General features: G+C 69.0%; 57 protein-coding genes (2 of these 57 only partly in view). 33 read left to right on the plus strand and 24 right to left on the minus strand.

The window, feature by feature from the left end:
* Window positions 1-67: the 3' portion of a hypothetical protein gene (locus FN829_RS16325; RefSeq protein WP_281286008.1), read on the plus strand. 62 nt of this gene lie to the left of the window's left edge; 67 of the gene's 129 nt are visible here — the last part of the coding sequence; its start codon lies beyond the left edge, outside the window; it ends in the stop codon at window positions 65-67.
* A 30-nt stretch (window positions 68-97) separates the two neighbouring features.
* Here FN829_RS16325 and FN829_RS01325 read toward each other — a convergent pair whose 3' ends face one another.
* Together FN829_RS01325 and FN829_RS01330 are read right to left on the minus strand one after the other, a co-directional pair.
* Entirely contained in the window at window positions 98-853 is a 756-nt protein-coding gene (locus FN829_RS01325) for an ABC transporter permease (protein WP_142985199.1), read from the minus strand.
* Window positions 850-1,899 (minus strand): ABC transporter ATP-binding protein, encoded by a 1,050-nt coding sequence (locus FN829_RS01330; RefSeq protein WP_142985200.1) that lies wholly within the window; start codon window positions 1,897-1,899, stop codon window positions 850-852. Before FN829_RS01330 ends, FN829_RS01325 begins: the two co-directional genes overlap by 4 nt.
* 176 nt (window positions 1,900-2,075) lie before the next feature.
* Here FN829_RS01330 and FN829_RS01335 point away from each other — a divergent pair, with 176 nt between their 5' ends.
* The 4 genes from FN829_RS01335 to FN829_RS01350 all read left to right on the plus strand — a co-directional run bounded on the left by FN829_RS01335 (window position 2,076) and on the right by FN829_RS01350 (window position 5,594).
* Window positions 2,076-3,353 carry an aminotransferase class V-fold PLP-dependent enzyme gene (locus FN829_RS01335; RefSeq protein ID WP_142985201.1) on the plus strand — a complete coding sequence of 426 codons (1,278 nt, stop codon included), beginning with the start codon at window positions 2,076-2,078 and terminating at the stop codon, window positions 3,351-3,353.
* A gap of 441 nt (window positions 3,354-3,794) precedes the next feature.
* Window positions 3,795-4,241 carry a response regulator gene (locus tag FN829_RS01340; protein WP_185955657.1) on the plus strand — a complete coding sequence of 149 codons (447 nt, stop codon included), beginning with the start codon at window positions 3,795-3,797 and terminating at the stop codon, window positions 4,239-4,241.
* 93 nt (window positions 4,242-4,334) lie between these two features.
* A complete protein-coding gene (gene sufU, locus FN829_RS01345; RefSeq protein WP_142985203.1) occupies window positions 4,335-4,760 on the plus strand; it encodes a Fe-S cluster assembly sulfur transfer protein SufU in 426 nt (141 codons plus the stop codon).
* 93 nt (window positions 4,761-4,853) lie between these two features.
* Window positions 4,854-5,594 carry an Sjogren's syndrome/scleroderma autoantigen 1 family protein gene (locus FN829_RS01350; protein ID WP_142985204.1) on the plus strand — a complete coding sequence of 247 codons (741 nt, stop codon included), beginning with the start codon at window positions 4,854-4,856 and terminating at the stop codon, window positions 5,592-5,594.
* A 262-nt stretch (window positions 5,595-5,856) separates the two neighbouring features.
* On the opposite strand, the gene glmM is transcribed toward FN829_RS01350, so the two are convergent.
* Entirely contained in the window at window positions 5,857-7,218 is a 1,362-nt protein-coding gene (glmM, locus tag FN829_RS01355; protein WP_142985205.1) for a phosphoglucosamine mutase, read from the minus strand.
* A gap of 124 nt (window positions 7,219-7,342) precedes the next feature.
* Here glmM and FN829_RS01360 point away from each other — a divergent pair, with 124 nt between their 5' ends.
* Window positions 7,343-7,945: a hypothetical protein gene (locus FN829_RS01360; protein ID WP_142985206.1), complete on the plus strand. Its 603-nt coding sequence runs from the start codon at window positions 7,343-7,345 to the stop codon at window positions 7,943-7,945.
* A 21-nt stretch (window positions 7,946-7,966) separates the two neighbouring features.
* On the opposite strand, the gene FN829_RS01365 is transcribed toward FN829_RS01360, so the two are convergent.
* The 4 genes from FN829_RS01365 to FN829_RS01380 all read right to left on the minus strand — a co-directional run bounded on the left by FN829_RS01365 (window position 7,967) and on the right by FN829_RS01380 (window position 10,323).
* Window positions 7,967-8,575 (minus strand): DUF7504 family protein, encoded by a 609-nt coding sequence (locus FN829_RS01365; RefSeq protein ID WP_142985207.1) that lies wholly within the window; start codon window positions 8,573-8,575, stop codon window positions 7,967-7,969.
* A gap of 43 nt (window positions 8,576-8,618) precedes the next feature.
* Window positions 8,619-9,005, minus strand: coding sequence for a hypothetical protein (locus tag FN829_RS01370; RefSeq protein ID WP_142985208.1), 387 nt, complete (start codon window positions 9,003-9,005; stop codon window positions 8,619-8,621).
* Window positions 9,005-9,700: an RAD55 family ATPase gene (locus tag FN829_RS01375; protein WP_142985209.1), complete on the minus strand. Its 696-nt coding sequence runs from the start codon at window positions 9,698-9,700 to the stop codon at window positions 9,005-9,007. Before FN829_RS01375 ends, FN829_RS01370 begins: the two co-directional genes overlap by 1 nt.
* Window positions 9,701-9,828: 128 nt before the next feature.
* The gene (locus FN829_RS01380; RefSeq protein WP_142985210.1) at window positions 9,829-10,323 is read right to left on the minus strand and encodes a chemotaxis protein CheW; all 495 of its coding nucleotides are present in this window, start codon (window positions 10,321-10,323) and stop codon (window positions 9,829-9,831) included.
* Between the two features lie 102 nt (window positions 10,324-10,425).
* Between FN829_RS01380 and cheB the strand changes: the two genes are divergently transcribed.
* The 9 genes from cheB to FN829_RS01425 all read left to right on the plus strand — a co-directional run bounded on the left by cheB (window position 10,426) and on the right by FN829_RS01425 (window position 20,262).
* Complete coding sequence (cheB, locus tag FN829_RS01385; protein ID WP_246066418.1) at window positions 10,426-11,514, plus strand: chemotaxis-specific protein-glutamate methyltransferase CheB; 1,089 nt, start codon at window positions 10,426-10,428, stop codon at window positions 11,512-11,514.
* Window positions 11,514-13,721: a chemotaxis protein CheA gene (locus FN829_RS01390; RefSeq protein WP_142985212.1), complete on the plus strand. Its 2,208-nt coding sequence runs from the start codon at window positions 11,514-11,516 to the stop codon at window positions 13,719-13,721. Before cheB ends, FN829_RS01390 begins: the two co-directional genes overlap by 1 nt.
* Window positions 13,718-14,521, plus strand: a complete 804-nt coding sequence (locus tag FN829_RS01395; protein ID WP_142985213.1) for a CheR family methyltransferase — start codon at window positions 13,718-13,720, stop codon at window positions 14,519-14,521. Before FN829_RS01390 ends, FN829_RS01395 begins: the two co-directional genes overlap by 4 nt.
* The gene (locus FN829_RS01400; protein ID WP_142985214.1) at window positions 14,521-15,729 is read left to right on the plus strand and encodes a HEAT repeat domain-containing protein; all 1,209 of its coding nucleotides are present in this window, start codon (window positions 14,521-14,523) and stop codon (window positions 15,727-15,729) included. The genes FN829_RS01395 and FN829_RS01400 overlap by 1 nt, the downstream gene beginning before the upstream one ends.
* Window positions 15,730-16,602, plus strand: coding sequence for a CheF family chemotaxis protein (locus tag FN829_RS01405; protein WP_142985215.1), 873 nt, complete (start codon window positions 15,730-15,732; stop codon window positions 16,600-16,602).
* A 190-nt stretch (window positions 16,603-16,792) separates the two neighbouring features.
* A complete protein-coding gene (locus tag FN829_RS01410; protein WP_142985216.1) occupies window positions 16,793-17,506 on the plus strand; it encodes an HAD family hydrolase in 714 nt (237 codons plus the stop codon).
* Complete coding sequence (locus tag FN829_RS01415; protein WP_142985217.1) at window positions 17,503-18,192, plus strand: class II aldolase/adducin family protein; 690 nt, start codon at window positions 17,503-17,505, stop codon at window positions 18,190-18,192. The genes FN829_RS01410 and FN829_RS01415 overlap by 4 nt, the downstream gene beginning before the upstream one ends.
* A 64-nt stretch (window positions 18,193-18,256) precedes the next feature.
* Window positions 18,257-19,213 (plus strand): ribose 1,5-bisphosphate isomerase, encoded by a 957-nt coding sequence (locus FN829_RS01420; protein ID WP_142985218.1) that lies wholly within the window; start codon window positions 18,257-18,259, stop codon window positions 19,211-19,213.
* Window positions 19,210-20,262 carry a carbohydrate kinase family protein gene (locus FN829_RS01425; protein ID WP_142985219.1) on the plus strand — a complete coding sequence of 351 codons (1,053 nt, stop codon included), beginning with the start codon at window positions 19,210-19,212 and terminating at the stop codon, window positions 20,260-20,262. Before FN829_RS01420 ends, FN829_RS01425 begins: the two co-directional genes overlap by 4 nt.
* Before the next feature lie 38 nt (window positions 20,263-20,300).
* On the opposite strand, the gene FN829_RS01430 is transcribed toward FN829_RS01425, so the two are convergent.
* Entirely contained in the window at window positions 20,301-20,606 is a 306-nt protein-coding gene (locus tag FN829_RS01430; RefSeq protein ID WP_142985220.1) for a MazG-like family protein, read from the minus strand.
* Between the two features lie 163 nt (window positions 20,607-20,769).
* Here FN829_RS01430 and npdG point away from each other — a divergent pair, with 163 nt between their 5' ends.
* From npdG to FN829_RS01465, 7 genes are all read left to right on the plus strand, one after another.
* Window positions 20,770-21,438, plus strand: coding sequence for an NADPH-dependent F420 reductase (gene npdG, locus FN829_RS01435; protein ID WP_142985221.1), 669 nt, complete (start codon window positions 20,770-20,772; stop codon window positions 21,436-21,438).
* 347 nt (window positions 21,439-21,785) lie between these two features.
* Window positions 21,786-22,628, plus strand: coding sequence for a polyprenyl synthetase family protein (locus FN829_RS01440; protein ID WP_142985222.1), 843 nt, complete (start codon window positions 21,786-21,788; stop codon window positions 22,626-22,628).
* Window positions 22,629-22,710: 82 nt separating this feature from the next.
* Window positions 22,711-23,424 (plus strand): phosphoribosyltransferase family protein, encoded by a 714-nt coding sequence (locus FN829_RS01445; protein ID WP_122104074.1) that lies wholly within the window; start codon window positions 22,711-22,713, stop codon window positions 23,422-23,424.
* 147 nt (window positions 23,425-23,571) lie between these two features.
* Window positions 23,572-24,951 carry an NCS2 family permease gene (locus FN829_RS01450; protein ID WP_142985223.1) on the plus strand — a complete coding sequence of 460 codons (1,380 nt, stop codon included), beginning with the start codon at window positions 23,572-23,574 and terminating at the stop codon, window positions 24,949-24,951.
* Between the two features lie 82 nt (window positions 24,952-25,033).
* Window positions 25,034-25,288, plus strand: a complete 255-nt coding sequence (locus FN829_RS01455; protein WP_122104072.1) for a glutathione S-transferase N-terminal domain-containing protein — start codon at window positions 25,034-25,036, stop codon at window positions 25,286-25,288.
* A gap of 78 nt (window positions 25,289-25,366) precedes the next feature.
* The gene (locus FN829_RS01460; protein WP_142985224.1) at window positions 25,367-25,609 is read left to right on the plus strand and encodes a hypothetical protein; all 243 of its coding nucleotides are present in this window, start codon (window positions 25,367-25,369) and stop codon (window positions 25,607-25,609) included.
* Window positions 25,610-25,696: 87 nt separating this feature from the next.
* Window positions 25,697-27,157 carry a metallopeptidase TldD-related protein gene (locus FN829_RS01465; RefSeq protein WP_142985225.1) on the plus strand — a complete coding sequence of 487 codons (1,461 nt, stop codon included), beginning with the start codon at window positions 25,697-25,699 and terminating at the stop codon, window positions 27,155-27,157.
* A 61-nt stretch (window positions 27,158-27,218) separates the two neighbouring features.
* Here FN829_RS01465 and FN829_RS01470 read toward each other — a convergent pair whose 3' ends face one another.
* From FN829_RS01470 to FN829_RS01505, 8 genes are all read right to left on the minus strand, one after another.
* Complete coding sequence (locus FN829_RS01470) at window positions 27,219-28,313, minus strand: ABC transporter ATP-binding protein (RefSeq protein WP_142985226.1); 1,095 nt, start codon at window positions 28,311-28,313, stop codon at window positions 27,219-27,221.
* Complete coding sequence (locus FN829_RS01475; protein ID WP_142985227.1) at window positions 28,310-29,350, minus strand: ABC transporter ATP-binding protein; 1,041 nt, start codon at window positions 29,348-29,350, stop codon at window positions 28,310-28,312. The genes FN829_RS01470 and FN829_RS01475 overlap by 4 nt, the downstream gene beginning before the upstream one ends.
* Window positions 29,347-30,327 carry an ABC transporter permease gene (locus FN829_RS01480; protein WP_142985228.1) on the minus strand — a complete coding sequence of 327 codons (981 nt, stop codon included), beginning with the start codon at window positions 30,325-30,327 and terminating at the stop codon, window positions 29,347-29,349. The genes FN829_RS01475 and FN829_RS01480 overlap by 4 nt, the downstream gene beginning before the upstream one ends.
* A gap of 4 nt (window positions 30,328-30,331) precedes the next feature.
* Window positions 30,332-31,315 carry an ABC transporter permease gene (locus FN829_RS01485; protein ID WP_142985229.1) on the minus strand — a complete coding sequence of 328 codons (984 nt, stop codon included), beginning with the start codon at window positions 31,313-31,315 and terminating at the stop codon, window positions 30,332-30,334.
* Window positions 31,316-31,389: 74 nt separating this feature from the next.
* Window positions 31,390-33,126: an ABC transporter substrate-binding protein gene (locus FN829_RS01490; protein WP_246066419.1), complete on the minus strand. Its 1,737-nt coding sequence runs from the start codon at window positions 33,124-33,126 to the stop codon at window positions 31,390-31,392.
* 253 nt (window positions 33,127-33,379) lie between these two features.
* A complete protein-coding gene (locus tag FN829_RS01495) occupies window positions 33,380-36,286 on the minus strand; it encodes a DEAD/DEAH box helicase (protein WP_185955658.1) in 2,907 nt (968 codons plus the stop codon).
* A gap of 90 nt (window positions 36,287-36,376) precedes the next feature.
* On the minus strand, window positions 36,377-36,949 hold the full coding sequence (locus FN829_RS01500; RefSeq protein ID WP_142985230.1) for a 2'-5' RNA ligase family protein: 573 nt from the start codon (window positions 36,947-36,949) through the stop codon (window positions 36,377-36,379).
* A 13-nt stretch (window positions 36,950-36,962) separates the two neighbouring features.
* Window positions 36,963-37,151, minus strand: a complete 189-nt coding sequence (locus FN829_RS01505; protein WP_066412311.1) for a DUF7554 family protein — start codon at window positions 37,149-37,151, stop codon at window positions 36,963-36,965.
* Between the two features lie 125 nt (window positions 37,152-37,276).
* Here FN829_RS01505 and serB point away from each other — a divergent pair, with 125 nt between their 5' ends.
* The 3 genes from serB to FN829_RS01520 all read left to right on the plus strand — a co-directional run bounded on the left by serB (window position 37,277) and on the right by FN829_RS01520 (window position 40,056).
* Window positions 37,277-37,924, plus strand: coding sequence for a phosphoserine phosphatase SerB (gene serB / locus FN829_RS01510; protein ID WP_142985231.1), 648 nt, complete (start codon window positions 37,277-37,279; stop codon window positions 37,922-37,924).
* A 121-nt stretch (window positions 37,925-38,045) separates the two neighbouring features.
* Window positions 38,046-38,951 carry a lycopene cyclase domain-containing protein gene (locus tag FN829_RS01515; protein WP_142985232.1) on the plus strand — a complete coding sequence of 302 codons (906 nt, stop codon included), beginning with the start codon at window positions 38,046-38,048 and terminating at the stop codon, window positions 38,949-38,951.
* A complete protein-coding gene (locus tag FN829_RS01520) occupies window positions 38,944-40,056 on the plus strand; it encodes a Brp/Blh family beta-carotene 15,15'-dioxygenase (RefSeq protein ID WP_142985233.1) in 1,113 nt (370 codons plus the stop codon). Before FN829_RS01515 ends, FN829_RS01520 begins: the two co-directional genes overlap by 8 nt.
* Window positions 40,057-40,084: 28 nt before the next feature.
* Here FN829_RS01520 and FN829_RS01525 read toward each other — a convergent pair whose 3' ends face one another.
* From FN829_RS01525 to hisB, 3 genes are all read right to left on the minus strand, one after another.
* Window positions 40,085-41,014 carry a YkgJ family cysteine cluster protein gene (locus tag FN829_RS01525; RefSeq protein WP_142985234.1) on the minus strand — a complete coding sequence of 310 codons (930 nt, stop codon included), beginning with the start codon at window positions 41,012-41,014 and terminating at the stop codon, window positions 40,085-40,087.
* An 80-nt stretch (window positions 41,015-41,094) separates the two neighbouring features.
* A complete protein-coding gene (locus tag FN829_RS01530) occupies window positions 41,095-41,454 on the minus strand; it encodes a hypothetical protein (RefSeq protein ID WP_142985235.1) in 360 nt (119 codons plus the stop codon).
* 109 nt (window positions 41,455-41,563) lie between these two features.
* Window positions 41,564-42,160 (minus strand): imidazoleglycerol-phosphate dehydratase HisB, encoded by a 597-nt coding sequence (gene hisB, locus FN829_RS01535; protein ID WP_142985236.1) that lies wholly within the window; start codon window positions 42,158-42,160, stop codon window positions 41,564-41,566.
* A gap of 166 nt (window positions 42,161-42,326) precedes the next feature.
* Between hisB and FN829_RS01540 the strand changes: the two genes are divergently transcribed.
* Entirely contained in the window at window positions 42,327-43,814 is a 1,488-nt protein-coding gene (locus FN829_RS01540; protein WP_142985237.1) for an APC family permease, read from the plus strand.
* Between the two features lies 1 nt (window position 43,815).
* Window positions 43,816-44,577, plus strand: a complete 762-nt coding sequence (locus FN829_RS01545) for a universal stress protein (RefSeq protein ID WP_142985238.1) — start codon at window positions 43,816-43,818, stop codon at window positions 44,575-44,577.
* A gap of 31 nt (window positions 44,578-44,608) precedes the next feature.
* On the opposite strand, the gene hisA is transcribed toward FN829_RS01545, so the two are convergent.
* Window positions 44,609-45,349 (minus strand): 1-(5-phosphoribosyl)-5-[(5-phosphoribosylamino)methylideneamino]imidazole-4-carboxamide isomerase, encoded by a 741-nt coding sequence (gene hisA, locus FN829_RS01550; RefSeq protein ID WP_142985239.1) that lies wholly within the window; start codon window positions 45,347-45,349, stop codon window positions 44,609-44,611.
* Between the two features lie 147 nt (window positions 45,350-45,496).
* Between hisA and FN829_RS01555 the strand changes: the two genes are divergently transcribed.
* Genes FN829_RS01555 through FN829_RS01570 form a run of 4 tightly spaced genes read left to right on the plus strand, consistent with a single transcriptional unit; the run spans window position 45,497 to window position 50,059 of the window.
* Window positions 45,497-46,744: a thiamine ABC transporter substrate-binding protein gene (locus tag FN829_RS01555; protein ID WP_142985240.1), complete on the plus strand. Its 1,248-nt coding sequence runs from the start codon at window positions 45,497-45,499 to the stop codon at window positions 46,742-46,744.
* A gap of 37 nt (window positions 46,745-46,781) precedes the next feature.
* Window positions 46,782-48,590, plus strand: a complete 1,809-nt coding sequence (locus FN829_RS01560) for an ABC transporter permease (RefSeq protein WP_221929817.1) — start codon at window positions 46,782-46,784, stop codon at window positions 48,588-48,590.
* On the plus strand, window positions 48,580-49,743 hold the full coding sequence (locus tag FN829_RS01565; RefSeq protein WP_142985242.1) for an ABC transporter ATP-binding protein: 1,164 nt from the start codon (window positions 48,580-48,582) through the stop codon (window positions 49,741-49,743). Before FN829_RS01560 ends, FN829_RS01565 begins: the two co-directional genes overlap by 11 nt.
* A gap of 58 nt (window positions 49,744-49,801) precedes the next feature.
* Complete coding sequence (locus tag FN829_RS01570) at window positions 49,802-50,059, plus strand: DUF7561 family protein (protein WP_142985243.1); 258 nt, start codon at window positions 49,802-49,804, stop codon at window positions 50,057-50,059.
* Window positions 50,060-50,180: 121 nt separating this feature from the next.
* Here the strand turns inward: FN829_RS01570 and FN829_RS01575 are convergent, their stop codons facing one another.
* Entirely contained in the window at window positions 50,181-50,459 is a 279-nt protein-coding gene (locus tag FN829_RS01575) for a hypothetical protein (protein ID WP_142985244.1), read from the minus strand.
* Window positions 50,460-50,804: 345 nt separating this feature from the next.
* On the opposite strand from FN829_RS01575, the gene FN829_RS01580 reads away from it, so the two are divergent.
* Complete coding sequence (locus FN829_RS01580) at window positions 50,805-51,917, plus strand: pyridoxal-phosphate-dependent aminotransferase family protein (protein ID WP_142985245.1); 1,113 nt, start codon at window positions 50,805-50,807, stop codon at window positions 51,915-51,917.
* A gap of 62 nt (window positions 51,918-51,979) precedes the next feature.
* Here FN829_RS01580 and FN829_RS01585 read toward each other — a convergent pair whose 3' ends face one another.
* The 3 genes from FN829_RS01585 to FN829_RS01595 all read right to left on the minus strand — a co-directional run bounded on the left by FN829_RS01585 (window position 51,980) and on the right by FN829_RS01595 (window position 53,939).
* Window positions 51,980-52,681 carry a TMEM165/GDT1 family protein gene (locus FN829_RS01585; RefSeq protein WP_142985246.1) on the minus strand — a complete coding sequence of 234 codons (702 nt, stop codon included), beginning with the start codon at window positions 52,679-52,681 and terminating at the stop codon, window positions 51,980-51,982.
* An 80-nt stretch (window positions 52,682-52,761) separates the two neighbouring features.
* On the minus strand, window positions 52,762-53,061 hold the full coding sequence (locus FN829_RS01590; RefSeq protein ID WP_142985247.1) for a DUF424 domain-containing protein: 300 nt from the start codon (window positions 53,059-53,061) through the stop codon (window positions 52,762-52,764).
* Window positions 53,061-53,939: a tetratricopeptide repeat protein gene (locus tag FN829_RS01595; protein WP_142985248.1), complete on the minus strand. Its 879-nt coding sequence runs from the start codon at window positions 53,937-53,939 to the stop codon at window positions 53,061-53,063. The genes FN829_RS01590 and FN829_RS01595 overlap by 1 nt, the downstream gene beginning before the upstream one ends.
* A 146-nt stretch (window positions 53,940-54,085) precedes the next feature.
* On the opposite strand from FN829_RS01595, the gene FN829_RS01600 reads away from it, so the two are divergent.
* On the plus strand, window positions 54,086-55,015 hold the 5' portion of the coding sequence (locus tag FN829_RS01600; RefSeq protein ID WP_142985249.1) for a S49 family peptidase. It continues 78 nt past the right edge of the window; only the first 930 of its 1,008 coding nucleotides appear in the window; its start codon is at window positions 54,086-54,088; its stop codon lies beyond the right edge, outside the window.

Consider the following 55,015-nt stretch of genomic DNA (forward strand, 5'->3'; position numbering starts at 1 on the left):
ACTCGCGACGGGACTGATATTTCTCGCGTTCTTCCTCATCCCGTATCTCGTCGTGAGCGCGCTCTAGACTCGAGACGAACCTGGATCGGGGGACCGGTCAATCGGTCCGCGGCACCGCGTACGCGCCGAGCGCGAGGAACCCGGCCGCGAGTGCGGCGAGCACGGCGAGGTCGCCGACCCACGCTCCCGGCTCGTGGACGATCGCCCGCGTCCCGCGGGCGAAGTAGGTGAGCGGCGAGGCGGCGACGGCCGGCAGGAACCAGCCGGGCAACAGCGCGGGCGGAACGAACGTCTCCGAGAGGAACAAAAGCGGGAGCGCGACCGTGTTGCTCGCGGCGATCACCCCGTCCTGTGAGTCCGCGAGCGCGCCGAGGACCGCACCGAGCCCGCAGAAGAGCGCGACCGCGAGGGCGACGAAGACCGGCAAGACGAGGAGCGCCGGCGAGACGACGAGCGCGGCGTCGGTCACCGCGAGCACGAGCCCCAGTATCAGGAGGCTGGCCGCGCCGATGATCGCGACGTTGACCAGCGTGTGTGCCAACAGCCACTCTCCGCGGGTCAACGGAGTGGTCGCGAGCTTCTCGAAGCGGCCGCCGTCGCGGTGGCGGGCGATCTCCGATCCGACCCGTGAGAGCGGCGTAAAGAGCACGACGACCGCGAGGTAGCCGGGGATGTAGTAGCCGGCGGGCTCGGCGAAGAGCCCGCCGCCGGTCGGCTGGGTCCGAACCAGCGCGCCGAAGATGACGACGAGGATCACGGGGAAGAAGAACGTGAAGAAGACGGCGGTGCGCCGCCGGAGGAACGACCGGGCGGCCGCCGTCGCCTCCGTGAGCACTCGCGAGGTCCGGCTCATCGACTCCCTCCCTCCTCCGGATTTCCGGGCGCGATCCCGCCGGATCGCGGCGAGTACTCCTCGCCGGTCAGTCGAAGGTACACGTCCTCCAGGGAGGGCTCGGCCCACGTCAGCGACTCGAACTCGACGCCGACCGCCCCGAGCGCGTCGACGACCGCGCCGATCCCCTCGGGTCGCACGCCGAGCACCCGGAGGCCGTCGGGGGTCGGTTCGATCGCGAGTCCGTCGGGGATCGCCTCCGCTTCGACCCCGTCGAGCGCGTTCCGGACGGCCTCGAGATCGGCGTCGTCCGGTCCCGAGCCGTCCAGTGAGACCTCCAGCCGCGGGTCCCCGCCGTGTTCGGCGATCAGGTCGGCGGGCGCGCCGACGGCGACCACGCCGCCGTCGCGCAGCAGCGCCACGCGGTCGGCGAGGCGCTCGACCTCGTCCATCGCGTGGCTCGTGAGAAACACCGTGGTTCCGTCGGCCGCGAGCCGCTCCACCAGCCGGTGGATCGAGCGCCGCCCGGCGGGGTCGATCCCGGTCGTCGGCTCGTCTAAAAAGAGCAGGTCGGGGTCGTTGACGATGCCGGTCGCGACGCAGGTCCGGCGCTTCTGGCCCCCCGAGAGCGTCTCGTACCAGACGTCGGCGTCGTCGGCCATCCCCACGTCGTCCAGAACGGCCTCGACCTCGCGGGCGTCCTCGTAGAGGCCGCCGTAGTAGTCGACGAGCTCGCGGGCGGTGAGCCGTTCCGGCGGGTCGAACGACTGCGGCAGGAGCCCGATCCGTTGAGGGTCGACCGTGCTCGGCGACGATCCGAGAACCCGGATCGTCCCCTCGGCGTCGGTCGTGCCGGTGAGCGCGCGCACGAGCGTCGTCTTGCCCGCGCCGTTGGGACCGATCAGCCCGAACACCTCGCCCTCCCCGACCGTCACGTCGACGTCGTCGAGCGCGACGACGTCGCCGTACGACTTCCGGACCCCTTCGCCGACGACCACGGGGGCGTCGCCGGCCTCCGCCGCGTCGGTCGCGGACGCCGACGCCGACGCGGCCGTCGTCTCGTTCATGCGTTCGGATCCGGGGGCCGCGCGCGTAAGAGTTGCTCTTCGTCGCCGATCCACACGACCTCTCCGTCGCCGATCCCTGTGGCCGGGCCGTCGGGGGGTTCCGCGTTCGGCTCCGCGATACGGGCAAGACGTACCGGACCGAAGGTGTGTTAGTGCTTGGGGCCCTCTGACCGGTAATGGGAGTTCAGGAGCAGTACCCGTTCGACGTGGCGGCCGTCCGCGACGACTTCCCGATCCTCGATCGGCTGGTCGGCGGTGACCCCACCTCGCCCGGGCAGGACGAGGCGGACGACGTCGACCTCGTGTACCTCGACAACGCGGCGACTTCACACACCCCCGACCCGGTCGTCGACGCGATCGCCGACTACTACCGGAGCTACAACTCCAACGTCCACCGCGGGATCCACCAGCTGAGCCAGGAGGCGTCGGTGGCCTACGAGGAGGCCCACGACGTCGTCGCCGACTTTATCGGCGCGAACGGCCGTGAGGAGGTGATATTCACGAAGAACACGACGGAGGCGATGAACCTCGTCGCGTACGCGTGGGGGCTCGAGGAGCTCGGTCCCGGCGACAACGTCGTGCTCACGCAGATGGAACACCACGCCTCGCTCGTCACCTGGCAGCAGATCGGCAAGAAGACCGGCGCGGAGGTGCGGTTCATCGAGGTGACCGACGAGGGGACCCTCGACATGGCCGACGCCGAGGCGAAGATCGACGACGACACGGAGATGGTGTCGGCCGTCCACGTCTCGAACACGCTCGGGACGATCAACCCGATCCGCGAGCTGGCCGAACTGGCACACGACCGCGACGGGCTGATCTTCGCGGACGCGGCCCAGTCGGTGCCGAATCGTCCGGTCGACGTGGCGGATCTCGACGTCGACTTCCTCGCCTTCTCGGGTCACAAGATGTGCGGGCCGACCGGGATCGGGGCGCTGTACGGTCGGGAGGAGTTACTCGAGTCGATGGGGCCGTACCTCTACGGCGGCGAGATGATCCGGAAGGTGACCTTCGAGGAGTCGACCTGGGAGGACCTCCCGTGGAAGTTCGAGGCCGGCACGCCCTCGATCGCCCAGGGGATCGGGCTCGCGGCCGCGATCGAGTACCTCGAGGAGGTCGGCATGGAGCGGATCGAGGAGCACGAGTCCCTGCTCGCCGAGTACGCACACGACCGCCTGACTGACCTCGGCGGCGTGGAGATCTACGGCCCGCCGGGCGACGACCGCGGCGGCCTCGTCGCGTTCAACGTCGAAGGCGTCCACGCGCACGACCTCTCGAGCGTCCTCAACGACTACGGCGTCGCGATCCGTGCGGGCGACCACTGTACCCAGCCGCTCCACGACGAACTGGGCGTCGCCGCCTCCGCACGCGCGTCCTTCTACCTCTACAACACCGTCGAGGAGGTCGACGCCCTCGTCGACGCGGTCCGCGAGGCCCGCGACCTGTTCGCCTAGATCGAGGCCCAGACCGGGCCGACTCTCGATTTCACCTCCTCCGGCGACGTTCCCCGAAGACGCTTTCAACCGTCCCGGAGCCATCTCCAGAGATCAGCGTGTGGATAGGTCCCGTATCTCTCGAATTCGACTATCTCTGGGCGTGACAACGCGGATCGCACAATACTTATTATACTGACACACGATTTTCGATTCCGAGGAAAACGAATACTACACACGTAGTAGCCGTTCTCCGTCGATGACGCGTCGCCCCAGAAACACACCATGACCGACGACCGACCACGAGATCGACACACGACCGGAACCGCCACGCGAACCGACCACTCCGACCGGAGGAGCTCCCGCCCGTCGCGGATCGAACCGGAGGGCTCGTCGAAAAGCGACCTCGAACGGTCTCCCGGACGTGACACTGAGCGTCAACCCCGGGCGACGGTCCTCCACGTGGAACCGGACCCGGAGTCCACGGAGGTGTTCGCGACGTTCCTCGAGCGGTTCGAACCGGAGGTAACGGTCCGATCGGTCGGTCGAATCTCGGAGGCGCGCCAGAAGATCGGAGCGGTCGATTGCGTGGTAACCGAACAGCGACTCCCGGACGGGTCCGGGATCGATCTGCTGGAATCCGCCCGCAAGCGAGGAATTCGGACGCCGTTTCTGTTTCACACGACCTGCCACGAGCCCGTCGTCGAGGCTCGAGCGTTCGAATCGGGCGCGGCCGCCTACGTCCGCAAACGGTCCGAGCGTGGCCAGTACGAGCGGCTGATCGGCGTGCTCCGCGAACGCCTCGAGACGATCGGCAGCGAGGGTGCCGCCTCGATCGGATCGTCGAAATCCGCCCCCACCGTCTCCGAGGCGGGCGTGGGAACGCCGCCGTTGCGTTCGGAGGAGTGACGTCGCGGCGTCGGCGGTCGGCGAAGACGGTCGATTCGGCCGGTGAGTCGCGACGGAATGCTTTTGAACGCGACGGGCCTACCTGAAACCAGTATGGGAACCGGCTCGGACATGTACCGACAGCAGATCCTCGACCACTACAAGAACCCGCGAAACTACGGAGAACTCGAGGATCCGGACTTCACACACGTCGGGGAGAACCCCTCCTGTGGCGACACGATCAAGGTCGACGTCGTCCTCGACGACGCCGACGAAACCATCGAACGGGTCGCGTTCACCGGCGACGGCTGCGCCATTTCGATGGCCTCCGCGAGCATGCTCTCCGAGCGGCTCCACGGGATGACCGTCGACGAACTCGCCGCGCTCGACACCGACGACGTCACCGAGATGCTCGGCGTCGACGTCTCCCCGATGCGGATCAAGTGCGCCGTGCTCGGCCGCCAGGTCGCCCAGGACGGCGCGAAGATCCACCGCGGCGAACTCGACCCCGACGCCGACCGGACCCGCACCGAGGAGTGACGGGCGGATCGCGGTAGGCCCGATCCGAACCGACGCGAACCGACGCGAGCCGAGCCCACCGGACTTTTGCTCGTGAAGGGCGTTCGGCCGCACATGAGCGACGAGTTCGACAAGGAAGCGGAACGCGAGAAGCTCCGCGAGAAGTTCGCTGAAGACGAGAAGAAACGCGAACACACCCAGCGGATGTCCGAGCTGCTCTTACAGGGCGCGACGATGACGAACCGCCACTGCGACACGTGTGGCGACCCGATATTCCGGCACGACGGCCGGGAGTTCTGCCCGACGTGTCACGCGACGGAGGACGGATTCGAAGTGCCCGCGGCCGACGAGACCGGAGCGGAGGAGGCGGAACCGACCGCGGACGCCGGAGGTACCGCGTCCTCGGCAACGACCGAGAACCGACCGGAGTCGGCGGCCGGCGGCGGCGATCCGACCGCCAGGAACGCCGCCACCGGAAACGTCGCCACCGGAAACGTCGCCACCGGAAACGTCGCCACCGGAAACGCCGCCGCGAGGGATGCCGCCGCGAGGGACGCCGCCGCGACTGACGCGGAATCGACCGGCTTCGATGGCGCTCGCGACGCTCCCGAGGAGGTCAGCGGGCGGTCGCCGTCGACGCCGGACGCGGGGTCGCGAACCGCGGCCGGTGAATCCACGCCCGGTGGAACCTCGAGCGACGACGCGGCCGGCGGGGTCGCCGCCGCCCGCGAGTCGCTGACGCGGACGCTGAACCGGTTCGCCCGCGCGGCGGAGGAGACGGACGACCCGCGCCGCGCCCGCGATCACCTGCGGGCGGCGCGGGAGGCGGCGGAGGCGCTCGCGGCGCTCGACTGACGGATCCGTTCATGAACCGTTGCCGGCGGCGGAGCCGCCGGCTTTCCCGTGGCGCATAGCGCCACGCTGCTTGCGTCACGCGTCTTCGCCCTCGCGACTGCCCCTTTGAGTCCCACCCCGCCCCGCACAGCAACCGCACCTCACGCCTCCCCAGCCTCGTCGGCCGCCCTCCGCGTTGCTCCGGCCGGCCGACTCCCTCGCGGGCGCGGCGCGGGTCGTCGGGCCGCTCAGAGGCGCGCCGGAGCCTTACTGGAAATCGAGCTTACCGACCGCTCTCGACCGCCTGTCGCATCTCCTCGGCCAGCCGCTCGGCGCGGTCGGCGTCGCCGGACTCGGCGTAGATCCGGATCTTCGGCTCCGTTCCCGAGGGGCGGACGAGCACCCACGCGTCGCCGTAGTCGAGCCGGTAGCCGTCGGTCGTGTTGGGGGTCGCCTCCGAGGTCTCGACGAACGCCCGCGCGGCCGACAACATGTCCTCGCGCTCGTCGCCGTTCGCGTACTCGACGTTGACGCGCACGGAGTGGTAGTCGGTGTAGGCCGCGATCGCCTCGCTGACGGGGGCGTCCGCGTCCGCGAGCAGTTCGAGGAAGCGCGCGCCGATGTACGCCCCGTCCCGCGAGAGCCGGTACGGCGGGAAGAACACCCCGCCGTTGCCCTCGCCGGCGATGGGGACGCGGACGTCCTCCTCGTCCAGCTCGCGGGTCCGCGTGATGATGTTGGTCGCGCCGATGGGCGTCAACTCGAGGTCGGCGCCGTTGGCGTCACAGACGTCGACGAGCCGCTGAGAGACGTTGACCGCGCTGACGACGGCGTCGCCCGGTGAGAGCGCGTCGTCGGCGAGCGCCGCGAGGGACGTGTCGCCGTCGACGACGGACCCGGTCTCGTCGACGAAAACGGCCCGGTCGGCGTCGCCGTCGTGAGCGATCCCCACGTCCGCCTCGGTGGTCGCGACGAGTCGCGAGAGCGCACGGAGGTTCTCGGGCACCGGCTCGGAGTCCCGACCAGGGAAGTGGCCGTCGGGCGTGGCGTTCACCGTCACCACTTCACAGCCCAGCTCGCGGTAGATCCGCGGCGAACTCACGGACGCGGCGCCGTGACCGGGATCGACCGCCACGGTGAGGTCGGCGGCGGCGATCGACTCGCGATCGACCGCGGCGATCAGCTGGTCGGCGTAGTCGTCGACGACGCCCTCGACGGTCGTCTCGCTCCCGGCGGCCCGCCAGTCGGCGTGGTCGTACTCGTCGTCGAGCACGCGGCGCTCGACGCGCTCTAACACGTCGACGGAGAGCTCGACGCCGTCGTCTCCGACGAGCTTGATCCCGTTGAACTCCGGCGGGTTGTGCGAGGCGGTGACGAGCACGCAGGGGACGCCGACGGACTCGCAGTAGTTGCCGACCGCGGGCGTGGGGACGACGCCGAGTCGGTCGACGTCACAGCCCACGGCGGCGAGCCCGCTCGCGGCGGCGTTGGCGAACAGCTCGCCGGTGGTGCGGGTGTCGCGGGCGACGGCGACCCGGTCGGCGTCCCAGGTCGTCCCGGCCGCCTTCGCGATGTCGAGGACGAGCTCCGGCGTCAGATACCGGAGTGCGACCCCGCGAATGCCACTGGATCCGAACAGCTCCATACGGGGCCATGGGCCGGCCGACGGGAAAGCGGTTCCGAACGCGAGCGCCGGATCCGCCGAGCGCGGCCCTCGTTCCGCCGGTCGCACTCGCGGGGTTGAAACCCGTCGCGGCCGTATCGTTCGCATGGAGCGATCACGGCGGGAGCTGTTGTGTCGGGCCGGCACGGTCGTCCTCGCGGTCGGCGCGACGGCCGGTTGTCTCGACGCCGCCGCCGGCGACGGCCCGCAGGGACCGGCTGGAACGCCGGAGACCCTGTCATGTTCGGAGGACGGGTTCGTCCGGCTCGACACCCCGTTCGAGGAGCCAGTCGCGTCGCGGACCGTCGAGCCGGAAGGGACCGGAACGACGGTCGAGCTGTCCGCGGAGGGCACCGCGGAGACGTACGGACAGCCGATCCGGCTCGTGCTCCGGAACACCGGCGACGACTCGGTCGGGACCCGCGGCGAGCACGCGTACTCGGTGCAGCGACGGACCGGCGAGGGGTGGGTCGACGTGCGCGGATCGACGACCGGCGAGGCGGTCGACCTCCCCGTCGAGGACGACGCGCTCGATGCGGGCGACACCTACAGCTGGTCGATAGACCTCGAGGAGTCGACGATCGCGTCGGCCGTGCCGGACCGCGAACTCGGCGTCTGTCCGCCTCTCGGACCGGGACCTCACCGGTTCGTCTACTGGGGGATCGTCGAGGCTCCGCCGATCGGGATCGAGTTCGAGCTGATCGGCTGATCGGTCGTTCGCGGGACGTGCTCAAAAGGACTTCCAGCCGGAGGGCTGTTCCATGCGATCGAGGACTCTGAACTGTCGTTCGTCGCCCTCGACGCGGGTCTCGACGACCAGATCGAACGGCTCGTACAGCGTGTGGATCACCTGCTCGTCGTGGGCCGTCGAGCCGACGACGCTCACGAAGGGCCAGCCCTGTCCGGAGGACTGGGAGGCCATCACGCGGGTGAACTGGTAGATCCGATCGGGGTCCCAGTACATCAACAGCTCGGAGAGCGAGTAGACGCCGACCGCCCGCTCGCGTCCGGCCGACGACTCGACCACGTCGGTGAACTTGATCCCGATCTCAGTGAGGTCGCCCGGGCCGCTCACGTACTTCGTCGTGGGCGTGTCGGCGCGTTTGTCGCCCTGCTGGTGGGTGACGCAGTCGACGACGACGAGGTCGTCGCCGCCGTCACCGACGAGCCGCTCGTGATCCGCTCGGATCTTCTCGGCGGTCCGCCCGGTCGAGACGACGATGGGGGAGTCCGACCACGCTGCGAGCAGCCGATTGAAGAGGTCGTACTTCCCGCTCATCGGTGGTCCGCTGATGAGGACGCTGTCGGAGGAGACGACGGCGTCAGGAAGCGGACTCATGTCTCACACAACGGGTCGACCCCGATAAAACCCTTCCGAGGGATCACTTTCGGAGGAACCTCGGCAGATCAAGCGCGGACGGTGGCCCGGTTCGCGGCGAGCGAGTGAGAGTCAGCTCACTGAGAGCTCCCGGAAGCGCCGCCGGCAGCGGCGCCGTTCGCGGCGTTCCGACGCCGTCGACCAGTTCCTCCCAGACGGCCTCGGGCTCCTCTGCCGGGGCCTCGAGCGCCTTGGTTCTCCCCTCGTCGTAGGCGAGCTCGACCATGCTCCGCTCGTACGCGCCGGGAAACGCCTCGAGGATCCGATCGAGCTCCTCGGGGGGCGCGCTCCCGCAGCCGGCCGCCACACCGAGCGCGAACGCCCGGTCGATGGCCGCCTGACGGGTCAGTTCAGCCGGATCCCAGTCCGTCCCGAACGTCCGGTCGTACATCACCGGGTCACCGTCGTGGCCGAGCCGACGCGGATCCCTCCGTCGGTGAACTCGACGTCCTGGATATCGGTGTTCACGTCGGTTCCCCGCATCTTCAGCACCTGTATCCCGCGGCGCATCCCCTCGTCCTCCAAGTAGTTGTGGAGGAAGACGACGCCGTGGGCGAGGTAGTGCTCCTCGGAGTACGCGCTCGGGTCGGTCATCTCGGAGATGAGCATCGTCGTCGCGCCCGTCCGCTTCAGCGAGGAGAGCAGTTGGATCATGGTGTCCTCGTCGTCGTCGAGCAGGAAACGCAACAGCATCGTCGAGTCGAAGACGACCCGGTCGATGTCGCGGGAGTTGACGTACCCCGTGAGCCGGTTCGTGACGCCCGAGCGGTCCCGGCGCTCGCCGGGAAGCCCGAAGAACCGCCGGCCGTCGGCCGAGAAGGAATCGAGGAAGGTCACCCGATCGGTGTCGAGCGCGCGGTCGAACCCAAAGTCGTACCCGCCCATGTCGCGGCGGATCCCTTCCTTCGTCTCGTGCATGCTGACGTACAGCACGTCGTCTCCGTTTCGGGCACCCTGGGCCGCGAACTGCGAGCAGAAGGTCGTCTTGCCGCTTCCGGGAGGACCGCTCACCACGTACAGCCGGTCGGACGGGAACCCCCCGTCGACGAGCTCGTCGAATCCGGGAACCCCGCTGGAGACTCGCATAGGTGGACCATCGCGGGTGACCCGATAAGCGTTGGCTCCCGTTTTTCAACGGTGAGAACCCGAACGGGTCGCGTGAGGACGTCGATCTCGGTGCGTGAGAACGTCGAACTCCGCTACCTGTTCGTCGCCTACGCCTCCGCGGACTCGTCCGCCGAGGCGTCGCCTCCCGATCCATCGATCTCGACGTTCGCGTCGGCCTCGACGTCGGGAGCGACCCAGACGACGAACCGGTCGTCGGATTTGACGATCCCGTGAACCCCTTCGTCGTCGGCGGTCGTCCCCTCGTCGACGTCCTCGGATGCGACGTCTCTGACCTGGAACACCTCGTCGACGATCCACCCGACGGTCCCGCCCTCCGAGACGCGATCGTCGTCGAACACGACGATCCGCTCGCGGGGACCCGTCTCCTCGATCGCGAAGAGCGTCTTCGGGTCGACGATGGTCGTCGTCCGACCGCGGAGGTCCATCACGCCCTCGACGTGGTCGGGGGAGTTCGGGATCCGCGTGAGCTCGCCGGCGTCGACGATCTCGTCGATGACCCCGATGTCCAGACAGTACGTACCGTCGCCGAGGCCGAACTCCAGTACCTTCGTGTGTTCGGCGTCCGCCTCCGTGGCTGGCATGCTTCCACTCGCGTCGAGACGGCGGATAACGGTATCCCCTGAATTATCACCGGTGATTCCTGGGTCCGTGGGTTTATGCTCGCTCTGGGACCGGTTTCGGACATGAGTAGGACGACGGATCGGCGTGGCGGCCGGAGCGACGCCCCGCGAGTGGTCGTCGTCGACGACTCGCCGTTCATGCGCGGGCTGATCGGGGACCTCCTGACCGACGCGGGGGTGACCGTCGTCGGCGAGGCCGGCGACGGCGAGGAGGCGCTGTCGGTGGTGGCCGAGACGCGCCCGGACGTGGTTACCATGGACGTCGAGATGCCCGGGATGGGCGGGATCGAGGCCGTCGAGCGGCTGATGGCGGAGACGCCGACGCCCGTGTTGATGCTGTCGGCACACACCGCGGAGGGTGCCGAGGTGACCTTCGAGGCGCTCGAGCGCGGCGCGGTCGACTTCTTCTCGAAACCCGGAGGCGAGGTGTCGACCGGCGTCTCGCGGGAGGCCGACCGGCTCGTCGAGGCGGTTCGGTCGGTTGCCGACGCGGACCTCGAGGCCGCGACCCGCGACCGGAAGCCCCGAACCGCCTCCGGGACGGGAGCGGCGTCGGACGTCGACCTCGCGGAGCCGCTGACGGCCGTGGTCGGCGCGTCGACGGGCGGCCCGAAGGCGGTCGAGCGGGTGCTCTCCGCGCTGCCGATGGCCGACTGTCGGGTGCTCGTGGTCCAGCACATGCCAGAGGCGTTCACCTCGCGGTTCGCGGAACGCCTCGATTCGGCCTCCGCGTACGACGTTCGGGAGGCGACGGACGGCGCGCGAATCGGGGCGGGCGAGGCGCTCGTCGCCCCGGGCGGCAGACACATGCTGATCGGCAGCTACCGCGCGGGGCGTCTGCGCGTAAAACTCGTCGACGAGGACGCCGCGGACGGCGACACCCCGTCGGTGACCCCCGCGGTCGACGTGACGATGCGATCGGCCGCTGAAACGGTCTCTGACCCGCTCGTCGGCGTCGTCCTCACGGGTATGGGCGACGACGGATCCACGGGGATCCGAGCGATGGCCGACGCCGGCGCGCGGACGGTCGCACAGAGCGAGGACACCTGCGTCGTCTACGGCATGCCGAAGCGCGCCGTGGCAACCGGCGCGGTCGACTCGGTGTGTGACCTCGACGACGTCGCCGGCGCGATCCTCGGGGGGAGGCCCTGATGGACTCACACCGCGCGGCGTTCGTCGCGGAGGCCGAAGACGGTATCACGGACCTCAACAACGCGCTGCTTGCGCTCGAGGCGGACCCGGAGGACGACGCGGCGATGGACGACGTGTTCCGGGTCGCACACACCCTGAAGGGGAACGCCGCCGCGATGGGGTATGAGGACGTCTCCTCGTTCGGCCACGCCCTCGAGGACCTCCTCGACGCGGTCCGCGGCGGCGAGCGGGAGGTCACGCCCGAACTCATGGACCTGCTCTTCGAGGGGGTCGACACCGTCGAGGCGATGGTCGCTGAGATCGAGGGGACCGGCGAGGTGTCGACGGACCCTTCAGACCTCGAATCACGGCTCCGAGCAATCGAGGAGCACGGAACCGTCGACCCCGGCCCGAATGACGGCTCCGATGGAGACGTCGCCGCCGACACCGATGCTGACGCCGATGCCGACGAGGACGCGGCTCCGGAAGACAGCGGGAGCGACGGGAGCGACGGCGTCGATTCCGGCGTCGACGTTCCCGAACCGCCGGCCGCGGCGGCCGATTTCGCGGACGCGACCTACGCCGAGGTGACCGTGGGCGAGACGGCGATGCCGGGCGTCGATGCGGCGCTCGTCCTCCGGGCTCTCGAGGAGAACTTCGAGGAGTACGCCACCCGACCTGACGCGGAGGCGCTGGAGGAGGGCGAGTACGAGGAGAGCTTCGACGCCTTCGTCGCCGACGCCGAACCGGCGGTCGTCGCGGAGGGCCTCGAGGCGCTCACGCAGGTGGCGGCGGTGCGGACCGCGGTCACGAGCCCCGACGCCGGATCGGCGTCGGAGGACGAGGTGGACTCGAACGACGACGAACCGATCGATTCGGACGACGGCGAATCAGTCGCCGCCGAGGGATCGGACGACACCGACGATGAGACGGATACCTCCGGATCGGCCGACCGCGAGGAGATCAAGTCGATCCGGGTCGACGTCGACCAGGTCGACGAGCTGTACGGGTTGGTCGAACAGCTCGTGACGAGCCGGATCAAGCTCCGCCGGGAGCTCGAGGGAACCGGGACGGAGCCCGACACCCTCGACGAGCTCGACAAGCTCGCGTCCAGCCTCCAGGACACCGCCATGGACATGCGGCTCATCCCCTTCTCGCAGGTGTCCGACTCGTTCCCGCGGTTGGTCCGCGACATAGCTCGCGACCTCGACAAGCGGGTAGCCTTCGAGATCGAGGGCGACGACGTCGAGCTCGACCGGACGATCCTCACGGAGATGCGCGACCCGCTCGTCCACGTGTTGCGGAACGCGGTCGACCACGGGATCGAGTCCGCCGAGGAGCGCGAGGCCGCCGGCAAGGATCCCGTCGGACGGGTGGAACTCACGGCGGAGCGCGAGCGCGACCACGTCGTCATCGAGGTCGCCGACGACGGGGGCGGGCTCGATGCCGATCGGCTCCGGGAGAAGGCGGTCGCTGAGGGCGTCGAGGACCGCGAGACCGTCGAGGCGATGACCGACGGCGAGGTGTACGACCTGGTCTTCCATCCCGGATTTTCGACCGCCGAGGAGGTCACCGACGTCTCCGGACGCGGCGTCGGGATGGACGTGGTCAGAACGACCGCCCGCGACCTCGACGGCTCCGTCTCGGTCGACAGCGAGCCGGGAGAGGGGACGACGGTTCGCTTCCGGCTCCCGGTCACCGTCGCCATCGTGAAAGTGATGTTCGTCGACGTGAACGGGACGGAGTACGGGATCCCGATCAAGTCGATCGCGGAGGTCTCCCGCGCCGACGACGTGGAGACGGTCCACGGGGACGAGGTCGTCCGCCACGAGGACGACTTGTACCCCGTTATCCGGCTCGCGGATCGGCTCGACGCCGCCGAGCCGGAGGCCGATACGGCCGATCCACCGGACGCCGCGGCGACCGATGGCGGATCCGTCGAGACCGGAAACGACCCCGACTCGACGGCGGGCGACGGCGGACCAATCGAGACCGGAGACGACGTCGCGGCCGCGAGCGGTACCGCGACGGCCGCCGGCGAAGGAATGCTCGTCCGGATCCGCGAGGGAACTCGGAAGGTGGCGCTTCACTGTGACGGCGTGTTGGACCAGGAGGAGGTGGTCGTGAAGCCGCTCGACGGCCCGCTGTCGGGAACGCCCGGACTCAGCGGAACGGCCGTACTCGGCGACGGCGACGTCGTGGCCGTCCTCGACGTGGTGAGTCTATGACCGGCGAGACGGCCTTCGAGGGCGTGCTCAAGCAGATCGACGACTCGGTACCGTTCGAACCCGGCTACTACAACGAGTCGTACCTCGACAGGCGGATCACCGCTCGAATGCGCCGGCGCGGGACGGAGTCGCACAGCGAGTACCGGCGGCTGCTCCGCGAGGAGGACGACGAGCGCGAGGCGCTCATGGACGCGCTCACGATCAACGTGACGGAGTTCTTCCGGAACCCCGAGATGTGGGAGGTTCTCCGGAACGTGTTGCGCGAGCTTACCGACGAGAAGCGGCGCGTTCGCGTCTGGTCGGCGCCGTGTGCCGACGGACGGGAGGCCTACTCGCTCGCGATGCTCGCGTGTGACGACGACGCGATAGACGAGTCCCGCGTGGAGGTTCTCGGCTCGGACATCAGCGAGGAGGCGCTCGATCACGCCCGCGACGGCGTGTATCACACGACGCGGACGACGGACATCGCCGAGGAGCTGGAGCCGCTCTCGGAGCCGGACCGCTACGTCGACCGCGAGGGCGACGCGTTCCGCGTCCGCGACGCACCTCGGCGGCTCGTGACGTTCGACACCCACGACCTGATCAGCGACGGACCGAGGGGTCCCTTCGACGTGGTGTTGTGTCGGAACCTCCTCATCTACATCGACGCTGACCACAAGGGATCGCTCTTCGATACCCTCGAGGCGTCGATCGCGGCGGGCGGCGCTCTCGTCGTCGGAATGACCGAGAGCGTCCCGCCGGACCGTAGTGACGGATACGAACCGATCGATAAACGGCGACGGGTGTTTCGGAGGCGCTGATGTCGCTGTACCAGCACGCCCGTGAAGGTAACGTCGACCGGCTCAGGGACGCGCTGGGGAGCGACAGCACCGCGGTCCGAAAGCGGGCGGTCGAGCTCCTCGGCGAGCTCGCGGATGGCGACGACCAGGCGACGATCGACGGTCTCCTCCGCGCGGCGACGAGCGACGAGGACGCCGCGGTCCGCGGGGCTGCCGTCGACGCCCTCGACGAGATCGGCCAGGAGGCGCTCGAACAGCTCCTGTCGGAGCTCACCGGTGGAAGCGGCTCGGAGGCGGAGTGGGTCACCGCCCGGAAGTTCGCCCGGGCTCTCGAGGCGGACCGCGCCGAGCTACGGATCGCGGCGGCGAACGCACTCGCCCGTCTCGATGAGCCGAGCGCGCTGCCCGCGATCGTCGGTGCGCTCTCGGACCCGGACCCGCGGGTGCGACTCCGCGCGTGTCACGCGTGCGGGACGTTCGCCGATCCGCGGGCAATCCCCGGGCTGATCGAGCGGCTCGACGACGAGCCGCGTGTCCGGCGGGCGGCCGCGAACGCGCTGGGAGCCGTCGGGACCGACCGTGCGCTGGACCCGCTCATCGACCTGCTCGAGGACCCGGACGAGTCGCTCCGTCGGATCGCCGCGGGCGCGCTCGGAAATGCGAGCAACCCGAAGCCAGTCGAACCGCTCGCTCGCGCGCTCGGCGACGAGAGCGCGATCGTCAGGAACGCGGCGGTGTACTCGGTCATCGAACTGCTCTCGAACGTACCGACCGAGCACAGTCACACGGTCCGGGACCGCGTGGTCTCCGAGCTGAAGGCGGCCGACGACGAGACGGTCGTCGAGCCACTCGTCGAGATCCTCACCGAGGGAAAACAGAGCCGGCAGCGCCGAAACGCGGCGTGGATCCTCGGACGCGTCGCCGATCCCGGCTCCGAACCGGCCGTCGAGGCGCTCGCGGCCGCCCTCGACGACGACGACTCCCAGACGTCCCAGTTCGCGGCGACGAGTCTCACGAACCTCGGCGGGCCGATCGTCGAGGACCGGCTGCTCGACCGTCTCGGCACCGAACACCCCGACGACGTCCGCGCGAAGGCGGTGTTCGTGCTCGGACAGGTGGGCGGACAGGAGACGCTGAACCGACTGGAGGACCTGACCGACGACGAGAGCTCCGCGGTCCGAAAACGCGTGTTCTCGGCGGTCTCGAAACTCCGGGCGGGGGGTGTCTAAATGCCGACCGGTGACGGCGAGTACAAGGTCACGGACACGCAGGCGCGGTTCGCGGTCGCCGTCCGCGAGGGGCGAGCCATCAACGACGTCTCTTGGACGCCCGGCCGAGTACTGTTGTCGAACCGACGACTGATACTCGCGAGCAACGACGGGAAGCGCACGATACCGCTCTCGCGCCTTCAGAGATTGGGCGGCCGTCACGACGCCAACCAGTCGATCGCTCGCGTTTCCAACTACGTGAGCTTCGATCTCGGCGAACAGGTGTTGTTAGTCGCCGCGGCCGATCACGAGTCGTTCGAGCGCGACGTCTACCGTGCGCTGCTCGACCAGCGGACGCTCATGGCGAAACACCCGGCCGTCGAGGGCGGCGTCGTTCAGGACACCGGCTGGGAGCAGGCCCGCGTGAAGATCGACGAGAACGGACTTGGAGCGGCCCTCGAGGGTGGCGCGTTCGTGGAGTTCGACCTCGACGACATCAGCGGGCTCGACGCCGCGAAACGCACCGTCGACGGCGAGAAGAAACCCGTGATCGAGGTGTCTCACACCGACGACGAAGACACGAGCATCGAGACGCATCTCGCCGGCACGCCACAGCGGATGCGGTTCGTCGAGTCGTGGCTCCGGAAGGGCGAAGAGCGGAGCTCGACGAACGTCGACCTCTCCAGTCGGGACCGGGAGGTGTTGATGGCGCTGTACTCGGGCGTTTCGCCGTTCGAGATACCCGCGTTCCTGGGCAGCGACGTCGACGAGGTCGAGGAGACGTTCGAGCGGCTGATCGAACTCGAGGTCGTCGAGGAGGTGCGGGTTCGCCGTGAGGTGGCGCTCAACTCCCGCGGACGCAACATCGCGAGCGAGGCGATGAACGAGCAGTGAGTCGGTGGGATGTGGCGGACAGCCGGCGGAATCGTTCCCGACCGGATCGCCGGACACCCGCCTCGCCCGGTTCGGGGCCTGAATCAACGCACGGGACGGTTGGCCGCGGTATCGCCCTTGAATCGTCGGACCGGCTTCCCGTGTCCGTCCCGCGAACCACGCTTAAGTCGTCGCCCCTCCAGGGTCGGACATGGTGTATGAAGCGGTCTGTTTCGATCTCGACGACACGCTGTATCCGTATCCGGCGTGTAACGAGGCGGGCAAGCGGGCGGCGCTGTCGGCGTTCCGCGAGCGCGGATACGAACTCGACCGTTCGGCGTTCGACGACCTCTACGCGACCGCCCGACGGGACGTGAAACGCGAAACGAGCGGCACCGCGGCCTCACACGAACGGTTCATCTACTTCAAGCAAGCGCTCCGACTCCACGCGGACGTTCACGACGCCGCCGACGCCCACGCGATCGGCGAGGCGTACTGGGACGGGTACCTCGCGGAGATGACACCGTACGACGACGTTACGACCACGCTGGACGCGATCCGGGACGCCGGCGTCGCGGTCGGCGTCGTGACGAACCTCACGACCCGGGTTCAGCTACGAAAGCTCACGCGGCTCGGGATCGACGACCGGGTGGACCGACTCGTCACTTCGGAGGAGGTCGGCCGTGAGAAGCCGAGTGCGCTCCCGTTCACGACCGCACTCGCCGGCTTCGACTGCCGCCCGAGCGAGGTGCTCATGGTCGGGGACAACGTCGTTACCGACGTCGAGGGCGGCAACGCCGTCGGCATGGACACCGTGCTGTTCGACCCTCGCGGGGAGGCCCCCCCGGCCGGCGAACTGCCTGCGGGGAGACGGCCGGATCGCCGGATCGAGTCGTTCCCGGCGCTCACGGAGGTGGCGACGTGAACGACGGAAGCGACGGAAGCGACGGAAGCGACGACGACCCGGCGCGTCTCCGGGCGGCCCGCGAGACGGTCGCGGAGTACGCGTCGGCGCTATCGGAGCTGACGCCGGGACGGACCGGGAACCTGAGCGTTCGCGAGGGCGACGCCTTCGCCGTCACGCCCACCGGCGTGGCGTACGACGCCTTCGACGCGGCGGACGTGCCGGTCGTCGGTCTCGACGGCGAGCATCTGGCGGGACGGATGGCTCCCTCGAGCGAGGTACCGATGCACACGGGGATCTACGAACACGCGCGACCGGGCGCGATCGTCCACACCCACTCGCCGTGGGCGACGACGCTGGCGACGCTCGGGCTGTCGCTCCCGCCGGTCCACTACATGATCGTCACGGTGGGACGGGAGGTTCCGTTGGCGGACTACGCGCCGTACGGGACCGAGGAGCTGGCCGCCAACGTCGTCGCCGCGATGGCCGAGGTCGACTCGGACGCCGCGATCCTCGCGAACCACGGGCTAGTGGTGACCGGGCCGGACCTCGAGACCGCGCTCGAGAACGCCCACCACGTCGAGGACCTCTGTCGGCTCTACGTGCGCTCCTCGGCGATCGGCGAGCCGAACCTGCTGACGGACGAGCAGCTCGCGACCGTCGAGGAGCGCTTCGAGAGCTACGGCCAGCAGCCGGACGACGTCTGAGCGAGAGAGCCCGTGGGGTGGACCCAGTGGGGTTTATATCCGTCTCGCCGGAAACGGTATCGACATGACCGACCACCGACTCGCCCCCGACGTCGAGGAGACCGCGGAGGCGATCGCGTCCATGGAGATCCGCGGCGCGGCGACGATCGCGGCGGGCGCGGCGGAGGCGCTCGCCACGCAGGCGCGCGAGATCGACGCCGACTCCCCCGAGGCGTTCCGCGCGTCGATGCGCGCGGCCGCCCGGACCCTCCGCGAGACGCGCCCGACGGCCGTCTCGCTTCCGAACGCGCTCAGGTACGTCCTCCGGCGGATGGGGGGGCGGAGCGTCGACGCCCTCCGAGAGAGCGTGACCGACGCGGTCGAAGAGTTCGTCGCACAGCTCGACCGCGCCCAGGAGGATCTCGGGCGCGTCGGCGCGAACCGCCTCGCCGACGGCGACACCGTGATGACTCACTGTCACTCGACGGACGCGCTCGCGTGTATCGAGGCCGCCGTCGACCAGGGCAAGCATATCGAGGCGATAGTCAAGGAGACGCGCCCGCGCAACCAGGGACACATCACCGCCGAACAGCTCCGCGAGGCGGGAGTCCCGGTCACCCTCATCGTCGACTCCGCGGCGCGGCGCTACCTGAACGAGGCGGACCACGTCCTCGTGGGGGCCGACTCGATCGCCGCCGACGGGGGCGTCATCAACAAGATCGGCACCTCGGGTCTGGCGGTCAACGCCCGCGAGCGCGGCGTGCCGATCATGACCGCCGCACAGACGATCAAGCTCCATCCGGAGACGCTGACGGGCCACACCGTGGAGATCGAGACCCGCGCGGAGGACGAGGTGATCGACCGGGAGACGCGCGAGGAGATCGGCGATATCGCGGTCGAAAACCCCGCCTTCGACGTGACGCCGCCGCGGTACATGGACGCGATCGTGACCGAGCACGGCCAGTTCCCGCCCGAGAGCATCGTGACGTTGATGCGCGAGCTGTTCGGCGAGGGCGCCGCGGAGCCGTGGGCCGAGCCATGAGCGGCGCGGACGACGGCTCACGGCGGGCGACCTCCGACGGCGGCGACGAGGTCGAACCCACCGTCGACCCGGACCTCGAGCCGGAGGCCGAGACCGGACCGCCGAAGGTGATCTCGGCGGGTCACATCAACTGGGACGTGACGATCCACGTCGACGAGCTGCCCGAGCGCGACGGGGAGACGCGGATCGAGCGGCTCGAGCAGTCCGGCGGCGGCAGCGCCGCCAACGTCGCGGTCGGCGTCGTGGGGCTCGGCGGGCAGTCGGTCGTCTTCGGGAGCGTCGGCGGGGACGAGTCGGGCGCGCTCGCCCTGCGCGAGCTCGCCAGCGCGGGCGTCGATCCCGGTCACGTGCTCGTCGACGCCGACGCGCCCACCTCGGTCACCTACGTGATCGTCGACGGGAACGGGGAGCTGTTGATGCTCGCCAACGACGGCGCGAACGAGTCGTTCTCGGCGGGCGACCTCGACCGCGACACGCTCGCCGACGCCGACCACCTCCACTTGACGGGACAGGCACCGGAGACCGCGGCCGCGCTGGCGACGACCGCCGCCGAGGTCGGCCCGACGCGGAGCTTCGATCCCGGTCGCCGGGTGACGGACCGCGGGTACGACGCGGCGCTCCACGCCGCGGACCTGATCTTCGTGAACGACCGCGAGGCGGACGCGCTGGCGGCCGCGACCGACATCGACCCGCGCGCGCCCGAGAACCGCGTCGTGGCGGTCAAACACGGCGGCGACGGCGCGACGGTCCACACCCCCCACGGCGACGTCTCGCATCCGGGGTTCGACGTCGACGCGGTCGACACCGCCGGCGCGGGCGACGCGTTCGCCGCGGGATTTCTCGGCGCGGCGCTCAGAGAGCCCGAGATCGCCGCCGACGGCTTCACCCACGACCCACGCGAGTACCAGGTGCCGCTGCTCGTCGCCAACGCCTGCGGCGCGATCGCGGCCGGGACCGTCACCGCCCGCGCGGACCTCTCGTGGGACCGGGTCCGGTCGATAATGGGCGAGTCGCCCGAGGCGGACCTGCTGATCGAGATCCGCGCGTAGTCCGGGTGCGGGACGCGGAAGGCGACTCCGGGCGCTTTCTACTCCCCCGAGCCGGCCCCGCCGGTCGCCTCGATCCGATCCTCGTACTTCGCGAGCGCGACCTCGAGCGCCTCCCCGGCGTCGACGTCGGCCGCCTCGGCGAGCGCGAGCAGCGCGAACAGGCAGTCGCCGATCTCGTCGGTCGCGACCTCTGCGGCTTCGGGGCTCGACCCGTAGTCGGTCGAGGTCGTCACCTCCTTCGCGACCTCGCCGACCTCGCTCTCGAGGTCGAGCACGCGGTACGCGAGGTCGGTCTCCAGCCCGTGCTCCTCGACGAACGCCGAAACGCGCTCCTGCTCCTCCATGGCGGCCGGATCGATCGGGAGGCGTATAGGCGCACCGAAGGTCGGTGACGCTCGGTGCCGTCGACGAGGCGGGAGGGCTCGAACTGCGGCGCCGAGCGCCACCGCCGACGGCGAGGACGGCCGGTCACGCAACCCCTAAGGTCGTAACGCGCCCACGGATCCCATGGACATCGCGATACTCGGCGGCACCGGCGACATCGGGGAGGGGCTCGCGCTCCGCCTCGCCGCCGACACCTCCCACGAGGTGCTGATCGGCTCGCGCGACGCCGGGAAGGCCGAGACGAAGGCCGCAGAGTACACCACGGAACTCGACAGTCGCGGACTCGACCGCGAGGTGTACGGGTTCGAGAACGTCGCGGCCGTCGAGCGGGCCGACGTGGTCGTGCTCGCGGTCCCGCCGTACCACGTCGGCGACACGGTCGAGGCGATCGCCGACTCCCTCGACGACGGCGACATTCTGGTCTCGCCGGCGACCGGGATGAAACGCGACGAGGAGGGCTTTCACTACCACAAGCCCGGCGCGGGCTCCGTCACGCGGATCGCGGCGGACGCGGCTCCCGAGGGCGTTGCCGTCGTCGGCGCGTTCCACAACCTCGCGGCCGCGCGCCTCGCGAACCTCGACGCGGATCTCGGGATCGACACCCTCGTGATCGGTGACGACGAGGACGCGAAGGCGATCGTCGCCGACGTCGCCGAGGGGATCGAGGGGCTCCGCGCGCTCGACGCTGGCGGGATCGCGAACGCCCCCGAGATCGAGGGGCTCACGCCGCTTCTCATCAACGTCGCGAGCAACAACGAACGGCTCCACGACCTCGGGATCCGGTTCCAGTAAGTCGGAGATCGGGCGTGTGTGGTTGTCGGCGTGGTGACTACCGCCAAAGCCCCAGCCGCGAGGACTCGGGGGCCTCGTTGCGCGCTTCAGTCGCTCGTTTCACTCGCTCCTTCAGTGCTTACTTCGGCCGCCGTCGCCCTCGCGGCTGCCCCTTTGAGTCCCACCCGACCGCACCGCACCTCACGCCTCCCCAGCCTCGCGGGCGGTTCGTGCCGCTTCGCGGCACTCACCGGCGCGCCACCGCTACACATGGACTCGACCCGAACGACGCTGCCGGAAGTCTCCGATCCTCCTCCCGTCCGGGCGTTCCGTTAGGCCTTTGCGCGGTGGTCCCCTCCCTTCAGTGGATGGAGTACCTGGAGCGCCGGGTCGCGCTGGTCGAGGACCGTCTCGAGGAGGTCATCGACCGCGTCGAGCCCGAGGAGCTGTCCGACGAGCTCGCTCACGTCGTGCTCGCGGGCGGCAAGCGCGTCCGCCCCGCGGTGACGATCCTCGCCTGCGAGGCGTTCGACGGCGACCCCGACGACGCGGTCGACTTCGCGGCCGGCATCGAGTTCGTCCACAACGCCTCGCTCGTGATCGACGACGTCATCGACCGCTCGGAGGTCCGGCGCGGGACGCCCTCCGCGTGGGCCGAGTTCGGATACGGCCCGGCGATGATCACGAGCGACGGCCTGCTCGGCGAGGCGTTCGCGCTCTTCTCGGCCGACGACCGGGCGATGCGGACCGTCGCCGAGGCGATGGTCGAACTCGGCGAGGGGGAGGCGACGGAACTTGCCGCCCGCCCGACCACCGAGGCCGAGTACATGGAGCTGGCCCGCCGGAAGACCGGTGCGCTGTTCCGGGCGGCCGCCGAACTCGGCGCGGTCGCCGGCGGCGCGAAGCCCACGGCGATCGAGTCGTTCGGCGAGTACGCCGAGCGCGTCGGCGTCGCCTTCCAGATGCGCGACGACGTGTTGGACGCCACCGCCGACGCCGACGACCTCGGCAAGCCGACGGGCCAGGACGCCGAGATGGACCGCCCCTCGGTCGTCCAGGTCACCTCGCTCTCGCCGGAGGAAGTGGACGAGCGGGCCAGAGAGCAGTCCGAACTCGCGTTGGCCGCGCTCGACGACGCGGACCCGCCCGAAACCGAGGCGATCGAGTATCTCCGGGACCTCGCGGAGTTCGTCGTCGTCCGCGAGCGATAGCTCCGAGAGTCGTTCGCACGTGGATATTATACCCACGAATCGACTTCGATGTATTCATATTTGTGCGATCGCGATCATCAACATGAACCGCGCAGAGAAGGCGGCCCTCCAGCTACAGGCGGTCGCCGTGTTGCGGACGCTGAAGGAGACGCGGACGTACGAGGAGCTGTCGACGCTCACGGGACTTCCAGCGGGCGACCTGAACCGGTACGTGAACGGTCACGTGCTCCCCGGAGCCGACCGGGCGCGCGAGGTCGTCTCCGAGGTCGGCCGCGACGCGCTCGCCGACGAACTCGTCGCTCGCGTCGCCTTTGACGACGAGGGCTACGTCGACAACAGCGGCGTCGTCTTCGACCAGTCCTTCCTCGATCTCGTCGCGCCGGTCGCCGCCGAGACTTTCGAGTTCGCCTCGCCGGACGTGGTGTTGACTGCCGCGACCGACGGGATCACGCTGGGGGCGGCGATGGCCTCCTTCTTCGACGCACGGCTGGCGTACGCGAAGAAGTCGAAGGAGACCGCGGTCGAGGAGTTCATCGAGTCGCGCCAGCGGCTCGCCTCCGGCATCGAACTCACCTACTACCTGCCGAAACGCGCGATCGAGGCCGGTGACACCGTGCTCGTCGTCGACGACCTGATCCGGTCGGGCGAGACCCAGGAGCTGCTCTTAGACATCGCGCTCCAGGCCGACGCCGACGTCGGCGGCGTGTTCACGCTCATCGCCGTCGGCGACGAGGGAATGCGCCGGGCTCGCGAGATAACCGACGCGCCGGTCGGCGCGTTGACGACCTTCGAGTGAGATGACCGCGCACGAGTGTGCGCACGTTCGACCAGTTTTTGACGGCGAGAGAACAGATCGCTTGGAATCATATCCATACTTGTGTATATCTGCTGATTTCAGGTAGCAATCCTTATGTTCGACACCGGGAGTATCCACGAGTAACCAATGGGGATCGCAGACACCCTGACGGCGCGGTTCGACGTCGAACAGCACGGATCGGACCTCCGAACCGAGTTGGTGGCGGGGCTCACCACCTTCCTCGCCATGTCGTACATCATCGTGGTGAACCCCGCGATCCTCTCCGAAGCGATCCGGATCGAGGGGTACGGACAGGGGGAGGTGTTCCAGATGATCGCCATCGCGACGATCCTCTCGGCGGCGATCGCGACGGCCGTGATGGCGCTGTACGCGAACCGCCCGTTCGGGCTGGCGCCCGGCCTCGGGCTCAACGCGTTCTTCGCGTACACCGTCGTCATCGCGCTCGAGATCCCGTGGCAGACGGCGCTTGCCGCCGTCTTCGTCGAGGGGATCCTGTTCATGGCGCTGACCGCGGTCGGCGCACGCGAGTACGTCATCCGGCTGTTTCCCGAACCGGTGAAACGCTCCGTCGGAGCCGGTATCGGACTGTTCCTGCTGTTCATCGGCTTTCAGGAGCTTCAGATCGTCGTCCCCGACGAGGCGACGCTCGTCACGCTCGGCGGCGTCTTCGGGAATCCGTGGGCGATCCTCGGTCTGGTCGGACTCGTCTTGACGTTCGTGCTGTGGGCGCGGAACGTCACCGGAGCCATCGTGATCGGCATCGTGACGACGTCTATCGCGGGGTGGGGTCTCACGTTCGCCGGCCTCTTCGAACGCGGCGTCGTCACTCCGGAGTCGCTGCCGTCCGCCCAGTACGACATCACGCCGCTCGCCGGCGCGTTCGTCGACGGCCTCGCTGACGTCGAGCCGCTCACGTTCGCCTTGGTCGTCTTCACGTTCTTCTTCGTCGACTTCTTCGACACCGCCGGGACGCTCATCGGCGTCTCGCAGTTCGGCGACTTCCTCGACGACGAGGGTGACCTCCCGGAGATGGACAAGCCGCTGATGGCCGACGCGGTCGGCACCACGGCCGGGGCGATGCTCGGCACCTCCACCGTGACGACGTTCATCGAGTCGTCGACCGGTGTCGAGGAGGGCGGCCGAACCGGACTCACCGCGCTCGTCGTCGCGCTCCTCTTTCTGGCGTCGCTCGCCGTGATCCCGCTCGTGGCCGCCATCCCCGCGTACGCCTCCTTCATCGCGCTGATCGTCGTCGGCGTGATGATGCTCCAGGGGCTCGTCGAGGTCGACTGGGACGACCCCGCGTGGGCGGTCTCCGCCGGGCTCACCGTCACCGTGATGCCGTTCGCCTACTCCATCGCCGACGGACTCGCCGCCGGGATCATCGCCTATCCGATCATCAAGGTCGCGATCGGCGAACTCGACGACGTCCGACTCGGCCAGTACCTCATCGCGGCGCTGCTCGTCGTCTACTACGTGCTCCAGACGCGCGGCGTCATCCTCTAGGGTCGTCATCACGTCCCGACCGTGCGCGCCGCGTACACCGACCGCGGAGGTTCTTTACCTCCCGAGCCCGTATTCTCGGGCGATGACGGACCTGAAACTCTACGAACTGGAGGGGTGCCCGTACTGCGCGAAGGTCAAGGAGACGCTCGCCGAGCTCGACCTCGAGTACGAGTCGATCATGGTCCCGCGCCCGCACGGGGAGCGGACCGAAGTCGAGGAAGTGAGCGGCCAGACCGGCGTGCCCGTCCTCGTCGACGAGGCGAACGGGATCGACGCGATGCCGGAGAGCGATGACATCGTCGAGTACCTCGAGGAGACGTACGGCAACGCGAGCTAGACGCGGCGAACGCGGCGATCGGTCGAACGTCGCGGATCGAAGGCCAACGTTGATACGTTCCGAGGAGAACCCACTCGCATGAACCTGCCGCGTGCGCCGAAACAGCGGTGGGCGAGGGCGACGCTCGGACTCTCGCTGCTCTTTGCGGTCGGCGCGTTCGCCTACCTCGCGCTCGACGGCGCGCCGTTTCAGGGCACCGTTCTCGCCGTCCTCATCCTCGGTGCCGGCTACTGGGAGTACAAGAAGAAACTCCAGGAGAAGCGCGTAGCGAGGCAGTACGAAGCGAAGGCCGAGGAGCAGCGTCGGGAGAACGAGCGCTGATCCGCGCGCCGTCGCGAGATGCCTCGGTGTCGACGGCCGTCCCCGTAAGTCAGGGGATTCATGTGTGAGAGCGGAGATCACACGTTCATGAGCGACGAACGCGAGGAGGCGTTGGACGCGATGGACTGGCTGCTCGACAGCCTCGAGGCCGACGACGCGGTGTCGTACGCGGAAGTCGGCGGCGTCTACCAGGAGAAGACCGACATCGTCGTTACCGGCGACGGTCCACGAAACCGGACGGAGTTCACGGAGACGGGCGTGTGGCTCCGCGTCTTCGCGGACGGTGCGGCCGACTACCGCTACACGAACTCGCTCGACGAAGAGGCGCTGCGCGACGTGGCGGACCGCGCGATCCGAAGCGGTGAAGTGCTCGCCCAGGAGGAGCCGGGGCGGTTCGACGCCTACACGACTCACCGGGCGACTCACGGCGGCTGGGCGAGCGAGGGGATACACGAACGCGACCTCGACGAGAAGGTCACCGTCGTCGAGGAGGGTCTCGCGGCCGCCGCCGATCTCGACCTCGACCGTCGGTGGGCCAACTACATGGACTCACACATCGAGGAGGCGGTCGGAACCACGACCGGAAGCGTCGTCCATACGACGCTCGACCGAGCGAGAGTGAACTTCAGCCTGACGCTCGCCGACGGGCCGAAGGTGAGTCGCCACGCCGGATCGACGGCGGGAGCCGCCTTCCTCGATGACGTCACCGACGCCTTCGAGGCCGCCGCGGCCGACGCTCGAACCCTCTCGAACGCCGACTCGGCCGACGCACCTACCGGCGAGACCACGATCGCGTTGAGTCCGGAGGCGGCCGGCCAGCTCTTCCACTTCGTCTCACACTACCTCGAGGCCGACACCGGCTACATGGGGATGAGTCCCTACGAGGTCGGCGACCGGATCGGACCGGAGGGCCTCGACATCCAGGACACGGTCCGCGCCGGTTCTTGGGCGGCCCGCGCGTACGACGCCGAGGTCAAACCGACGACGCCGACGCAACTGGTCTCGAACGGTCGGATCGAACGACTGCTCCACAACACCACCACCGCCGCGGAGGAGGACGTCTATCCGGCCGGAAACAGCGTACCGAGCCTCGGATTCACCGAGCCACCGCGCATCCACGCCCGACACCTCGACGTCGCCGCCGGCGACGCCGACGTCGCGGCACTCCGTTCGGACGCCGACGTGTACGTCGAGCGGTTCGACGAACCCTGGTTCCGTGACGAGTTCGAGCGAGTCCAACGACAGGGTATGTTCCCGGCGAGTTCCCTCTACGCGAAGGACATCGACCGGAAGAGCATCGACAGCCCCGACTGCGGCTCCGCGGAGTTCCCGATCGCCGAGGCGTATCGCCTCGAAGACGGCGAGCGCGCCGGACGCGTCGACGGCGTCTCCTTGGAGTACACGCCGGACGTGTTAGAAACCGTCTCGCTGATCGGCGGCGTGCGGGAGACGGTGACCGGCGTCTGTGCGAAACACAAATCACAGCTCCCGTTCGCGGTGACCGCGCCGGGCGTTCGGCTGGAGGCGCCGGTCGAGAAGAGCGACTAGTCCGCTGCGAAGAGACCGAAGCGACGATTCGGAAGGCCGAACGATCCGTGGATCCGACGTGTTAGTCGTCTGCGGGCGTCGATTCGGGCTCTTCGCCCGTCTCCGACGCGCTCGGGCTTCCGGTCATGTCCTGATAGGGGTCGTACCCTTCCGCGCTGTCGTAGAGGTGACAGGCGATGTCCTGTTCGAAGTCCGTCTTCGCCTCCAGCGGCGGGACGACCTGGTCACAGACGTCGCCGATGTACTCCGAACACCGGTTTTTGAACCGACAGCCGGTCGGGATGTCGATGACGTCGCCCACCTCGCCCTGAAGCTCGACGCGGTCGCGCCCGACCGCCGGGTCGGGAACGGGAACCGCGTTGATGAGCGCCTGCGTGTACGGGTGTTGTGGGTTCTCGATTATCTGGTCGGTCGGTCCCTTCTCGACGATCTTGCCCATGTACATGATCGCCAGGCGATCGCACATGTGCCGGAGCAGCGAGAGGTCGTGACTGATGTAGACGACCGAGAGGCCGAACTCGTCGGTCATCCGGTCCAGAAGCGAGAGCACTCCCGCACGGAGGCTCACGTCGAGCATCGACACCGGCTCGTCGGCGACGATGAAGTCGGGGTCGAGCACGAGCGCCCGCGCGATCGCGACCCGCTGTCGCTGTCCGCCGGACAGCTCGTGGGGGTACTGATCGAAGTACTGTTCGGCCGGGAGCAGCTCAGCGAACTCCAGGGCGCGTTGGACCCGTGCCGTCTCGTTGCGGATGTCGTGGATCCGCAGCGGCTCGGCGACGGTGTCGTACACCGTCATCCGCGGGTTCAGGCTCTCGAAGGGGTCCTGGAAGATCATCTGGGCGTTCTGCCGGAACTGCTTGATCTCCGCGTCGCTCGCCTCCGAGAGGCGCGTGTCGTCGTAGACGATGTCGCCGGCGGTCGGGTCGTGAAGCTTCACCAGCGACATCCCGGTGGTCGTCTTCCCGCAGCCGGACTCGCCGGCGAGCCCGAGCGTCTCTCCCTCACGGAGCTCGAAGCTGACGCCGTCGACCGCGTGGACGTAATCGGGCTCCCCGCTGCCGAACGACTCCATCAGGCTGGCGATCCAGCCCTGGTTGACCTTGAAGTGCTTCTTCAGGTCGTCGACCTCGAGGAGGACGTCGTTTCCGCTCATTCGTCGACACCCCCGTCGGTGGCGGCGGCGGTCTGACTCCACGTTTCCGAGTCGTCCGCGTACGGCCGGAGCTCGGTGTCGATCTCGTCCGCGTAGTGACAGTACGACCGGAGGCCGTTCTCGTAGTGGGCTTCGGGTTCCTCCTCGCGACACCTGTCGGTGGCCATCGGACACCGCTCGGCGAATCGACAGCCCTGTGGCGGGTCGACGAGTTCCGGCGGATACCCCGCGATGGAGAGCAGGTCCTGGCTGCTCTTCCTGATGTTTGGGAACGCACGTTTCAACCCGATCGTGTACGGGTGGTAGGGCTGGTTGAAGATCTCCTCGACCGGACCTTCCTCCGCGATCTTCCCCGCGTACATCACGAGGACGCGGTCGCAGGTCTCGGCCACGACGCTCACGTCGTGGGTGATCACCATCATCGAGGAGTTGATCTCCTCCTGGATCGAGGCCATCCGCTTGAGGATCTGGTCCTGCATGATCACGTCGAGCGCGGTCGTTGGCTCGTCTGCGAGCATCAACGACGGCTCGAGCGCGAGCGCCATCGCGATCATGGCGCGTTGACGCATCCCGCCGGAGAACTGGTGCGGGTAGTCGTCGGCGCGCTCCGGGTCGAGCCCGACGAGCTCGAACATCTCGGTCACGATCTCGTCGGACTCGACGCGACCGGTTCCGGGCCGGTGCGTCTCGATGGCCTCGACGATCTGTTCGCGGATGGTGTACACCGGGTCCAGCGAGTTCATCGCCGACTGGGCGATCATGGAGATCTCCTCCCACTTGAGCCGCCGCCGCTGGGCGTTCGTCATCTCCGTCAGGTCGTCGCCCTTGAAGTTGATGCTCCCGTTGTTGATGTAGCCGGCGTCGGGGAGGATCCCGATGATCGCCTTCGCGAGCGTGGTCTTCCCACACCCCGACTCGCCGACGATACCGAGGTTCTCGCCCTCTTCCAGTTCGAAGGAGACGCCGTCGACGGCCTGTGCCGGCCCTTCTTCCGTTTCGTAGTAGACTTCGAGGTCTTCGACTTCCAGTTGACTCATTGTATTTTGGGGTTAGTGATCTCTTCGTAGCCGCGGCCGATGAGGAAGCCGCTGATGACGAGCAGGCCGATACAGAGTCCCGGCGGCACGAACCACCACCAGGCGCCGAACGAGAGCGCCGAGTACGCACGGGAGGCCTGTAGCATCGTTCCCCACGAGACCGTGTTGGGGTCGCCGAGGCCGATGAACGAGATGCCCGCCTCGGCGAGGATGGCCCACGCGATCCCGAAGGAACCGTAGAGGAACGTCATCGGGAGCACGTTGGGCGCGAGGTGTCTGCTGATGATGTGCCAGTCACCCGCTCCGGCGACCTGCGCAGCCTTCACGAACGGTCGTTCCCGCAGCGACAGCGACTGCGAGCGGATGACCCGGGCGGTCGAGCGCCACTGGAGAATGATCAACGCGAGGATGATGTTCCACAGATCGGGCCCGAGCACCGCGACGAGGACGATGACCGTCGGCAGAAGCGGCATGCCGTACAGGAAGTCGACGATACGCATCAGCGCGTCGTCGACCTTCCCGCCGTAGTAGCCCGCGACGAGCCCGACGAGCGTCCCGATCCCCGCGGTGAAGAACGCGGCGATGAGGCCGACCAACAGCGCGGCTCGCGTACCGTAGATGAGCTGGCTGAAGATGTCGAACCCCTCCGCGGTCGTCCCGAGGAGGTACTGGGTGTCCGCACCGAGGAGCGACGGTTCGACCCACTTGTCGATGATGATCCCCGCCTCGCCCTGGTACTGTCGCTGAAGGGGCTGGTGGGTCGCGATGAACGGCGCGAAGATCGCGATCAGCATGAACCCCGCGACGGTGAGCATCGAGAGCTTGACCGACAGCTCGTCGGTCAGCATGCCCCAGTGTTCTTGAAGCGTCTCCCGCCAGAGACGGAAGGTCCGCTGCCACTTGTCTATCTCCTCTTCGGAGCTGGTGTCGTCGAGGTCGGTGTATATCGACCGGCTTGATTGTTCTTCTTGGGCCATTGGTCTAGTCGTAAGTCACCCGTGGGTCGAGGTAGCCGTACGCGAGGTCGGCGACGAAGTTCAGGAAGATGATGGTCGACGCGAGCACGATGAACGTGCCCTGCGCGACCGGGAAGTCACGCCGAAGGACCGCACGGACCATCTCCCGACCGATGCCGGGCCACGCGAACACCGTCTCGATGAGGACGCTCCCGCCGACGGCGTAGCCGAGCGCGATCGCGGCCGCCGTGATGATCGGCAGGAGAGCGTTTCGAGCGGCGTGTTTGAACATGATCGTCCGCTCTTTGAGCCCCTTGGCCCGACAGACGTCGATGAAGTCCTCGGAGAGCACCTCGAGCATGCTGGTACGCATGATGAGCAGGGGGTATCCCATGTAGTAGAACCCCAACACCGCCGCGGGCGCGATCAGGTGTTTGAGGAAGTCGACGGAGAGGACCATATCGAGGAAGCCCGTGCTCTGTCCGCCGGTCCCCAGACTGGTCATCCCGCTCATCGGGATGACGCCGAGTTCGGCGCCGAAGATCCAGAGCACGATGAGTCCGACGTAGAAGGTCGGCACGCTCCGGGCGGTCAACGCGGTGATGACCGTACTCTTCTCGAACCGGGAACCGCGGTACCAGCCCGACAGCACGCCGAGCGTGATGCCGAGCGCGTACGCGACGATGAAGGCCGTCAGCATCAACACGAGCGTGTTCGGCATGTACGTCGCGATGATGTCGGTGACGGGTTGGTTCGAGTGGAACGACTGACCGAAGTTCAGCTGGATCAGGTTCTCGAGAAACCGGATGTACTGGACGTGTAACGGATCGTTGAGCCCGTAGCTCTCGATGAGCTGTTGGCGGGCCTCTTGGGTCATCTGTGAGGAGACCACGTACGACGTCGGGTCGCCGGGCATGAGCCTGAACAGCCCGAACAACACCGTTCCGACCGCCCACAACGTCACGACGAGTTGGAGCGTGCGCCTGACAACGAAGCTAGCTTTTCCCATGTTACTTAGTCACTAATATCCTTGTGGTTCGTTTAAAGATTGCGTCGCGAGGGTGGGTTCTGCGCCGGTCCGATCTATTCGGGAGCCTGGATCGCGCCGTCGTCGTTCCAGGTGTAGCCGGCCTCTTCGAGTCGGCTGCGGGCCGCGTCGACGCTCTCCTCGTAGGTGGTGATGTCCTCCGTGTGGAGCGGGCCGAACGCCGACGACACGATGTTGAAGCCGGGGTCCGGGAAGCCGAAGAGGATCTGGTCGACGATGGGCGTCCGCGGGATGGTCTCGACCAGCGCCTTCCGCATCTGCGGGTCGTCGAGGCCCTCCTGGCGCGTGTTGGACGTGAACATCCAGAACGTCGCGGCGGTGTTGAACTGGGTTCCGATGTTCTCGTTGTCCTGGTTCTGATCGAGGCTGCGGTCGATCCGCCCGAACGGCTCGTAGTTGAGCTCGCCGTTGATGAGGTTCTCCCACACCGTCGACGCCTCGGGGATGACCCGCCAGAAGCGGCGGTCGAAGCTAACGGGCGCGAAGTGCTCCTCGAACTTCGTCATGCCGAACTCGCTGCCCTGCTCCCAGTAGTCGAACATCATCGGACCGCTGCCGACCGGCTCGGAGATGTTGGCCTGGCTCGGGTTGTCGCGGTCCGCCCACTTGTGTTCGGGGATGATCGGGACGAGGTTCGCGATCCCGAGGTTGAACGGCCCGAACGGCTCGGACATGTTGATCCGGACCGTCTCCTCGTCGACGACCTCGGCGCTCTCGATGTACTGCGACTGGGTCGAGTACAGCGGCACCTCGTTCTCGTTGATGTAGTTGTACGAGAACGCGACGTCCTCGGCCGTGAGATCCTCGCCGTCGTGCCACGAGTGGTCCGTCCGAATGGTGTACTCCATCGTGGTCTCGTCGACGCGGTCCCAGTCCGTCGCGAGGCTGACTTCGGGGTCCGGCTCGGCGTTGTTGTTGAGCTGGATCAGGAAGTCGTACAGCATGTTGAACTGGTAGACGTGCTTGCTCTCGTCGTTGTGGCCGAGCACGTTCATCGTCGAGAGCGTCTCGGGCCAGTAGCCCTTCAGCTCCGTGTTGTCGCCCTCCATCTCCAGGTTGATCATCGTCCAGTAGGAGTTGAACCCGTTCGCGAGGTCCGCCTCCCAGTTGGAGACCTGGTTGTTGTTGTAGATGGCGGTCTGGGGCATATGCGTGATGGGCATCGTCGGCACGTCGTCCATCAGCGTCTGCTGGATCTCGTGACACTGGTCGATCCGGGTGTCGACGTCCGGCTCGGCCAGGTAGTTGCCCATCATCTCGTCGAGGTCCTCGTTGGTGTACCCCGAGTAGTTCCCTTGGCCCGGATCGGTGTTACTGGAGTTGAACAGGTTGTTCAGCTCGGTCACCGGCTCCGAGACGAAGAACGTGTGCCACGTCGCGAAGCTGTAGTCGTACTCCTCGGAGACCCGGCTGAACAGGGTCCCCCACTCGAGCACGTCGACCTCGATGTCGAGGCCGAGCTCCTCGTCGAACTGGCTCGCGATGAGGTTGATCGCGTCGTGGCGGGGCGGGTTGTAGCTCTGCGCGTTGTTGACGTAGGTGTACGTCGGGAGGTTGCTACCGCCGCCGCTGGACCCGTCGTCGTCACCGCTCGAGCCGTCGTCGCCGCTCGAGCCGTCGTCACCGCTCGAGCCGTCGTCGCCGCTCGAGCCGTCGTCGCCGCCACCGCCGCCACCGGAACAGCCGGCGAGGGCCGTAATTCCGACCGTACCGCCGGCACCGGTCGCTTTCAGGAAGTCACGCCGTTTCATGTCCGCGTCTGACCTAACCATGGATCAACCCACCGTTTCGTAAGGAAGTATATAAATATGTGGTTCATCCACTCGACCAGTTGTCTATTACCGGATCATGAAGGAGAGGCGTGATGATCTGTGCGTATATCCGTCTCGAAAACGTATTACTGCTGATTTTCTTTCCCTCATGGTCGTTACTGATCTATGATCGCAGATTCGGGGTCCGCGCTCGATCCGGCTGTGGGCAACTCACGAGGTGATATTCGACGTCGACGGCGTCAATCCCAGAGCGTCAGTCCCAGAACGACTGCGTCCGCGCGTACTCGCGCTCCTGGCGCAACACGTCGCGGTAGAACTCGTCTTCGTCCTCGCGCAGCCTGTTGATGATCCGGGCGGCGTTGTGCGGGCCGACGCCGCGGGCAGCCATCGCGATCACCGCACGCTTCCCGTGCGTCTGGACCAGACTCGCGGCTCGATGGGCACGCTCGGTGCGGCGCGCCTCCTCGTCGTCCTTGTCGGTGGCCCGGACGGCCGCGACCGTCTCCTCGTCCCACGGGTTCAGCGACGCGATCCGCGTCGATCCGCACTCCGGGCACTCCGGCTGCTCCCCGACCCGCCTGACCTTCGTGGTCCGCTCCCAGTCCCGGCAGTGGAGACAGAACAGGCGAACCCGATCGTTCCGGATGCGCTCGCGGACCGTCTCGATCACGTCAGCGTCGGCGTTCTCGGGCACGAGGAACTCCGCGCCCGCCGACCGACCGGCGGTCCCGAGCGAGGTTCGCTCGCGGGCGGTCGCGAGGTCGACCCCGCCGGACCGGATCCCCTCGAGGACCTCGGCCGTCTCCGCGACCGCGAGGTCGGCGTGGAACACCTCCCGGAGCGCCTCCTCGTAGACCGGCGTCCCCTCCAGGGCCGCCAGGAGCCGGTCGCCGCCGAACTTCCCGCGGCCTTCGCGGTAGCGCTTGACCGACCCGAACTTCGCGGCGACCTGCGCGAGGGTGAACTTCAGCGCGTCCGAGTTCTTCACCGCGATCTCGAGGTACGCCTCCAGACCCTCCGGATCCGTCGTCTCGAGGACCTCCCGGAACGTCCCGGGGCCGACTCCGTTCGGCACCTCGAACTCGACGCGGTAGGGGTCGACATCGATCCCCACCGACGACCCCGCGCGCTGCCCGACGAGCGCCGCGAGCAGGCGCGCGAGCGTCTCGTTGACCTCGTGGCCGAACGTCGCGTTCACCGCGACGGTCCGCGCGCTCCCCTCGATGACGACCCGGTCGTCGGTCGGGACGGGGTGGCCGGCGTCGACGTGGTCCGCGACAGTCCCGATCGCCTCCCGTACCGTCCGCTCGTCCGCGGGGTACCTCTCGGCCAGATCGCCCGCGACCGCCGCGGGCGTCGAACCCGCCTCGAGCGCACTCGCGACCTCCCCGCGGATCCGCCCGACCTCCTCGGCGACCGGCCGCGGAACGGGGATCTCCCGCCCGACCCACGAGGGGACCTCGCCGGCGGGGTCCGCGATCGGCGTGACCTCGACGCGCTCCTCCTCCTCGTCGACCTCCGTGATCCGCCACATCTCGCCGCGCTGGACGAACGTCTCGCCCGGCCCGGCGAAGTTGACGACGAACCGCTCGTCCAAGGTCCCGATCCCCCGCCGGGAGGACATGTCGTACACCTCGTAGGTCGACTCGTCGGGGATCATCGAGAGGTTCGCGTAGAAGTACTGCCAGGTGCCGCCGGACTTCTCGAGGGTGTCCGACTCCTCCTCGAGCCATAGCAGGCGGTTCCCGTCGAGTTCGCGGACGATCTCCTGGAACTCCGGCTCCGAGAGGTCGCGGAAGGGGTACGCGTTCGTGATCGTCTCGTAGGCGGCCCTGGCGTGGACCTCACCCTCGTCCATCACGACGCCGACGACCTGGTTCGCGACGGTGTCGAGGCTGCCGTGGTGGATGCTCGCCGGCTCGACGAGCCCCTCTCCGGCCCGCCGGGCGATCGCCATCGCCTCCAGCGTGTCGTCGCCGCCCTGCGTCACGACGGTCCCCTCCGAGACCACGTCGCGGCGGTGGCCGGCCCGCCCGACCCGCTGGAGCAGTCGGGCGACCTCGCGGGGGCTGCCGTACTGGACCACGTGGTCGACGCGCCCCACGTCGATGCCGAGCTCCATCGAGGACGTACAGACGAGGCCGTCGACCTCGCCGGCCTTGAACCGGTCCTCGACGTCGACGCGGACCTCCTTCGAGAGCGAGCCGTGGTGGACCTCGATCGCCACCTCCTCTCCCTCCGGGTCGTCCTCGGCGAGCGTCTTGAACCGCGATCCCAGCGCCTCCGCGGTCTGTCTGGTGTTGACGAAGACCAGCGTCGACTCGTGGTCCGCGACGACCTCGCGGATCGTCCGCACGTGGCTCGCGGTCGTCTCGTCGGTCGCGAGCTCGCCGGCCAGCCGCGAGTCGCGGTCGGTGATCTCGGGGTCGAGCACGCGCACGTCGGTCCGGGTCCCGGCGGCGACCTCGACCGTCTCGAACTCGCGGTCGCCCTCCCGGTCCGGGTCGCGCCGCCCGCAGCCGACGAGGAACTTCCCGACCTCCTCCGGCGATCCCACGGTCGCGCTCAGCCCGATCCGCTGGAACGCCCCGGAGACCCGCCGGAGGCGTTCGAGTCCCACCGTCAGCTGTGCGCCCCGCTTGGCCGACGCCAGCTCGTGGACCTCGTCGATCACGACGTGTTCGACGTCCTCGAGGGCGACCCGCATCTTCGAGCCGGTCAGGATCGCCTGAAGGCTCTCCGGCGTCGTGATCAGCACGTCCGGCGGGTCGTCGGCCTGTTTCGAGCGCTCGTACTGCGTGGTATCGCCGTGGCGCACCGCGACCTCGACGTCCAGTCGGTCTCCCCACCACTCCAGTCTGTCCATCATGTCCCGATTGAGCGCGCGCAACGGAGTGATGTACAGCGCCGAGATGCCCGCACGCGGCTCGTCGCCGGGGGAATCGCGGGCGCGGTGGATGGCGTCCAGGACGGGCAGCATCGCGGTCTCCGTCTTTCCCGTGCCCGTGGGGGCCAACACGAGGGCGTTTCGTCCGGCGGAGATCGGCGGGATAGCCTTCCGCTGTGGCTCCGTGGGCGTGGAGAAGCCCCGTTCGGAGAGCGCCTCCCGGACCTCGTTTCCGAGGTGCGTGAACGCCTCCATTCCCGACGGTTCCGACATCACCCGACGTTGGGCGTTCGGCCGATTAAGGGCGTCGCTGGAGGAGTTCCCGCGCCGACACGCTCACGAGGTCGCCCGCGACCGCTCGCGTCACAATTCGAGCGTCGCCGCGACCTCGCGAAACTCGGGGTCGTACAGGTCCAGCGCGTGGACCCGCCACCGGACCGGATCGAACTCGACGCCACCGCCGATCGCCCGCCTCACGGCGGTCGGCTCCCCGCCCCGCGCCAGCGTGACGTGCGGGACGTACGCGTCACCTTCGATACCCTCGACCGCACCGAAGACGGCACACAGTCGGCGGTGGAGCCGGACGAGCCCCTCGCTCTCGACGGCGAGGTAGACGACCGGTCCGGATCCGGACGCTGGCGAGTCGAAGGCATCGATCCCGGCGATCGTAACTTCGAACGGATCGACCGGTGCGAGGAACGGGCGGAGGTCCTCCCGCAGCGTCGAGAGTGCCTCCGGTTTGGGTGGCGGTCCCGCCGGTTCGCTCGAGGGTGGTCCCGACCCCGCGGTTCCGCCGCCGGAGACGGCCTCCGTGCCGAACCGCTTACACACGAGCGTGCGCCGGTCGCGGACCCGATCGAACCCCGAGAGTTTCGACTGGAGATCGTCCGCGAGACGCTCCACTTCGGGGAGGATCGGAACGTTGAGACTGAACACGACTCGGGCGAATTCAGATCCGATCGGCGAGCCGCAAGGCGATCAGGACGACGATGACGACGACGATCAGCGTCGGGAGCGCGTCGAGCAGGGCGAAGGTCAGGTCCAACACCGTCCCGAGGATCTCCAGGAGAAGCCACACGACGGCGAGCCCGAGGACGATCTTGAGGAGGTCGTCGACGTCGATCTCGGCGCGGGTCATGTGAGCGGGGACGCCCGGCGTGGGCAAAAGCCCACCGGAGCGGAGGACGGCGGTCGGTCGAACCGAGAACGGCGGATCGAGAACCGATCAGGCCGTTAAAGACCCCTGCCGGACCAACGGTGGGCATGAGCCTGATCGCGTTCGACTTCGACGGCACGCTCTCCGACTCCGAGATGACGGTGTTGCTCGCGGAGCGCGCGGGCGTCGCCGACGAGGTCGCCGAGATCACGGAACGGGCGATGAACGACGAGATCAGTTACGCCGAGAGCCTCTACAGCCGGGCGGAGCTGCTCGCCGGCCTCGACGAGGCGGACGCGAACGAGGCGTACGACGCGGTCCGACTCCGACCCGGTGCGGCGCGGCTGATCGCCCGACTCCGCGAGGACGGCCACCACGTCGCGGTGCTCACGGGCGGCTTCGAGCGGGGCGTCGAGGCAGCGCTCGCCCGCGAGGACGTTGAGGCCGACACGATCGTCGCCAACCGCCTGCCGATCGCGGACGGGAAGCTCACCGGCGAGGCGGAGGGGCCGCTCATCGAGGGAACGAAGGACGACGCGCTGGAGGACCTCGCCGCGGAGCTCGGGGTTCCGATGACCTCTACGGTCGCGATCGGCGACGGCGCGAACGACCTCCCGATGCTCGAGGTCGCGGGCCTCTCCGTCGGGTTCGTCCCGAAGCCGGCGGTCAGGCCGGTGTGCGACGCGGTGGTCGCCTCGATGTATCGCCTCGGGAAGGTACTCGAGGCACACGGCGTGCTGTCGGACACGGCGTGAGGGCGGCGTCGGCCCGCCGAATTCGACGTCGCTCGCGGATCCGTTCGGGATAATCGGAACCGATCGTTAATCGGGGCCGGCTCGGACGTCACTCCATGGCCGTCTCCGTTCGGGTGGTGCGGTGATCTCCGCCCCGACGTACCTCCAGTTCCACCTCGTCTTCACCCTCCCCGCGCTCGCGGCGCTGTGGGCGATCACGCCGCGGTACGAAGGACTTCGCCGCCGTCGATCGGCCGCGGGGATCGCGGTCCTCGTCGGCATCGCGTACGCGTACACGACGCCGTGGATCGCCCACATGATCCGCCGTGGGGCGTGGTGGTACGCCGACGGCGCGGTGCTCGTCCGGGCGCTGTCGATCCCGCTCGGAGAGTACCTCTTCTTCGCGGTCCAGACCCTTCTCGTCGCGTTCGCGCTCCACCGGATCGGCTTCGATCCGAGCTTTCGGAACGGGGACTTCGACCGCCGCCCGCGGATCGCGGGCGTCCTCGTCGGGCTCGCCGCGCTTTTCGGCGGCCTGTGGCTCGTCTCGCTCGACGAGTCGTTTCTCTACCTCGGCGGACTCCTCGCGTGGGTCGGCCCCGTACTCGCGCTCCAGTGGGCCGTCGGCGGCGGCTACCTCGCCCGCGCGCCGCGGCCGTGGCTCGCGGCGACGTTCCTCCCCGCGGCGTACCTCTGGACCGTCGACCGGATCGCGATCGGGTTGGGTACCTGGCGGATATCCGCGGAGCTCACCACCGGCATGGCCGTTCTCGGACTCCCGATCGAGGAGATGGTCTTCTTCGCCGCCGCCGGGATGATGGCGGCGAACGGGCTCGTCCTGTTCCAGTGGGTACTCGACTGGTACGACCGACGGGCGACGCTCCCGGAGGACCGCCACGACGACCCGATCGACCGGGCCCCCGTGCCGATCGGGTCGGTCGAACCGGTGGAGTCGGTCGAACCGGCCGAACCGATGGGGTCGGTCGAATCGGTCGAACTGGGCGAGCCGGCCGAACCGGGCGTCGATCCAGACCTCGTCGATGACTGACTCGGAGAACGCCGAGCGCGCCGCGCGGTCGGTCGTCGACCGCTGGTTCGCACGCTGCCCCGCGCTCGCGCTGGCGGCGCTGCTCCCGTTCGGGGCGGTCACCCCCCTGTTTCCGGTCGAGCTCGGCGTCGCGACGTTCGCGCTCGGCACGCTCGTCGTCGGGATGGCCCACGGCGCGGTCGATCACCTGGTGCCGCTTCGGGCGGCCGGGGGAGACGCGGGGGAAGACGGCGTGTCGCTCCGACGATCGGTGGCGGCCGTCTCGGTCGTGTACGCGCTCCTCGGCGGCGCGGTCGCCGTCGCGTTCTCTCTCGCGCCCGCCGTCGCGTTCGTCGGGTTCGTCGGGGTCACGTGGCTCCACTGGGGGCAGGGCGACGTGGCCGCGCTCGCCGTCGCCGGCGTCGAGCACCTCCCGACGTCGACCGAGCGGACGCTCGCCCTCGTCGTCCGCGGGGGGCTCCCGATGGCGGTTCCGCTGGTGAGTCACCCCGAGGAGTACCGACTGGTCGCGGAGCGGGTCGTCGGGCTGTTCGTCGCCGACTCGAGCGCCGCCTCCGCCGCCTCCGTCGCGTCCGCCGCGATCGACCCGCTCTTCGCACCGTCGACGCGGTTCGCCGTCGGCGCGGTCATGGTCGGCGCGACGCTGCTGTCCCTGGGACTCGGATACCGCCGCGTCCGGGCCGGCGCGGACCGGCGCGGGTGGCTCAGGGACCTCGGCGAGACGGCGCTGTTGTGGGCCTGGTTCCTGCTTGCCGCGCCCGTCTTCGCGATCGGGGTCTACTTCGCCGCCTGGCACTCGCTGCGTCACGTCGGGCGGCTGTCGCTGATCGACCCGGTCGCTGCTTCGGACCTCGCGGACGGAATCGGAGGGATCCGCGCCGCGCTCGCGCGGTTCGCCCGCGACGCCGCGCCACTCACCCTCGGCGGCTTCCTCGTCGTGGCCGGCGTGGCGCTCGCGGTCCCCTCGGACGTCGCCGACGCGGGAGACCTCCTCGCGGTCTCGCTCGTCGCCATCGCAGCGCTGACGCTCCCGCACGTCGCCGTCGTCGCGTGGCTCGACGTGAGAGAGGGGGTGTGGCGGCCGGGTTCGGTCGGAGAGGAGTGACACCACCGGAGCGGATCGGGCCGGTCCTTCAGTCCCACCCCGGCGTCGGCGGCGCGCCCGCGTCGTCCTCCAGTTCACGGACCAGCCGCTCGCGGGCGTCCGCGTCGAGAGCGACCCCCGTGCCGACGACGGATCCGCCGTCCCCGGCTCCGTCCTCTCCCGCCCCGCCGTCTCCGGCTCGGTCCGACCACTCGCGGATCGCCCGTCCCGCCCACGAGTCGGCCTCGCCGGCTCGAGCACGCGCGTCAGCCATGCGGTCGCGGTCGACCGAGAGCGATCCGGGTCGCGACCCTGCGGCGGCCCCGACGAACCGGGCGCGGTCGGCGGCGGTCGTCTCCCCGTCGCGGACCCGCGCGACCGTGCCAGCGAGGTCGTCCGGGTCGGGATACGCGAAGACGGTCGATCCCAGCGCCTGCGGACCGAACGCCGGCGCGGGGAGGTCCGCCGGCGGCTCGTCGTCGAGGAGGCGCTCGCCGCCGCCGGCGGCCTCGACGCGCTCGCACTCGGTCTCGGCGTCGAGCGCGAGGTTGTGACCGGGGTACGCCGCGCAGGTCCGCGGGTACGCGTCGTCGTCGTGGATCCGACACTGGAGCGTGGCCGGGTCGAGGAAGACGCAGGAGTCGAGCCAGCGCGGGTCGTCGGTCCCGATCGGCGCGACCGGCTTCGGCGGTTTCCGCAGCCCGACCACGAACACCGGGCGGTCGCCGACCGCGGCGAGGTCGATCCCGTCGATACGGACGCGATCGTCGGCCTCCGCGGGCTCGAAGAGTCGCGGAGTCATCACGTCGCCGAGCCCGCGGTCGAGGAACTCGACCACCTCGTCGCGGGTGAGCGGCACGAGGTCGTAGGCGTCGTCGAGCGGCGGGCGGCGTCCGGCGCGGTCGGAGCCGGCGGCCTCGGGCGCGAGCGGTCGCCAGTCGACACAGCACCCGGCACACCCCTCACAGCGGAGGTCCATGGAAATCGTGCGTGTGGATGGCTCGCACACTTATAAACGGGTCGGCCGGGTTTACGCCGGCGGGAACTCCCGAGCGCGGATCAGTTGACCCCTTCGGAGATCCGCACCGCGCCGTTGATGATCTCGACGACGATCGTCTCGTTCGGGTCGTCGGAGACGCGAACCGTGGCCGTCTCCGACTCCGCGTCGTCGACGGTGGCCGTGACGGCGTACTCGCCGGCCGCGAGCAGGTTCACCGAGCTCCCCGACTGGTCGGAGAGCAGGTGGTACTCCGCGCGGTGACACACCTCGTCGTCGCGACGGATCGCGATCCGGACGTCGTGTTCGGTTCGACGGTCGTGGTTGCGGACGTGGAGGTCCTCGCTCTCGAGCCGCCAGCGGGTGCTGGCGTCGGTCGTCGACGCTGCGTGGAGGTAGTCCGACGGGGACGGTTGGACCATACGCGTCGGTTCGGTCGACGGCAGCATGAGGGTCCCGATGGGTGAAACGCGCCTTTGAGCGACCGACGCGCTGCGAACGCGACACGCGAGCGGGGAGCGGAGCGAGACGCTACAGTTCGCCCTTCGTGCTCGGCGTGTCGCTCCGGCGGCCGTCGATCCGGGTCGCGTCGTCGAGCGCGCGCGCCAGCGCCTTGAACAGCGCCTCGACCTCGTGGTGGGCGTTCTCGCCCGTCTCGACCGCGGCGTGAAGGGTCAGCCCGGCGTTGTGGGCTAAAGAGAGCGCGAAGTGGTCGGCCATGACGCTCGTGAACTCCCCGACCCGTTCCTGGGAGAACTCGCCGGAGAAGTCGTAGTAGGGCCGGCCCGCCACGTCGACGACGACGCTCGCGACCGCCTCGTCGAGGGGGACTCGGCGGTCGGCGTACCGCCGGATCCCGCGCTTGTCGCCGAGCGCCTCCTCGAACGCCTCGCCGAGACAGATCGCCACGTCCTCGACGGTGTGGTGGTCGTCGATGTGGGTGTCGCCGTCACAGCGGACGGTGAGATCGAAGAGGCCGTGTTTCGCGAACGACTCGAGCATGTGGTCGTAAAAGCCGATCCCGGTGTCGACCTCGCTCTCCCCGTCGCCGTCGACCGCGAGAGTCAGATCGATCCTCGTCTCGGCCGTCTCTCGAGAGACGGCCGCGGTCCGGTCGTGATCGCCCATACCGGACCGTCGGCGGGGACTCTTAAGGCGGTTGCGGGTGGGTTCGACGCCGGACGGGTGCGCACGGGAGTTCGGTGGGAGGTCGGTGGGACGGCGCGGGAGTTCGGTGGGAGGTCGGTGGGACGGCGGTGACTATTTGGCCCGCGCGGGAGTGGTTTCCGGTGGCATGACGGCTCCGAACGGTCCCGGCGGCTCCAGCGGGTCCGACGCTTCCGGCGTCGACGGCAACCCCGGTTCCACCGCCGGATCCGGACCTGTGGCCCCCGATCCGGCGTCCGGGGTCGCCGTTCCGGACGGACTCGCCGACGCCGTCGACGCCGACACCGGGGAGGGAGAGCTCGAACGGACGATCGGCCTCTCGGGCGGGCTCGCGATCGGGATCGGGACGATGATCGGCGCGGGGATCTTCGTGTTCCCCGGACTCGCGGCCGAGAACGCCGGTCCCGCCGCGTCGTTGTCGTTCGCGATCGGCGCGGTCGTCGCGCTGCTCGTGGCGCTGCCGACCTCCGAACTCGCGACGGCGATGCCGCGAAGCGGCGGCGGCTATTTCTTCATCTCGCGGGGGCTCGGCACCGCTCCCGGCGCAGTGGTCGGGCTCGGACTCTGGCTCGGACTCGTCTTCGCCTCGGCGTTCTACCTCGTCGGGCTCGGCAGTTACGCCGGGCAGGTGTTCCTCGAGGCCGGGATCGCGCTGCCCGTCGACCCGGCGGTTCCCCTCGGCGTCGCGTTCGGGGTCGGGCTCACGGCACTCAGTCTGTTCGGGACCGAGAACACCGCGTCACTCCAGAACGGGATCGTGGCGGTCTTACTCGTCATCCTCACGCTCTTCTTGAGCTACGGGGGTCTCGACGCGCTCGGCGTGTTCGGGTCGGAGCGCCTCCCCGAGCGCTTCTTCCCGCCCGGCGGACTGTTGCCGGTGCTCCAGACGGCGGCGCTCGTGTTCACCTCGTACCTCGGCTTCGCGCAGGTGGCGACCGTCGCGGGCGACATCAAGGACCCCTCGCGGAACCTCCCGCTGGCGATGGTCGCGTCCGTCCTCGTCGTGGGCGTGTTCTACGTCGTCACGGTCTTCGTCGCGACGAGCGCGTTCGGCAGCGCCCGCCTCGGCGAGTTCGGCGAGACCGCCATGGTCGAGGTCGCCCGCGAGTTCATGGGATTCCCCGGCGCGCTCGCCATCGTCGTCGCCGGGCTGTTGGCGACGTTCTCGAGCGCGAACGCGTCGATCCTCAGCACCTCGCGGGCGGTGTACGCCGTGAGTCGCGATGACCTCATCCCCGCGGCCGCGAGCCGGATCAACCTCCAGTATGGGACGCCACACGTCGCCTTGGGGCTCGCCGGCGGACCGATCGTGGTCCTCGCCGCGACCGGGCAGGTGGAGCTGCTCGCGGAGGTCGCCTCGTTCCTCCATCTCGTGATGTACGGACTGATCTGCGTCGCGCTGATCCGGCTCCGGCGCGAGCAGCCCGACTGGTACGTGCCGTCGTTCCGCTGTCCGGCCGGGTTCGCGGTCGCGGGCTGCGGGGCGCTCGCGAGCTTCGCGCTCATCGCGTTCATGCAACCCGCGTCGATCGGGATCGGGATCGCCGTCATGATCGCGGCCTACGGCTGGTACCGGCACTACGCGACGGACGTCGAACTCAAAGGGAGGTTCTGAGATGACGGACACGACACCACCGGACGACACGACGCGGACCGAGACCGACCGGCCCGCGGTGCTCGTCCCGCTGGCGGTGCTGGAGGGCCAGTCGCTCCCGACGGGCACGCCGGACCTGCTCGCGAACGCCCGCGTCGTCCTGTTGGGCTATCACGTCATCCCCGAACAGACGGCCGCCGAACAGGCGAGAGCGCAGTTCGGCGAGACCGCGATGGCGAAGCTCGAGGCGTTCGCCGGCGCGCTGGCGAACGCCGGCGCGACCGTCGAGACGCGACTCGTGTTCACGCACGACGAGCGGACGACGATCGACCGGCTCATCTACGAGCACGAGTGTCTCGCCGTGCTCGTTCCGAACGGCATCGAGCGCGTCGAGTCCGTCCTCGTCGCGCTCCGCGGGACGGTTGGCGTCGGGCGGAACACGTGCCTCGTCGCCGGCCTGTTCGCCGAGTCGGACGTGGATGTGACCTTATACCACGCCCTCAACGAGAGCGAGACGATCGCGGACGGGGAGTCGTTCCTGAACGGCGTGAGAGCCGACCTCGTCGAGCGCGGGATGGACCCCGAGAGGATCGAGGTCGTCGTCGAGGAGGCGGAGGCCGCCGTCGACGCGATCGCGCGCCACGGCGAGAGCCACGACGCGGTGGTCATGGGCGAGACGGACCCGTCGGTCACCACGTTCGTCTTCGGGATGCCCTCCGAGCAGGTGGCGGAGCGCTTCCTCGGCCCGGTGTTGGTCGTTCAACGGGAGCGGCCGGAGGAGTAGTCGGCGGGGAGCCGCCGCGCGCTCGACGCGATCAGGCCTCGTCGGCCGCCGCCTGCGCTTCTCGCAGCGTGAACCGGCCCTCGTAGAGGGCGGTGCCGACGACGACGGCGGCCGCGCCGGCCTCCTTCAGCGCGACCACGTCGTCGACGCTCGCGACGCCGCCGGAGGCGATCACGGGGATATCGACCGCCTCGACCACGCTCGCGACCGCCTCGCGGTCGATCCCCTCCAACCGTCCCTCGACGTCCACGTTCGTGAAGAGGACCGCGCCCGCACCGAGTTCCTCGTAGCGCGCGGCGGCCTCGGCGGGGTCGAGGCCGGTCCCCTCCGTCCACCCCGAGACGACGACCTCGCCCTCCTTCGCGTCGAGGCTGACGACGACGCTTCCGGGGTGCGTCTCGTCGATTTCGGCGACGATATCGGGATTCTCGACGGCCGCGGTGCCCACGATGACGCGGTCGATGCCGGCGTCCAACAGGCCGCGGGCGTCCTCGGCGGTCCGGATCCCGCCGCCGAGCTGGAGGCCGACCCCCTCGTCGACGGCGTCGACGACCGCCTCGATCGCGGCGGCGTTCTCGCGCTCGCCCTCGAACGCCCCGTCGAGGTCGACGAGATGGAGGATCTCGGCCCCCTCGTCGATCCAGCGCGACGCCGCCTCGACCGGGTCGCCGTAGCGTTTGCCCGTGCCGCGCTCGCCGCCGACGAGCTGGACGACGGAGCCGTCCTGGACGTCGACCGCGGGGATCACCTCGAACTCGGAGAAGCCGCTCATGGAGGGTGAGACACACGGGTGTCGATTAAACGGGTCGGTCTCGGGCGGCGGCGACGGGAAGGGGACGGAGTCGTCGCGGCGGGGCCGGAACGGCGGCCGCCGCCGACACGGATCCCTTATGTAACCACCCGGTACAACAACCAAGTAATGACTAACGAGACGGACACGATCGACGGGCGACACACGCGGCGGCGGTTCCTCGCGCTCGGCGGCGCGGCGGGCGTGGCGGGACTCGCCGGCTGTAGCGCGGAGCGGACGGGAGACGACGGGTCGGGCGGTTCCGGCGGATCCGGCGGCAACGGCACGAACGACGACGGCGACGCGGGTGACGGCGACGGAAGCGAGGATGGCGAGGACGGCGAGGACGAGACGCCGACGCTGACGGTCGCGACCTACGGCGCGTTCATCGACGCGCCCTCGGTGAGCCCCGGCGAGTGGCTCAAAGGGGAGTTCGAATCGCGCGTCGACGCCACGCTGGAGTGGGCGACGCCCGACAACGAGGTGAACCACTACGTCGAGCGCGCGGCCTCGGGCGCGTCGATCGACGCCGACCTCTACATCGGACTCACCACCGAGGACTTGGTTCGGATCGACGAGGAGCTCGACGACGACCTCTTCTCCGCCGCCGGCGACTTCGACGGGGCCGACGCGGTCCGCGACGGCCTGCGCTTCGACCCCTTCGAGCGGGCCGTCCCCTTCGATACGGGCTACGTCAGCCTCGTGTACGACGGCACCGAGACGGAGGCACCGGAGACCTTCGAGGGGCTGTTGGCGGAGGAGCACCGCGGCGACCTCATCGCGCAGGACCCCGGCGCCTCCTCGACCGGCCGCGCGTTCCTGTTACACACGATCTCGCGGTTCGGCGACGGCGGCGTCGCCGCCGAAGGGGACGGAGAGACCGTCGAGGGCGGCGACGGCGACCCCGATTACGACTACCTCGACTTCTGGGCGGAGCTCCAGGACAACGACGTGCGCGTGCTCGGCTCCTGGGACGACGCGTACACTTCGTGGTCGGAGGGGGAAGCGCCGATCGTGGTCTCGTACTCCACCGACCAGGTGTTCGCGGACATGGAGGGTGCAGACCTCCAGGAACACCGGATCCGATTCCTGAACGACCAGGCGTACGCGACGCCGGAGGGGATGGCGGTCTTCGCCGACGCCGACGAGCCCGACCTCGCCCGCGAGTTCATGTCGTTCATGCTGGAACCCGAGGTCCAGGGAGAGATCGCCCAGCGAAACGTCGCGTTCCCCGCGACCGACACCGCGGAGCTCCCGGAGGACTACGCCGAGCTCGCCCAGGAGCCGGACGAGCCGGTCACGTTCACGTACGACCAGCTCCAAGGATCGCTCGACGGATGGATCACCGCCTGGGAACGCCAGTACGTGGGAAACTGATCTCGGGCCCGTGAGCGACGGATCGCGCGGCCGTGAGGTGGCGGACGCTCCCGAGGAGCGACGGGACCCGCCCAACCGACTCCTCGATCTGCTCGAGCGACGCGCGCTGACGGGACTCGCGGCGGCGACGGTCGCGATCCTCGTCCTCGTCTTCTACTACCCGGTAGGAACCGTCGTCGTCGAGTCGGTCCTCGTCGACGGCGCGGTCACGCTCGGGGTCTTCGCCGACCTCCTGCGTGACCCCTTCTACTTCGGCGAACTGGCGCGGCTGTTCGCGGGCGAGAGTCCGCTCGCGGTCGCGCGGTCGCTGCTCTCGCCCGACCGGCGGCTCGGGATCGTCGGATTCACCGCCTACCAGGCCGCGCTGTCGACGATCGCCAGCGTCGCGCTCGGGCTCCCCGCGGCCTACCTGCTCGCGCGCTTCGAGTTCCCTGGCCGGCGGACGCTGCGCTCTCTCACCATCGTCCCGTTCGTGCTCCCGTCGATCATGGTCGCGGTGGGGTACGTCGCCACCTTCGGCCGGAACGGGACGCTCAACGCCGTCCTCGGCGCGGTCGGGCTCGGTCCCGTGGAACTCATGTTCACGCTCGAGGCTATCGTGATCGCCCACGCCTTCTACAACGCGCCGCTCGTCGCGCGGGTGACGACGGCCGCCTGGGAGGCCGTCGACGCCGGCGCAGTCGAGACTGCCCGGAGCCTCGGTGCGGGGCCGGTCCGGGCGTTCCTCCACGTCGTCGCGCCGCAGGTGTACCCCGCGGTCCTGGTGGGGGCGGCGCTCACCTTCGTGTTCACCTTCGGGACGTTCCCCATCGTGTTGGCGCTCGGCGGGTTCGAACTGGCGACCGTCGAGGTGTTCGTCTACCGGCTCGCGCGCGATCTGAACTACGCGGAGGCGGCGGCGCTCGCGGTCGTCGAACTCGTCATCTCGCTGTCGGTACTCGGCGCGTACCTCCGGTACGAGGCGAGACACACGGTGACCTCGCGGGGCGTCAGGCCGCTCCCGCGGCGACCCCTCCTCCCGTCCGCGCCGACGGCCCGCGAGCTGCTCCCCCGACTCGGGCTCGGCGTCTACGGCGTCGTCGCGGCGATCGTCTTTCTCGCGCCCATCGCCTCCATGGTCCTCGCGAGCGTCACCGGCGGGGACGGCGGGCTCACGCTCGAGCACTACCGGTTCCTGCTGGAGCGCCAGCGCACGGGCGCGACGTTTCAGGTGCGGCCGTGGCCCGCCGTCCGCAACTCGCTCGTCTTCGCGGCGGCGTCGGCGCTCGTCGCGCTGCCGATGGGGGTCGTCGTCGCGGTGATCACGACCCGCGAGTACCGCGGCCGGAAGCTCGTCGACGCGGTCGCGATGGCCCCCTTCGCCGTCTCGGGGATCCTCGTGGGGCTCGGGCTGCTCCGCGGGCTGGTCTTCGGCGTCGAGGTCGCGGGGTGGCGGATCGCGGTGGCCGGCTCGGCGGCGATCGTCGCCGCCCACGCCGTGGCGGGCTACCCGTTCGTCGTCCGGACGGTCGCGCCCGGTCTGGAGTCGCTCGACCGGTCGCTCGTGGAGTCGGCCCGCGCGCTCGGTGCGTCGCGGGCGCGGGTGCTCCGGGACGTCGAACTCCCCTTGGTCTGGCCGGGCGTCGTCGCGGGCGCGGCGTTCGCGGTCGCCATCTCGATGGGCGAGTTCACGGCGACGGTCGTGCTCGCGACCGGCGCGGACGCCTACACGATGCCGATCGCGATCGAACGGTTCATCGGCCGGCGGCTCGGACCCGCGACCGCGATGGGCGTCGTCCTCCTCGTCGTGACCGGGGTCAGCTTCGTCGTGATCGAGCGGCTCGGGGGTGAGTACGATGGGATCTGAGGGTGACTCTCCGACTCGGGGCCTCGACTCCGATCCCGACGCTGACGCCCCGGTCGCGGTCGAACTCGAGGGCGTGGGAAAGCGCTACGACGGGACGGTCGCGGTCGAGGACGTGGACCTGCGGATCCGGGAGGGCGAGTTCTTCACGCTCGTGGGACCGTCCGGGTGCGGGAAGACGACGACGCTGCGGCTGATCGCGGGCTTCGAGGAGCCCACCGAGGGACGGATCCACTTCGGCGGCCGCGACGTCTCGGGCGTCCCGCCGGAGGCGCGGAACGTGGGTGTGGTGTTCCAGAACTACGCGCTGTTCCCGCACATGACCGTCGGCGAGAACGTGGGCTACGGGCTGCGCTTCGCGGACCCCCCCGGCGGCGTGGGTCGCGAGGAGCGCGTCCGCGACCTGCTCGAACTCGTGGACCTTCCGGGGACCGCCAACCGCGACCCGGAGAGCCTCTCCGGCGGGCAACAGCAGCGGGTCGCGATGGCGCGGGCGCTCGCGCCCGGCCCCGACCTCCTACTCTTAGACGAGCCGATGAGCGCGCTCGACGCGCGCCTTCGCGAGCGCCTCCGGCTTCAGGTTCGCGAGATCCAGCGCGAGCTGGGGATCACCACCGTCTACGTCACCCACGACCAGGAGGAGGCGCTCTCCGTCTCCGACCGCGTCGCGGTGATGCGCGGCGGAACGCCCGAACAGGTCGCGCCGCCGCGGTCCGTGTACCGCCGACCCGCCTCGCGGTTCGTCGCGGAGTTCGTCGGCGACAACAACGTGTTCGAGGGGGTCGTCGTGGCTGGAGACGGTGGCGGCGATACGGGAATCGGAACGGACTCGACGGCCCGAACCGTCCCCGTCGACGTCGGCGGCGAGACTCTCCGCGTCGCGGTCGACGGTCAGGAGATCGTGGACGGGACTCCGAGTCCCGGCGACCGGGTGACGTTCTGCGTCCGCCCGCAACACCTGCGGGTGGGACGAGCCGACAACGGGCTCCGGGCCGAGGTCGAGAGCGCGGAGTTTCTCGGGGAGACGACGCGGGTCCACCTCGGGTGGGGCGGGCGGGAACTCGTCGTGCGGACCGAGGATCCCCTCGACGGAACGGTTCTCGTGGGATTCGCTCCCGAGGACGCACACGTGATCGAGACGACGTTCGACGAGTGAACGGCACCGGACCGCACGCGGCCGATACGCCTTAACCGCCCGACCACCAACGCCGCGTATGGCCTCGGAGTCGTGCGACGTCTGTGAGCGGTCCGTCAGGATCGCCGGCGGGATCGGCGACCTCTGGAACTTCGCGTTCGAGTCGACCCAGGGAATGACCCTGGAACTCTCCGACGGCTCCGAGTTCTTCCTCTGTTTCGAGTGTATGGAGTCGCTCCCGGAGGATACCGAGCCGACCGCGGAGGACGTCGCCGCCCTCCGGGAACGGACCGAGCCGGTCGAGGAGGACCGCAACTCCTTCTGGCACTGGGGGTAGTCGCCGGCGTGAACGGCGGACGGTCGGGCGAGAAACGCTGACTCCAGCGACTGCTAGGAAAACGTCGGATCAGCGGACGGCGAAGCGTACTGAAACGCGTCGAAAAACGGTCGCGGACGGTCTAGAGGCGGTAGCGGCGGCGCGGGCCGAACCGGATGATCCGGCCGAACGGTCGCGACGCGCTCTGCGGCACGGAGACGTCCCCGAGGAACCGGACGGCCGTGAGGACGACGACCGCGCCGGCCAGCATGGCGAGCATGGCGGCCGGGTACTCCACGGCGATGAGCGCGCCGGTCACGAGCAGGAAGATCGCGAGGATCGCGCCGAGCGAGCTGGCGACCGACGGCGGGTCGCTTCGAAGGACGGGCTGTCGAGTCGATGTTCGGTCAGTCTGTGACATATCTCACCCTTGGTTCCGCGCGATGATAAACCTTTCATATTCTAAATAGGTTTTGATAAATGGTAGCATATACCAAGTAGGTAGAGGGCCTGAAACGAGAGTATTTTCTGTGTAAAGTGTACCATGGTATCGAGTACACTCCTCTCAACATTCAGAAATATACTGATCGATCATGTTCCGAAACGGGGATCGACGGCGGGCTTCGTGGCGGCGGATCGTCACCGGCGTTCTCGCGCGATCGGTCGCGGTCCTGCGGGCCGGTTCCGTCCGTCACGACCGCGCCCGAGCAGGCATCAAAAGTACCATACCGTCTCCCGACTCGGTGTACGGTATCGGGTGATCCCAGTGACGAAGAAACGCGAATACCGAGACGACTACCAGGACAAGACGCTGTACATCCCGGGACCGACGGAGGTCCGCGAGGACGTCATCGAGGCGATGGCCCAGCCGATGTTCGGCCACCGCATGGACCGGATGACGGACCTGTACACCACCATCGTCGAGGACACCAAGGAGTTCCTCGGCACCGACAACGAGGTCGTGATCCTGACCGCCTCCGGCACCGAGTTCTGGGAGGCGTCGACGCTCAACCTCGTCGACGAGAGCATCCTCGTGCCGACCTGCGGGAGCTTCAGCGAGCGCCACGCCAACGTCGCCGAGCGGCTCGGCAAGGACGTCGATCGCCTGGAGTACGAGTGGGGCGAGGCGATCAAGCCGGAGGACGTCCGCGCGCACCTCGAATCCTCGGAGAAGGAGTACGACGTGGTCGCGACGGTGATGAACGAGTCCTCGACCGGGGTCCGGAACCCGATCGAGGAGATCGGCGACGTGATCGCCGAGTACCCGGACACCTACTTCGTCGTCGACGCGGTCTCCGCGCTCGGCGGCGACCACGTCGACATCGACGAACACGGCATCGACGTCATCTTCGCGTCGACCCAGAAGGCGTTCGCGATGCCGCCGGGGCTCGCGGTCTGTGTCGTCAGCGACGACGCCTACGAGCGCGAGGTCGAGAAGGGTACCTCATCGTGGTACGGCGGCTTCCGCCGCACCATCGACTACTACGACCGGAAGGGCCAGACTCACTCGACGCCCGCCATTCCGATCATGCTCGCCTACCGCAAGCAGATGAAACACATGCTCGAGGAGGGCCACGAGGCGCGCAGCGAGCGCCACCGCGAGATGATGGAGTACGTCCACGGGTGGGCGCGCGAGCACTTCGCGATGTTCCCCGAGGAGGGGTACGAGTCCCAGACCGTCGCCTGTATCGAGAACACGCGGGGGATCGACGTGGCCGGAACCATCGAGACGGTGAGCGAGGAGTACGACATGGCCTTCTCGAACGGGTACGGCTCGCGACTCGGCGAGGAAACGTTCCGGATCGGCCACATGGGCGAACACACCGTCGAGAGCGTCAAGGAACTCACCGACGCCATCGAGGACGTCGCGGGACTGTAGGGATCGACGACGCGCGAGTCGATCCGGGACCTCACGGAACGGGTCGACGGGGAGCCGGCCGTTCAGACCGCCCCGGCGAGCGCGTCGATGCCGGTCTCCCACAGCGAGAACCCGAGGAGGACGTTGGCGGTGAAATCGAGCGCGAAGAAACAGAACAGCGCCGCGCCCGCGAAGTGCGCCTTCCGAAGGTCGAACCGGTGGGAAAACCGGTGGAAGAAGTACGCGTTCGCGAGGCTCACCGGGACGATGGCGAGCATCTCGCCGGTCCAGATCGCGGTCGGGAACGCGCCGTACTGCGTGGCGAGCGAGATGGTGACGAGCTGGGTCTTATCGCCGAACTCGCCGAACGCCATCATCGCGAAGATCGGGAGGAATCCGCCGAACCGGTTCGGCACCCGCCAGCCCAACAGGGGAACCCGCACGTCGAGTTCGCCCCCGTCGGTCATCGAGCCGGTGGTCGCCTCGGGGTCCGCGGCGTCGGGGCCGGGCGCGCTCCGAACGAGCAGGTACGCGAAGACGACGAACAGAATCGCCGTCAGGGCGTCCAGGTAGATCCCTGGCAGCGCCTCGGTGATCGCCTGACCGAACCGGATCTCGAGGGCCGTCCAGCCGGCGAACGCCGCCGCGGCCGCGCTCACGACGACGGCCGGGCGATATCGCGTCGAGAGCCCGGCGATGAGCAGTTGGACCTTCTCGCCGGGGAGGACCGCGAGCTGCGCGCCGGCGGCGATGAACAGGACGGTCAGCCACGTGGTCTCGGTCATCTGGGATCGACTCGTCGAAGCGTCGACGGGGGAGATTTAGAGACGGCTAAAAGAAGTGTTTTGCGCATACGGAAACCCGATCACAGCCAGAGCAGTTGGGCGTGGCGCGTTCCGTCGAACTCCAGGACGGCCTCCTCGTCGACGAGTCCCGCGTCGACCGCGACCGCGACCGCCTCTCGACCGACCAGGTTCCCGACCTGCGCGCGGTGGAGCGCGGCGACGACCGTCTCGGGGTCGGCCTCGACGGCGTCGTCGCCGCCGTAGAACTCCTCGCTCACCGAGAGGCTGGCGCGACCGTTGTCGTAGGTCTCGCCGAGGCACTCGGCGTCACAGACCGAGACGAGCGTCCCCTCGGGCGTCTCCCGCTCGCGGAGCAGCATCAAAAGCCCTCAGGACCCTCTCCCCGAAGCTCGCGCTCCGGTTCGCCCGCGCCGGGGTCCCCGCCGCGGTCGCCCCGACCGTTCGGGGCGCGTCCGCCGCCCTGCCCGGCCTGGCCGCCCATCCCGCTCTGCCCGGCCTGCTCCTCGACCATCCGCTCTTCGGCCTCGCGGCGGATCTCCTCGGCGCGGTCGGCGACCTCCTCGGCCTGCTCGTGTTCGCCCGCCTCCTCCAGCGCGCGGGCCTTCTCCTCCAACACGCCGGCGTCGCGGTAGCCGAGGCGGATCGCGTTGTCGAAGCAGTTGACCGCGTCCTCGGCGAGGCCGCGCTCGACGAGCAGGAACCCGCGGTTGTACCACGCCTGTGCGAATCGGGGATCGATCTCGACGGCGCGCTCGGCGTGTTCGAGCGCCTGCTCGCTGCGGCCGGACTCCCAGAGCGCGTACGCGAGGTTCGTCTCGGCGCTCGCGGCGTGTTCCGAGTCGTCGTCGATCCGTAACGCCTCCTGGTACGCGCCGATCGCCTCGTCGAACTCCTCGAGCTCCGCGTGGGCCGCTCCCTTGTTCACCCAGGCCTCCTGTGCCTCGAGCGAGTCTTCCCCGGCGAACCGGGCCGCTCGCTCGAACGTCTCGGTCGCCTCCTCGAACCGGTTTATCCCCATGTACGACAGCCCGACGTCGATCAGCCGCTCGACGTCGACGGCGTCGCTCTCGACGTTCCGTCGGTCGAGCACGTCGGTGAGGACCCGCGAATCGACCGGGTCGACCGTGGTCGGGTCGGCGTCCAGCTCCTCCGGGTCGAGGGTGAACTCCTCGTAGTCTGCGTCGACGCCCTGGCCCGCGGAGAACTCGTGGCGGTCCGCGTCGCGCTCGTCGGTCATATACCAAGATCTGTCGTCCACGGCGGGTAAGCGTTACGTCGACGACCGAGACTCGAAAACGTCCCACGGTACCACGAGACAGGGTTAAATTCGCGTTTCGATCACCCGGAACCTTATGTACCCTACTCGAGTGAAACTAATCGGTAATGTCTACCAACAAGCTCTCCACGGCCATCACCCCGCGACGACAGGTCGCGGCCGTCGTGTTGGCCGCCGCGTTGCTCGGAGCGATCGTCGCTCCGAACGTCTACGCGGCGACCAACGAGACGGACGACACGGTGGCCGTCGTCGAAGTCGAAGGCCCCGTCAACTCGGCCCTCGCGGACGACGTCGAAAGCGAACTCGCAGCGATCCGCGGCAACGACTCCGTCGGTGCCGTCGTCCTGAAGATCGACACGCCCGGCGGCGCGCCGGTCGCGTCCGAACGCATGTACAAGGCGGTCCAGCGCACGAGCCAAGCGATGCCGGTCATCGCGAGCGTCCAGGGGATGAGCGCCTCCGGCGGCTACTACGCGATGGCTCCCGCCGACGACATCTACGTCCTGCCGACCTCGCAGGTCGGGAGCATCGGACTGAACGCGCCCGCCCCGCAGACCACCCCGCCCGTCTCCGGACCGAGCGGCCCCGACAAGGCCGGCGGCAACGAGATCCAGGGATGGGCGGAACAGCAGACGCTCGCCGACACCTTCGTCAACGCGATGATGGCGGAGCGCGGCGAGGAGTTCCAGATGCCGCGCGAGCAGGTCGCACAGGCCGACGTCTACCTCGGCACCGAGGCCGTCCAGAACGGCTTCGCCGACGAGATCGGCTCGCTCAACGAGGCGGTCCACGAGGCCGCGACCCGCGCGGACCTCGGCGACTACCGGGTCGACACGCGCGAGACCGGGCTCGACACCGGCCTCCCGATCCTGCTCCGCACCGACTCGCAGGTCGTCGCGGTGTACGCGAACGATCCGGGCTACGCCGACGTCGAACCGATGCCCTCCACGTACATCCACCTCGAGGCGGTTCCGCACGTCGACACGGTCGAGCGGTTCGCGCGGAGCGACCTCGGCGTCGACGCCGGAGGCGACGGA

The organism is Halorubrum cibi, assembly GCF_900182635.1.
In the GTDB taxonomy this organism is placed as follows: Archaea; Halobacteriota; Halobacteria; order Halobacteriales; family Haloferacaceae; genus Halorubrum; species Halorubrum cibi.

Excerpts from the sequence above, each read along its gene's own strand:
- FN829_RS01575 (WP_142985244.1), bottom strand. The coding sequence starts at position 50,459 with ATGTCACAGACTGACCGAACATCGACTCGACAGCCCGTCCTTCGAAGC.
- cheB (WP_246066418.1), top strand. The coding sequence starts at position 10,426 with ATGAGTAGGACGACGGATCGGCGTGGCGGCCGGAGCGACGCCCCGCGA.
- serB (WP_142985231.1), top strand. The coding sequence starts at position 37,277 with ATGAGCCTGATCGCGTTCGACTTCGACGGCACGCTCTCCGACTCCGAG.
- FN829_RS01425 (WP_142985219.1), top strand. The coding sequence starts at position 19,210 with ATGAGCGGCGCGGACGACGGCTCACGGCGGGCGACCTCCGACGGCGGC.
- FN829_RS01330 (WP_142985200.1), bottom strand. The coding sequence starts at position 1,899 with ATGAACGAGACGACGGCCGCGTCGGCGTCGGCGTCCGCGACCGACGCG.
- FN829_RS01545 (WP_142985238.1), top strand. The coding sequence starts at position 43,816 with ATGACGGACACGACACCACCGGACGACACGACGCGGACCGAGACCGAC.
- FN829_RS01455 (WP_122104072.1), top strand. The coding sequence starts at position 25,034 with ATGACGGACCTGAAACTCTACGAACTGGAGGGGTGCCCGTACTGCGCG.
- FN829_RS01590 (WP_142985247.1), bottom strand. The coding sequence starts at position 53,061 with ATGCTGCTCCGCGAGCGGGAGACGCCCGAGGGGACGCTCGTCTCGGTC.
- FN829_RS01420 (WP_142985218.1), top strand. The coding sequence starts at position 18,257 with ATGACCGACCACCGACTCGCCCCCGACGTCGAGGAGACCGCGGAGGCG.
- FN829_RS01370 (WP_142985208.1), bottom strand. The coding sequence starts at position 9,005 with ATGTACGACCGGACGTTCGGGACGGACTGGGATCCGGCTGAACTGACC.
- FN829_RS01485 (WP_142985229.1), bottom strand. The coding sequence starts at position 31,315 with ATGGGAAAAGCTAGCTTCGTTGTCAGGCGCACGCTCCAACTCGTCGTG.
- FN829_RS01400 (WP_142985214.1), top strand. The coding sequence starts at position 14,521 with ATGTCGCTGTACCAGCACGCCCGTGAAGGTAACGTCGACCGGCTCAGG.
- FN829_RS01585 (WP_142985246.1), bottom strand. The coding sequence starts at position 52,681 with ATGACCGAGACCACGTGGCTGACCGTCCTGTTCATCGCCGCCGGCGCG.
- FN829_RS01540 (WP_142985237.1), top strand. The coding sequence starts at position 42,327 with ATGACGGCTCCGAACGGTCCCGGCGGCTCCAGCGGGTCCGACGCTTCC.
- FN829_RS01365 (WP_142985207.1), bottom strand. The coding sequence starts at position 8,575 with ATGAGTCCGCTTCCTGACGCCGTCGTCTCCTCCGACAGCGTCCTCATC.
- FN829_RS01465 (WP_142985225.1), top strand. The coding sequence starts at position 25,697 with ATGAGCGACGAACGCGAGGAGGCGTTGGACGCGATGGACTGGCTGCTC.
- FN829_RS01530 (WP_142985235.1), bottom strand. The coding sequence starts at position 41,454 with ATGGTCCAACCGTCCCCGTCGGACTACCTCCACGCAGCGTCGACGACC.
- FN829_RS01520 (WP_142985233.1), top strand. The coding sequence starts at position 38,944 with ATGACTGACTCGGAGAACGCCGAGCGCGCCGCGCGGTCGGTCGTCGAC.
- FN829_RS01375 (WP_142985209.1), bottom strand. The coding sequence starts at position 9,700 with ATGCGAGTCTCCAGCGGGGTTCCCGGATTCGACGAGCTCGTCGACGGG.
- FN829_RS01565 (WP_142985242.1), top strand. The coding sequence starts at position 48,580 with ATGGGATCTGAGGGTGACTCTCCGACTCGGGGCCTCGACTCCGATCCC.
- FN829_RS01470 (WP_142985226.1), bottom strand. The coding sequence starts at position 28,313 with ATGAGCGGAAACGACGTCCTCCTCGAGGTCGACGACCTGAAGAAGCAC.
- FN829_RS01395 (WP_142985213.1), top strand. The coding sequence starts at position 13,718 with ATGACCGGCGAGACGGCCTTCGAGGGCGTGCTCAAGCAGATCGACGAC.
- FN829_RS01595 (WP_142985248.1), bottom strand. The coding sequence starts at position 53,939 with ATGACCGACGAGCGCGACGCGGACCGCCACGAGTTCTCCGCGGGCCAG.
- FN829_RS01570 (WP_142985243.1), top strand. The coding sequence starts at position 49,802 with ATGGCCTCGGAGTCGTGCGACGTCTGTGAGCGGTCCGTCAGGATCGCC.
- FN829_RS01495 (WP_185955658.1), bottom strand. The coding sequence starts at position 36,286 with ATGTCGGAACCGTCGGGAATGGAGGCGTTCACGCACCTCGGAAACGAG.
- FN829_RS01480 (WP_142985228.1), bottom strand. The coding sequence starts at position 30,327 with ATGGCCCAAGAAGAACAATCAAGCCGGTCGATATACACCGACCTCGAC.
- FN829_RS01450 (WP_142985223.1), top strand. The coding sequence starts at position 23,572 with ATGGGGATCGCAGACACCCTGACGGCGCGGTTCGACGTCGAACAGCAC.
- FN829_RS01460 (WP_142985224.1), top strand. The coding sequence starts at position 25,367 with ATGAACCTGCCGCGTGCGCCGAAACAGCGGTGGGCGAGGGCGACGCTC.
- FN829_RS01405 (WP_142985215.1), top strand. The coding sequence starts at position 15,730 with ATGCCGACCGGTGACGGCGAGTACAAGGTCACGGACACGCAGGCGCGG.
- FN829_RS01445 (WP_122104074.1), top strand. The coding sequence starts at position 22,711 with ATGAACCGCGCAGAGAAGGCGGCCCTCCAGCTACAGGCGGTCGCCGTG.
- glmM (WP_142985205.1), bottom strand. The coding sequence starts at position 7,218 with ATGGAGCTGTTCGGATCCAGTGGCATTCGCGGGGTCGCACTCCGGTAT.
- npdG (WP_142985221.1), top strand. The coding sequence starts at position 20,770 with ATGGACATCGCGATACTCGGCGGCACCGGCGACATCGGGGAGGGGCTC.
- sufU (WP_142985203.1), top strand. The coding sequence starts at position 4,335 with ATGGGAACCGGCTCGGACATGTACCGACAGCAGATCCTCGACCACTAC.
- FN829_RS01430 (WP_142985220.1), bottom strand. The coding sequence starts at position 20,606 with ATGGAGGAGCAGGAGCGCGTTTCGGCGTTCGTCGAGGAGCACGGGCTG.
- FN829_RS01555 (WP_142985240.1), top strand. The coding sequence starts at position 45,497 with ATGACTAACGAGACGGACACGATCGACGGGCGACACACGCGGCGGCGG.
- FN829_RS01325 (WP_142985199.1), bottom strand. The coding sequence starts at position 853 with ATGAGCCGGACCTCGCGAGTGCTCACGGAGGCGACGGCGGCCGCCCGG.
- hisA (WP_142985239.1), bottom strand. The coding sequence starts at position 45,349 with ATGAGCGGCTTCTCCGAGTTCGAGGTGATCCCCGCGGTCGACGTCCAG.
- FN829_RS01335 (WP_142985201.1), top strand. The coding sequence starts at position 2,076 with ATGGGAGTTCAGGAGCAGTACCCGTTCGACGTGGCGGCCGTCCGCGAC.
- FN829_RS01440 (WP_142985222.1), top strand. The coding sequence starts at position 21,786 with ATGGAGTACCTGGAGCGCCGGGTCGCGCTGGTCGAGGACCGTCTCGAG.
- FN829_RS01505 (WP_066412311.1), bottom strand. The coding sequence starts at position 37,151 with ATGACCCGCGCCGAGATCGACGTCGACGACCTCCTCAAGATCGTCCTC.
- FN829_RS01410 (WP_142985216.1), top strand. The coding sequence starts at position 16,793 with ATGGTGTATGAAGCGGTCTGTTTCGATCTCGACGACACGCTGTATCCG.
- FN829_RS01360 (WP_142985206.1), top strand. The coding sequence starts at position 7,343 with ATGGAGCGATCACGGCGGGAGCTGTTGTGTCGGGCCGGCACGGTCGTC.
- FN829_RS01490 (WP_246066419.1), bottom strand. The coding sequence starts at position 33,126 with ATGGTTAGGTCAGACGCGGACATGAAACGGCGTGACTTCCTGAAAGCG.
- FN829_RS01350 (WP_142985204.1), top strand. The coding sequence starts at position 4,854 with ATGAGCGACGAGTTCGACAAGGAAGCGGAACGCGAGAAGCTCCGCGAG.
- FN829_RS01380 (WP_142985210.1), bottom strand. The coding sequence starts at position 10,323 with ATGCCAGCCACGGAGGCGGACGCCGAACACACGAAGGTACTGGAGTTC.
- FN829_RS01525 (WP_142985234.1), bottom strand. The coding sequence starts at position 41,014 with ATGGACCTCCGCTGTGAGGGGTGTGCCGGGTGCTGTGTCGACTGGCGA.
- hisB (WP_142985236.1), bottom strand. The coding sequence starts at position 42,160 with ATGGGCGATCACGACCGGACCGCGGCCGTCTCTCGAGAGACGGCCGAG.
- FN829_RS01475 (WP_142985227.1), bottom strand. The coding sequence starts at position 29,350 with ATGAGTCAACTGGAAGTCGAAGACCTCGAAGTCTACTACGAAACGGAA.
- FN829_RS01390 (WP_142985212.1), top strand. The coding sequence starts at position 11,514 with ATGGACTCACACCGCGCGGCGTTCGTCGCGGAGGCCGAAGACGGTATC.